Here is a 57,671-nt window from a genome sequence, read left to right as displayed (position 1 = left end):
TCGTCGACGGGCTCGATCGCGTGAAAGCGCGCATCGAGGCGGGCGATTTCGCGTTCGACATCAACGACGAGGACATCCACATGTCCGTGGAGCGCGCGCTCATCGCCGACATCGGCGACGCGGGGGCGCGCCTGCACACGGGCCGCAGCCGCAACGACCAGGTTGCTACCGACACGCGCCTGTTCGCCAAGCAGCGCTGCAGCGACCTCATGGCGGCGAACGTGGCCCTGCGCAGCGCGCTCGTCGCGCAGGCCGAGGCGCACTTCGACGTCATCCTGCCCGGCTACACCCATATGCAGCACGCCCAGCCGGTGCTGTTCTCGCACCATATGCTGGCCTACGTGTGGATGCTCACGCGCGATTTCGAGCGCCTGGCTGCCGCGCGCACGGCGGCCGACGCGAGCCCGCTCGGCTCGGCGGCGCTCGCGGGCACGACGTATCCGCTCGATCGGCAGATGACGGCGGCGGAGCTCGGCTTCTCCACCGTCATCCCGAACTCGCTCGACGCCGTGTCCGACCGCGACTTCCTGCTCGACCTGTCGTACGCGTGCAGCGTGTCGTGCATGCACCTGTCGCGCCTGTGCGAGGAGATCGTGCTGTGGTCGAGCTCGGAGTTCGCGTTCATCGAGCTGTCCGACGCGTTCTCCACGGGATCGTCCATCATGCCGCAGAAGAAGAACCCCGACTTCGCCGAGCTCATCCGCGGCAAGACGGGCCGCGTCGTGGGCGACCTCGTGGCGCTGCTGGTCACCATGAAGGCGCTGCCGCTGGCGTACAACAAGGACCTCCAGGAGGACAAGGAGGGCGCCATCGACGCGGCCAAGACGCTCGAGGACTGCCTCGTGTGCGCGGCCGGCATGATCGAGACGATGCGCGTGGTGCCCGAGGCCATGATGGCGCAGGCGAAGAAGGGCTACCTGGCGGCCACCGACGTGGCCGACTACCTGGCCAAGAAGGGGATGCCGTTCAGGCGCGCCCACGAGGTGGTGGGGCACCTCGTGCTCGTGTGCGAGCAACGCGGCTGCGACCTGGACGATTTGACGCTGGCCGACTTCAAGGCCGAGAGCGACCTGTTCGAGGAGGACATCACCGCATCGCTCGACGTGGCGAGCATCGTGGCCGCCCGTACCACCGAGGGCGGCACGGGCCATGCGGCGGTGCGCGTGCAGCTGGCGCTCGCGCAGGAAGCGCTCGCGGCCGACGTGGCGGCGCTCGAGGGGTAGAGCGACGCGCAGGGAGCGCGCGAGGGGAGCGTACGAGGGAGCGGGGCGCGTGCCGAAGGGTGCGCGCCCCGTGCGTTTCAACGGAGTTTTGAGCCTCCGACCGGGCATTTCTCGTTATGACCTTTTTCCAACAAACTTATGTTCTTTCACGGGTGGCAACGACCCGATGTTACAATGGGCGAAGTTTTTTTGGAGGTGACACGTGGCTTCACGTTCGATAAAGAATCGGCCGGGGATCAAAAAAAAGCATCCGTCCATCGGCTTTCTCATGGTGTTCACGGTTATTCTGGCCGTGATCGTCGCAGGCTGCTCGGGCATCTACGCCCTTGGTTCGTCGTGGATCGGCGACCTCGAGGACTACGACGTATCCGACGCCACCCAACTCAATTCGTCGCTGCCGTCCGTCGTTCTGGCGAGCGACGGCACGCAGCTCGCGCGCTTCCAGGTGGAGTACCGCGACCCGGTCGAGCTCGACGAGATCAGCGACTACGTGCTGGAAGGCACGGTGGCCACCGAGGACGAGCGCTTCTACGAGCACGGCGGGTTCGACCTCGCCGGCATCGCCCGCGCGGTGTACGTCAACCTCACCGGCTCGGGCAAGGAGGGCGCGTCCACCATCACGCAGCAGTACGTGCGCAACACCATCCTCGCCGACGAGATGACCGACATCTCGTTCAAGCGCAAGGTGCGCGAGATGTACCTGTCCGTCAAGATGGAGGAGCAGTACTCCAAGGACGAGATCCTGCTCATGTACCTCAACACCATCAACTACGGCTCGGGCGCCTACGGCATCCAGGCCGCGTCGCAGCGCTACTTCTCGAAGGACGCGAGCGAGCTGACGCTGGCCGAGGCGGCCACGCTCATCGGCATCCCCCAGTCGCCGACGTACAACAACCCGATCGACCATGAGGATAACTGCCTCGCGCGTCGCAACCTCGTGCTCGACCGCATGCTGTCGAACGGCTACATCACGCAGGAGGAGCACGATGCGGCCCAGGCCGAGGAGATCGTGCTCAACCCCACCGAAACGACGGTGGACGGCCTGGAGCAGTACCCGTACTTCGCAAGCTACGTGCGCGACCTGCTCATGGACGAGGACGGCGACTACCGCTACTCCGAGGACGAGATCTTCAAGGGCGGCCTCACCATCCAGACGACGCTCGACGTGAGCACCCAGGAAGCCGCGGAAGCCGCCGTGAGGGAGAAGCGCGAGAGCCTCGACCCTGCCATCCAAGGCGCGCTCGTCGCTATCGAGCCCGAGACCGGCTTCATCAAGGCGATGGTCGGCGGCGACGACTGGGAGAACAACAAGCTGAACTTGGCTACCGGTGAGCGTGGCGTTGCGACGGCGGGTCGCCCCTGCGGTTCTTCGTTCAAGGTGTTCACGCTCATCGCCGCGCTGAACGAGGGCATCAGCCCCCAGACGATGATCGACTGCTCGTCTCCGGCTACCATTCCCAACACCGAATACGGCTCCACCATCCCGGCGCTTGAGAATATCAACAATTACAACTACGGCACCCGCTCCATTCAGCGCGCGTTCGCGGTGTCGTCGAACACGGGCTTCGTGCGGTTGGAGATGTCGCTCGGCATCGACAAGGTCATCGAGACTGCCAAGGACATGGGCATTACCTCGGCGCTGGGTGCGAACCCGTCGCTCACGCTGGGCGCGTCGAACGTGACGATGCTCGACATGGCGACGGCGTACGCGACCATCGCGAACGGCGGCCTCAAGGTTGACCCCACGCCCATCTTGACCATCACGAACTCGAAGGGCGAGGTAATCGTTGACAACACCACGCCCGACACCGAGCTTTCGAAGACGCATGCGACGCAGGTTATCTCGCCTGAGGTTGCTCACGCTGCCACCGAGGTCATGAAGAGCGTCGTGAACACCTCCGAAGGTACGGGTACGGAAGCCGCGCTGCCGAACGGCCAGACGGTGGCCGCCAAAACGGGCACGAGCGAGAACTACAAGGACATCACGTTTTGCGGTATCACGCCGCAGATGGCTACGGCTATATGGTTCGGCGATGTCGACAACGTCGTGACGCTGCCGACGAGCACGGGCGCGGGCGATGTGTTCCGCAACTTCATGAGCGTGGTGCTCGACGGCCAGCCGACGGAGGAGTTCCCGCAGGCATCCGATCCGGTGTACAAGAATTTCTCCGATTCGACGTACCATATCGGCGGGTACTCGAGCTCGTCGAGCAATAACAACAGTAACAACAACAGCAACAACAATACGAACAAAGATGATAGCGCGGACAACAAGTCCGATGACGCCAAGGACACGGACAAGCCGTCGGACAGCGGCAGCACCAAGCCCACGCCCGATCCGACCCCCACGCCGACTCCGGATCCCGATCCGACGCCGACGCCCGATCCGAAACCCGATCCCGATCCGACCCCCACGCCGGATCCGAAGCCCGACACCGGCGGCACGACGGGCGGGGGATCGACGAGTTAGATTTGTGGGCTCGGAAACCGTTCTGATACGATCGCCCCGCATGCGCGGCGCGCGGCGGGGCGAACCGCTACGATAGTTCAACGATGATTCGATGCAAGAGAGCAGGTACGACATGAAACATACGAGATTCGCCAAGGTGCTCGTCGCCATGTTCGCGGGCGTTTTGATGGTGGCGGCCTTGGGCGGATGCGCGCAGCAGGATACGGCTGCCACGCAGCAGCAATCCGAGAACCGTCAGTACATGACGCAGGTCAACCAGACGATGGAGGACCTGAAGACGCGCCTCGAGAGCTTCACCGACGCGGTGTCGCGCGGCGACGTGGTGGGCATGCGCACGCAGGCCGACAACGCGTTCAAGGCCATCGACGACCTGAACAACATCAACGTCCCCGACGCCCTCAAGGACATCCAGAAGGAATACGTCGACGGCACGGCCGACCTCAAGGATGCGCTGAATTCCTACATCGACCTGTACACGGAGATCGACAGCGCCACCGAGGAGCAGCCGTTCGACTACTCCACGTACGATCAGCGCATCCAGGATATCAAGACGAAGTACGACGAGGGCATCGGCAAGCTCCAGTCCGGCGACAACAAAGCCAGCGAGCTGCCCGAATAGCCACGTCTGGACATAGCGCAACGCCTCAGAACGGCAGCTTTCGAGCTGCCGTTCTTGCGTTCGTTCGCCGTGTTGCCACATCGAGTCACAGAAATCACCGCTGTGAAGCTCATTACGCGGGTGATGGTCGTCCCCGTGCTTCGCGAACTGGGAAAACGTCAGCGGAGCGTGCGAGGGTAATCGACGCGCGCTCTCGAAGCCCCCGAAATCGCTTCACAACGGTGATTTTTGTGACTTCGCCTTTCTCCGGGCGTGCTATGATGCTCGCATCAAAGAGCCAGTGCAGGCGCTCTTCGCTGTCGGAAGCTGCCCAACGCGGAAACCATGCCCCTCGTTTCCTCTACCACGCTTGCAAGATCCTCTCCGCAAAGGGGCGTGCGAGGAGGCTTGCTCTCATGGGCGGTTCACAGGTTTATTTCGGTTTTCAAAGCGCGCTCCAGATTGCGCGAACGATCGGTTCCGATGATCGCGTTGCCGTGCGCGGCGGGATGAACGGCCTTCCCGACAAAGCGCCGAGCGAAGAAGAGCTTGCCGAAATCGTCGAACGATTAAGGTCTGCGTACCCGCAGGTCCGTATCGATTCTCCTGCCCATGTACTGGTGAGCACGGGATCGTATCGCCGATTCTCGGAAAGCTGCAAGGAGCACGTGTGCTCGGCTCCCCTCGCAGGGAGGCCGTTCTATCGATTGTCTCGGAATGCGTATGCGGCTGTTCCCGCTCTTGCGCTTGTGCAGGTTGCGTCTCGCGAGCAAAGCGAGATGTCCGTACGGGAGTTGGCATATGAATTGTGCGGCACGTATCAGACGGAGCGCACGGGCGTTGATTCCGCTTATCAGACGCCCCCTCTTGCCTCTATCCGCGAGTTGCGTGATTTCGCCTCTCGCAACTCGTCGGTCGACGGAGCGCGCAAAGTCATCCGGATGCTGCGATACGCAGCCGACGGCTCCGCTTCGCCCCGCGAGACGAAGCAGGCGCTCGTATTGGGCCTGCCTCTCATGTACGGTGGATACGGATTGGGCATACCTCGTATGAATTACGAGGTGAAAGCAAGTCCGGCTGCCCGGGCGATCACGGGGAAATCCTGCTTCCGATGCGACCTGTGCTGGCCGGAGGCGAAGTTAGACGTGGAGTACCAAAGTCGCGAATCCCACGAAGGGGAAGCAAGCCGCATCAGCGATTCTCGCAGAGCGAATGCGCTTGCGGCCATGGGCTGGACGGTCATCGGCGTCACCAACGACGAGCTGGACAGCCTTCCTGCGACCGACACGATAGCGAGTACGATTCGCCGACTCCTGGGGAAACGCGCGCAGGTTCGCGTTGCCAATCATCACGCGCGCAAGCTCAAGCTTCGACGGCAGCTCGGGCTTCCGGCACGATACGAGTGAAGAAGGGTCGCGAGCCACAAAAATCACCGCTGTGAAGCTCGGTGGTTCGATGAGCGTCGGGGCGGTATCTTGTGAACAGGGGAAACGTTCGGGAAGCGTACGCAAGCAGAGGACGGACGATCGGCATAGGGCCGTGAAAGCGGCGAAATCCCTTCACAGCGGTGATTTTCGTGACCCCGGTCTTGAATGCGCGACGCTACGCCCTTGCGCGGCGACGTATGCGTGTCGATCGCGACACGAGAGGCGGCTGCTCTTGCGCCGTGCGCGGTTGCGGTCGTGTTAATTCTGCGCTTGCGATCGGGGGGTTCGGGGGCGAAGGGTATAATGGAAAAGGAGAATAGCATCTGTTTTCCCACATGAGGACGAGGAGCGAGCGGTGAGCGAAAAGACGCAGGGAGCGAGAAACATCGCCGAAGAGGCATTCGGCAACGAGCGCAAGTTCAAGCAGCTGGTGGATGCGCTGTCGGGCCCGTCGCGACGCGAGCGCCAGAACGCCGCAGCGGCGCTGTCCTTCTTCGCGAAGGACCACCCCGACCTGATGATCCCGTTCGGCACCGCCGTCATCGACGCGCTCAACCGCCCCGAGGCGCAGACGCGTTGGGAATGCCTCGACATCCTGACCACGATGGTCGACCACGACTCCCGCACGTGCGACAAGGCGGTTCCCGGAGCCGAGACGGCGCTGTTCGACGAGGAGAGCGGCCCGGTGCGCCTGGCGGCCATGCGCTTCCTCTGCAAGCTGGGCGCCACGACCGAGAACCGCTCGGAGCGGGTGTGGCCCCTCATCGACGAGGCGATCCAGTGCTACCACGGCGACCTGGAATTCCAGGACATGCTCGTGTCGGTCATCGACTTCTCGGCCGGCAAGCTGGCGCCCTCCGTGAAGGACGAGCTGGGCGTGCGCATGGCGTTCGACGCGTCCAACGGCCGCGGGCCGCTCAAGCGCCGCGCGCAGCAGATCATCGACAACGTGCAGAAGTAGTTCGCGCACGATTTCCAACGGGCCCTTCGGCCCGTTTTCCGTCGCCCCGGCAGGGGTGGGGCGCGGGTACCGGTTGAACAATTGCAGAAGGAGAGAACATGGCATCGCATACCGTGACCCTCATACCCGGTGACGGCATCGGCCCGGAGACGACGGCCGCCATGCGGCGGGTCGTGGAGGCGAGCGGCGCCGATATCGCGTGGGAGGTCGCCGAGGCGGGCGCGCACCTCATGGAGGAGCACGGCACGCCGCTGCCCGCATCCACCGTCGAAGCCGTCAAGCGGAACAAGGTGGCCATCAAGGGCCCCATCACCACGCCGGTGGGCACGGGCTTCCGCAGCGTGAACGTGGCGCTGCGCAAGGCGCTCGACCTGTACGTGTGCCTGCGCCCCGTGCTGTCCATCCCGGGGGCGGGCGGCCGCTACGACGACGTCGACCTCGTCATCGTGCGCGAGAACTCCGAAGACCTGTACGCGGGCGTCGAGTTCGAGGCGGGCTCCGCAGCCGCGCGCAAGCTCATCGCGCTGTGCGAGGAGGAGGGCGCCGGCACCATCCGCCCCGATTCCGGCATCTCCATCAAGCCGATCTCGACGGCGGCCTCCGAGCGCATCGTGCGCTACGCGTTCGACTACGCCGAGAAGCACGGGCGCGCCCGAGTGACCGCGGTGCACAAGGCCAACATCATGAAGCACACCGACGGCCTGTTCCTGCGCGCGGCGCGCGACGTGGCGGCCGCGCGCGAGGGCGGGATCGCGTTCGACGAGCGCATCGTCGACGCGTTCTGCATGAACATGGTGGCGGATCCCGCGCAGTTCGACGTGGTGGTGTTCCCGAACCTGTACGGCGACATCGCCAGCGACCTGGCCGCGGGCCTCGTGGGCGGCCTCGGCATCGCGCCGGGGGCGAACATCGGCGACGAGTACGCCGTGTTCGAGGCGGTGCACGGCTCGGCCCCCGACATAGCGGGGCAGAACAAGGCCAACCCCACGGCGCAGGTGCTGTCGGCGGCCATGATGCTCGACCACTTGGGCGAGCTCGAGGCGGCCGAGCGCATCCGCCGGGCGGTGCGCGCGGTGTACGCCGAGGGCGCGTGCCTGACGGGGGACATTCGCAAGGCAACCGGCTGCGACCAGCCGGCGGCAAGCTGTACGGAATTCACCGATGCCCTGATCGCGGCCATCGGAACGTTGGAGTAAGGAGAACCCATGACGCAAGAGAACAGCCGATTCGCTTCGACGCTCGAGGTTGACGGCGCATCGTACATCTACTACCCGGTTTCCGCCATCGCGGGCTCCGAGGAGCTGCCGTACGCGCTGACGGTGCTGCTGGAGAACGTGCTGCGCAACGCCGAGACCCCGCAGGCGGCCGAGGAGCTGGCCGCGCGCATCGTCGAGGCCGGCCGCGCGGGCGCGGTGGGCAGCGAGATCGAGTTCTCGCCGGCGCGCGTGCTGTTCCAGGACTTCACGGGCGTGCCCGTGTTCGTGGACTTCGCCGTCATGCGCGAGGCCTGCGCCCAGCTGGGCGGCGACCCGACGAAGATCAACCCGCAGATCCCGTGCGACCTCGTGATCGACCACTCGGTCATCGCCGACGTGGCCGGCTGCGCCGGCGCGCTGCAGCGGAACATGGAGCTCGAGTTCTCCCGCAACAAGGAGCGCTACGACTTCCTGAAGTGGTCGCAGGAATCGTTCGAGAACGTGCGCATCGTACCGCCCGGAGCGGGCATCTGCCACCAGCTGAACATCGAGCAGTTCGCCCACGTGGCCATGACCGCCGAGGGCGCGCCGGGCGAGACGGTGGCGTACTTCGACACGCTCGTGGGCACCGACAGCCACACGCCCACGGCCAACGGCATCGGCGTGCTGGGCTGGGGCGTGGGCGGCATCGAGGCCGAGGCGGCCGCGCTCGGCCAGCCCATCACGACGCTCGTGCCGAAGGTGGTGGGCGTGCGCCTGACCGGCGAGCTGGGCGAGGGCGTCATGGCCATGGACGTGGCGCTGACGTTCGCCCAGATGCTGCGCGCCAAGGGCGTGGTGGGCAGCTTCGTGGAGTGCTTCGGCCCCGGCTTGGGCGCCTTGAGCGCCACGCAGCGCACGTGCATCTCGAACATGACGCCCGAATACGGCAGTACCTGCACGCTGTTCCCCGTGGACGACCAGACGCTCGCGTACCTGCGCCTCACCGGCCGCAGCGACGAGCAGGTGGCGCTCGTGGAGGCCTACGCGAAGGCGCAGGGCTTCTGGAACGACCCGCACGCCCCGGCGCGCACGTACGCCGAGGTCATCGAGTTCGACCTGGGCGCCGTGGAGCGCTCGATCGCCGGCCCCTCGCGCCCGCACGACCGCATCCCGCTGGCCGAGGCGCAGGAGCGCTTCCGCGCTGTGTGTGACGAGCGCGGCCTCGACCTCGACCGTCGCGTGGCGGTCGACCTCGACGGCGCGACGCACGAGCTGACCCACGGCGCGCTGGCCATCGCGGCGGTGACGAGCTGCACGACGGCCACCGACCCGTCCATGATGCTGGCCGCGGGCCTCATCGCGAAGAAGGCGGCCGAAGCCGGCCTCAAGCCGCAACCGTGGGTGAAGTGCGTGCTCGCGCCGGGCAGCAAGGCCACTGAGCTCTTGCTCGAACGTGCCGGGCTGCTGGACGGCCTGCGCGCGCTGGGCTTCTACACCTGCGGCTTCGGGTGCATGAGCTGCATCGGCAACTCGGGCCCCATCCGCGACGAGCTGCACGAGGTGGCCGAGAGCATCGAGCTGGCCAGCGTGCTGTCGGGCAACCGCAACTTCGAGGGCCGCATCTCGCCCGACGTGTCGCAGAACTACCTGGCCGCCCCGGCCACGGTCATCGCGTACGCGCTGGCGGGCACGATGGACGTGGACCTCGAGCACGACGCGCTGGGCACGCGCGCCGACGGCACCCCGGTGCGCCTGGCCGACATCTGGCCGAGCGACGAGGAGATCGCCGCGCTCGTGGAGAGCCATGTCGACCGCGCCCTGTACGAGGAGGGCGCCCGCGGCCTCTACGACGGCGATGCGGCGTGGCAGGCGCTGGGGAGCGAGCCGAGCGACACGTTCACGTGGGACGACGCGTCCACCTACGTGCGCCGTGCGCCCTACTTCGACGGCATGGAGCGCGAGCCCTCCGCACCCGAGCCCATCGAGGCCGCCCGTGTGCTGGCGCTGCTGGGCGACTTCATCACCACCGACCACATCTCGCCCGCGGGTTCCATCGCGGCCGATTCGCCGGCGGCCCGCTACCTCGAGGAGCGCGGCGTGGCGCCGGTCGACTTCAACACCTACGGCGCGCGCCGCGGCAATCACGAGGTGATGATGCGCGGCACCTTCGCCAACGTGAAGCTGCAGAACAAGCTGGCCGAGGGCAGACGAGGCGGCTGGACGCGCGATTTCGCCACGGGCGAGGTGCTGCCGCTGTTCGACGCGGCCATGGGCTACGAGGACGCGGGCGAGCCACTTGTGGTGGTGGCCGGCAAGATGTACGGCAGCGGCTCCTCGCGCGACTGGGCGGCGAAGGGCCCGGCGCTGCTGGGCATCCGCGCGGCGTTCGCCGAGAGCTTCGAGCGCATCCACCGGTCGAACCTCATCGGCATGGGCATCCTGCCGCTGCAGTTCCTGGACGGCGAGAGCGCCGAGAGCCTGGGGCTGGACGGCTCGGAGCGTTTCACGGTGGCGCCCGTCGATTTCTCGCAGGGGCTGCCCGAGCCGCGCGTGGTGGACGTGACCGCCGAGCGCGCGGACGGCGAGACGGTGGCGTTCCAAGCCACGGTGCGCGTGGACACGCCCACGGAGGGCCGCTATTACGAGCACGGCGGCATCCTTCCGTTCGTTCTGCGCAACCTTTTGTAAAGAAGAGGTAACGTCGGCGCCCGATCGCGATGAGCGACCGGGCGCTTTGTCGTATACTGGATACTTTAACTATAGGCACACTTGGGAAGGGATGCCGTGAAACAGACATCCGGTTTCGATGCGCTGATTGAAGCGCTCAAGCAGTCAGGGGTCAACGTGGACGGGCGGTTCGACGCCGACCATGAAGCGCCGTCCGAAGGCGCGGGCCGTTCGGGCAACGGGGGAGGGTCGCAGCCTCCGCACGTGAACGTGGAGATCCCGTTCGCCGACCGCATGGCCTCGTGGGGCAAACGCGCCCTCATCGTGGCCGCCATCGTCATCATCCTCGTCGGCCTCGGGGCCTACTGGTGGTTCCATCCGCCCATCAACATCCACTCGACCGATACGTGGATGTTCGTGGCCGTGTTCATCCTGCTGCCGCTGTTCCTGCTGTTCTGGAGCCGGTCGTACAGCTACAAGAACGGCACGAGCAAGGTGGAGCCGAACGCGGGCAAGGCCAAGGCGTTCAAGTGGGCGTCGTACCTGCCGGTGCTCGTGGCCGTGATCGGCGTCATCGGCGCCGTGGCGTCGCTGTCGATCTTCCCGGGCAACGCGGCGAAGTACGCCAACGTGCTGCAGACGGAGACGGAGACGTTCGCCGACGACATCAAGGAAGTCAACTACTCCGAGATTCCGGTCATCGACCGCAGCTCGGCCATCCTGCTGGGCAACCGCGAGATGGGCTCCATCCCCGACTTCGTCAGCCAGTTCGAGATCTCGCCGCTGTACAGCCAGATCAACTATCAGAACGCCCCGGTGCGCGTGAGCCCGCTCGCGTACGCCGACCTGTTCAAGTGGTTCACGAACCGCGACGGCGGCATCCCGGCGTACGCGCTCGTGAACATGACGACGCAGGACGCCGAGATCGTGCGGCTCGACGACAGCCCCATCTACTACTCGGAGTCCGAGCCGCTCGCGCGCAACATCGACCGCCACGTGCAGCTGAGCTACCCGTTCTACATGTTCGACCAGAAGTCGTTCGAGATCGATGACGACGGCCACCCGTGGTGGATCTGCCCGGTGCAGTCGCGTACCATCGGCCTGTTCGGCGGCACCACCATCAGCCGCGTGGTCATGGTGGACGCCACCACGGGCGAGACGCAGGACCTGGCCATCGAAGACGTGCCGCAGTGGGTGGACCACGCCTATCCCACCGACCTGCTGCTGGAGCAGTACAACTGGTCGGGCAAGTACAAGGACGGTTGGCTGAACTCGGTGCTGGGCCAGCGCAACGTCGTGCAGACCACGCCGGGCACCGACGGCAACTTGGGGTACAACTACATCGCCAAGGACGACGACGTGTGGGTGTACACGGGCGTCACCTCGGCCACCGCGGACAACTCCATCGTGGGCTTCGTGCTGATCAACCAGCGCACGGCCGAGTCGCACTTCTACTCGGTGTCGGGCGCGACCGAGGATTCGGCCATGCAGTCGGCCGAGGGCCAGGTGCAGAACCTGCGCTACCAGGCAACATTCCCGCTGCTGATCAACGTGTCGGGGCAGCCGACGTACTTCATGGCGCTCAAGGACGACGCGGGCCTCGTGAAGCAGTTCGCCATGCTCGACATCCAGCGCTACCAGAACGTGGCCGTGGGCAACACGGTGGCCGAGTGCCAGAAGGCCTATCAGGCGCTGCTCGCCACGAACGGCGTGCTGACCGAGGAGGGCGTCGACACCGGATCGCTTGAGATGCAAGGCACCATCTCCACCATCGCGCAAGCGGTGATGGAGGGCAACTCGCACTTCTACGTGACGCTTGACGAGGGCGAGGGCATCTACGACTTCGCGCTGCCCGGCCTCATCGAGATCGTCGGGTACAAGGAAGGCGACACCATCTCGTTCACGTACGTGGAAGCCGAGCCGACGAACCCCGTCGAGGAGATCCTCGATAGCTCGAAGACGGGTACGAGCGAGAAGGCTGCCGAGCAAACCGCGAAGGAAGCCGACGCGACGGCCGACGCCAAGGGAGACGCCGCGTAGGACGGCGTCACGGTGTTGGCGTGGCGCGTGGAAAACGCTTGACATTCGTTTTGGGTAGGGTAGAATAAGCGAGTTGTTTAGTTTGTTCCGCTGCCCAAGACAGCTGGTACCGATGAGGTTTAATCGCAGGAATGCGGCCCGCCGAGGTGGTTCTGATAAGTTTCGCGCTTTGACGACCCCCTGCTGTCACGAGACGGCGGGGGGTCGTTTCTTGTTTTCAAGCGACGATTCCCACCCGCGAGGGGCGGAACCCGAGTTTGAGAAGAAGGAGGTGTACTACATGCCCAACGCAAAGAATCAAGAGATGCTCACGAAGATCAAAGGCGACCTGGACGGCGTTTCCGCCGTGTGGGTGGTCGACTACTGCGGTCTGACGGTGAAGGACATCCAGGCGCTGCGTACGGCGATCCGCGAATCCGGTGCGAGCTTGAAGGTGTACAAGAACACGCTCATGCACATCGCTCTGGAGGAGTCGAACCTGCCCACGCTCGACGATATGCTTGCGGGTCCGAGCGCGTTCGTGTTCGCCGGCGACGATGTGGCTGCGGCTGCCAAGGCCGTGAAGACGTTCGCCAAGACCAACAAGAACCTGGAGATCAAGGGTGGCTTGATGGAAGGCGCGCAGGTGTCCGCCGCACAGGTGGAGGCCATCGCTTCTCTCCCGTCTCGCGAAGAGCTCCTGGCTCAGATCGCCGGCGCCATTTCCGGTGTCGCTCGCGGCCTCGCTGTTGCCCTCAACGGCGTGCCGAGCGGTCTTGCTCAGGTCACGAAGGCTGTGGCCGACCAGAAAGAAGCTGCTTAAACGCAGCGCTGGCAGCGTGATGAGCGCTGCCTAACCGAAAGCTGAAACGTACCGGTCGGATGAGATCCGACCACTTTGAAAGGAACTAACATGGCTGTTACTCGCGAAGAGATCATTGAGGCCCTCAAGGAGATGTCCCTGCTCGAGGCGTCCGAACTGGTGAAGGACATCGAGGAGACCTTTGGCGTTTCCGCCGCCGCCCCCGTGGCCGTGGCCGCCGCCGCTCCTGCCGAGGGTGGCGCTGCCGCCGAGGAGAAGACCGAGTTCGACGTCGTGCTCGAGGGCTTCGGCGACAACAAGATCGCCGTCATCAAGGTTGTCCGTGAGATCACGAGCCTGGGCCTGAAGGAGGCCAAGGAGCTGGTCGAGGGCGCCCCGAAGCCGATCCAGGAGGGCGTGAACAAGGAGAAGGCCGAGGAGATCAAGGCCAAGCTCGAGGAAGCCGGCGCTGCCGTCACCATCAAGTAACTTCCGTTCGCTGGTCTGACGACCGTCGAACGTGCTTGACGCTGAGCGACCCCCAGATTCTGGGGGTCGCTCGCTGTCTGGGTGTCCGAGCTTTGGCGCGGAAACGCCCTGGCCCCGGACGGTGCTCCGCGCCGCTGAGGCAGGCGCTTCACCTTACTGACGGAATGGCAACGAAACGGACGCTGGCGGGGGTGCGCGCTTATAGTGGGTGCCAAACGCTAAGGAAAAGAAGGTCACTATGCAAACCGGTTACTTCAACGCCGCTTGGCAGGATATCAAGAACTCCCCGGGCTGGTTCGGCAAGCTCGTGCTGTTGTCGCTGCTCAGCCTCATTCCCATCTTCGGCTGGCTCGTCGTGCTGGGCTACCTGTACGGGTGGGCGCGCGACATCGCGTGGAACGTGCACGGACCCCTGCCGAAGCGCATCTTCGGCAACGAGGACGGCAAGCTGTACAGCCGCGGCTTCTTCGCGATGGTCATCGGCTTCGTGTGCATGCTGGCGCCGTGGATCCTCGAAGCGGTGTGGGGCGCCATCACCGGCATGGGCACCGCCTGGTCGGGACGGGGGCACGGCGGCCTGTTCATGTTCGTCGGCCTGTCCACGATGATATTCTCCCTGCTCATCATCGCAGCTTCGTTCTTCGCGACGCTGTTCTCGTGGGTGGGCTCCATGCGCATGAGCGTGTACGGCCGTCTGGGCGCCGGCTTCCAGTTCGGCAAGGTCTGGGCCATGATCCGCCACGATTTCAGCGGTCTGCTGCGCATCCTCGGCATGGCCATCGTGCTGGCCGTCGTCATCGGCATCGTCGTGTCCATCCTCATATTCGTCCTCGTGCTTATCGGGCTGTTCATCGGCTTCGCGATGACGGGTGGCAACCTGAACATCCAGTCGTCGCATCCCGGCGCCGCCGTCTGGGCCATCGTGTTCGCCACGGGCGGCATCATCCTCGTGTTCGCGGTGCTGTGCGGCATCCTGAGCACGGGCATGTACGTGTTCGTCGAGATGATGATCGTGCGCGCGCTGGGCTATTGGACGCGCCAGTTCGACGTGCCCGCATGGCGCGGCCAGGACGACCCCATGCCCTTCGAGCTTGCCGGCGCGGCGGGCTATCCGCCCGTGCAGCAGCCGCCGCACGTGCCGCCCACCGGGCAGCCGCCCGCGCAGGGCTAGCCTCTCGTTGTTGTGCGATTTTGAACCACCGGGGCATTGTGCCTCGGTGGTTCTTTGCGTATAGGGTAGACTCGAAGCGCAAACAAGATGGGAGGATGGGCCATGGAAACGGCGTTTCTGCCGGTGACGCGCGAGGAGATGCTGGAGCGCGGCTGGGATCGGGTCGATTTCGCGTTCGTGTCGGGAGACGCGTACGTCGACCATCCCTCGTTCGGCATGGCCATCATCACCCGGCTGCTGGAGGCGAACGGCTACAAGGTGGGCGTCATCGCCCAGCCCGATTGGAACGACCCCCAGAGCATCGCCGTGTTCGGCGAGCCGCGGCTGGGGTTCTTCGTGTCGAGCGGCAACATGGACTCGATGGTGAACCATTACACGGTGGCGAAGAAGCGCCGCCGCAGCGATGCGTACTCCCCGGGCGGCGAGGCGGGCAAGCGCCCGAACCACGCGGCCGTGGTGTACGGCAACCTGATCAGGCGCACGTACAAGAAGACCCCTCTCATCCTCGGCGGCATCGAGGCCAGCTTGCGGCGGCTCGCGCACTACGACTACTGGTCGGACAAGCTCAAGCGCTCCATCCTGCTGGACTCCGGCGCCGACCTCGTGTCGTACGGCATGGGCGAGCACTCCGTCATCGAGATCGCCGACGCGCTGAACGCGGGGCTCGCCATCGAGGACCTCACGTTCATCGACGGCACGGTGTTCCGCGCCTCCTCGCTCGAGCATGTGTACGACGCCGAGACGCTGCCGTCGTTTCCCGCCCTGCAGGCCGACAAGCTGGACTACGCGCGCAGCTTCGCCGTGCAGTACCGAAACAGCGACCCGTTCACCGGCAAGCGCCTCGTGGAACCCTATTCCGACCACGAGTTCGTCGTGCAGAACCCGCCGGCCGCGCCGCTCACGGAAAGCGAGATGGACGCCGTGTACCGGCTGCCGTACGCGCGCACGTACCACCCGATGTACGAGCAGGCCGGGGGCGTGCCGGCCATCAGCGAGGTGAAGTTCAGCCTGACCAGCAACCGCGGCTGCTTCGGCGAGTGCTCGTTCTGCGCGCTCACGTTCCACCAGGGGCGCATCGTGCAGGTGCGCAGCCACGACTCGCTCGTGGAGGAGGCTCAGGCCATCATCGGGGAGCCGGACTTCAAGGGCTACATCCACGATGTGGGCGGCCCGACGGCGAACTTCCGCGCCCCGGCGTGCGCCAAGCAGCTGAAAGCGGGCGCGTGCCCGAACAAACGCTGCCTGTATCCCGAGCCCTGCAAGCAGCTGAACGCCGACCACGGCGACTACCTGGGCCTGCTGCGCCGCCTGCGCAAGCTGCCGGGCGTGAAGAAGGTGTTCGTGCGCTCGGGCATCCGGTTCGACTTCGCGCTGGCCGACGAGGAGCACGGCGACGCGTTCCTCCGCGAGCTGTGCGCCCACCACGTGAGCGGCCAGCTGCGGGTGGCGCCCGAGCACGTGTCGGACGCGGTGCTGTCGGTGATGGGCAAGCCGCGCAACCTCGTGTACCAGCGCTTCTCCGAGCGCTTCACGCGCGTCAATGAGCAGCTGGACAAGAAGCAGTACCTCGTGCCGTACCTCATGTCGTCGCATCCCGGTTCCACGCTCGACGAGGCCGTCGAGCTGGCGGAGTACTGCCGCGACCTCGGCTACATGCCCGAGCAGGTGCAGGACTTCTATCCCACGCCCTCCACGATGTCCACGGCCATGTACTTCACCGGCGTGGACCCGCGCACCATGCAGTCGGTGTACGTGCCGAAGAGCCCGCACGAGAAGGCGCTGCAGCGCGCGCTCATCCAGTACCGCGACCCGAAGAACCGCGAGCTCGTGCTGGAGGCGCTGCGCCGCGCCGGGCGCATGGACCTGGTGGGGTTCGGGCCGACGTGCCTGCTGCGACCCCAGGGGCAGGGCGGCGGCAGGGGCAAGGGCAAGGGCGAGGCTGGCGCGAAGCCCCGGGCCGGAGCGAAGCCTCGGGCCGGCGCGAAGCCCCAAGCTGGCGCGAAGTCGAAAACCGGCGTGAAGCCCCAAGCTGGTGCGAAGCCTCGACCTCCGTCCTCGACGAAGCCCCAGGGTGGGCGCTCGGGGGCTGGCGCTTCCGACGGCCGTCGCGGAAAAAGTAAGGCGCCCCGTCGGCATTGATGCTGCACGGCGCCCCATGTTGTGGCAAAATACTACTGGTCAGCCCGGGTGCTCCTGGGTCGGGCGGCCGGTAGGCGAAGGCTCGACAGACAAGGGGTACCACGTGAGCGAGGGCAAAGCGACGCCGACGATGGGGGCTCAAGACAGTCCCGAGGCAATCTACGACGCACGGAAGCTCGGCAAGCCGAAGATGGCGGTGTTCGGGCTGCAGCACATGTTCGCCATGTTCGGCGCCACCATCCTGGTGCCGACGCTGACCGGCCTGTCCGTTTCCGCGACGCTGCTGTTCGCGGGCGTGGGCACGCTGCTGTTCCACTTCATCTCGAAGGGCAAGGTGCCCGCGTTCCTCGGCTCGTCGTTCGCGTTCATCGCGGGCTACGCGGCCATCGCGCCGAACGGCGAGGCCGACCTGCTGCCATACGCTTGCCTGGGCGTGGCGTGCGCGGGTCTGCTGTACCTCGTGCTGTCGGCGCTGTTCAAGGTGTTCGGGCCCACGCGCGTCATGCGCTTCTTCCCGCCCGTGGTCACCGGCCCCATCGTGATCTCCATCGGCCTCATCCTGGCCAGCTCGGCCATCACGAACGCGTCGACGAACTGGCCCATCGCGCTCGTGGCCATCGCCATCATCGTCATCGCGAACATCTGGGGCAAGGGCATGATCAAGATCATCCCCATCTTGCTGGGCGTGGTGGGGTCGTACGTCGTGGCGTCCGCCGCAGGTGTCGTGGACTTCACGGGCGTTGCTGAGGCGGCGTGGATCGGCATGCCGTTCACCTGGAACGATACGGTGTTCTCCATCTTCGGTGCGCAGTTCGACGCGGGTCTGGCCATCACGGCCATCATCACCATCATGCCGCTGGCGTTCGCCACGATGATCGAGCATATCGGCGACGTGTCGGCCATCAGCTCCACCTGCAACCGCAACTACATCGCCGAGCCCGGCCTGCATCGCACGCTGCTGGGCGACGGCCTGGCCACCATCCTCGCGTCGCTGTTCGGCGCGCCGGCGAACACGACGTACGGCGAGAACACGGGCGTTCTGGCGCTGACGAAGGTGTTCGACCCGCGCGTCATCCGCCTGGCGGCGCTGTTCGCCATCGCGTTCTCGTTCTGCCCGAAGTTCGCGGCCGTCATCGCGGCCATGCCGGCCTGCGTCATCGGCGGCGTGTCGCTCGTGCTGTACGGCATGATCTCGGCGGTGGGCATCCGCAACCTCGTGGAGAATCACGTCGACTTCATGAAGAGCCGCAACGTGCTGATCACGGCGCTCATCCTCGTGCTGTCGCTGGGCATCGCGTACAGCACGGCGGGCGCCATCGTGGTGCCGGTGGGCGAGATCACCATCTCGCTGTCGGGCCTGGCCGTGGGATCGATCGTGGGCATCGTGTTGAACATGATCCTCCCCGGGCACGAGGACGTGGCCGGCGCGAGCGACGCGGAAGACGAGGAGATGGACGGCCCGCTGCCGTTGGAAGGTAATCTCGAAGAGTTGAGCACGCAGAACGGCTGACGAAAGGAGCACGCAATGATCGACCATGCGAGCATCAAGGTGAAGGACGTCGAGCAGGCCAAGGCGTTCTACGAGGCCGCGCTTGCCCCGCTGGGGTACGTGAAGGGCATCGAATACCCCGGCGGCATGCAGCTGCTGGTGGAGGGCGAGCCCGGCGACGTGTGGGTGGCCCCGCTGCCCGAGGGCGCCGAGGCCGTCCCGACGCACCTCGCGCTGCGCGCGGCCGATGCCGCCGCGGTGGCCGCGTTCTACGAGGCGGCGCTGGCCGCCGGCGGCACGGACAACGGCGCACCCGGCCCGCGCGACTACCATCCGGGTTACTACGCCGCGTTCGTGTACGATCCCGAGGGCAACAACATCGAGGCCGTCATCCACGACTGGTCCGAGTAGGCGCTCGCACGCGCGCGGCTGCGCCGCACGCCGCACGTCGCGCCGGCTCCGCCGTGTTCGACGGCGCCGGTGCGACCGGGGGCCCGCGTCCGCAAGGACGCGGGCCCTTGTCGTAGGGGGAGGGCCCCTTCCCGCTGATTGTGAAGAAATTGTATGCCTAGGTTAACTTATATTGCGCACGATGAGTTGTTAGCCTAATATAACTTTCATCGAAAGCGAAGCGATCGAAGGAACTGAAACTCGGGTGGCGATGCCACAGCGGTTCGATTCTCGCGAAGCCTTCGAAACAGTCTGCTGACCCGGCGGCGGAAGCTCCTCTCGTCTGGCTATCCGTCGCGCTTGCAAGCGGAGGGAACCCCCCTTTCCCTCCGCTTTTCCTTTTGTCCCGCACCCCTCATACGAACGAATGTTTCACGTGAAACATTCGGCTGCGCCTGCGCACGACGCGGGCGTCTCGCGTTGCGCCGCGGCCGGCGCGCGCCCGCGTTCGCCATGGGCAACTTTCCCGTGCTTCGCGCGGGGTTTCGCGGTACCATGGGTGCGGACAAAAGACGAGCAAGCCGGCAGGACGAGGGGGTCGTCCCGCCGACGCGAGGAGACACGCGTTGACAACTCTGAACGATCTTCCTATCGGGAAAACCGCAACCGTGGCCGCGGTGGGCGGCGAGGGGTCGCTTCGACAGCATTTTCTGGACATGGGCATCATCCCGCTGGTCGACGTGACCATGGTGAAGCACGCGCCCATGGGCGACCCGATCGAGGTGCGCATCCACAGCTACGAGCTGACGTTGCGGCGCGACGACGCGCGCAACATCGAGATCGACGACGTGCGCGACGGCGCCGACGTGCGGGAGAGCCGCGCGTCGGGCAAGCCCGTCCCGCATCCGGGCCTGGGCGAGGGCGGCAAGTTCCACGACCGGGCGGGCGAGAACCCGCTGCCGGAGGGCACGCCGCTCACCTTCGCGCTCGTGGGCAACCAGAACTGCGGCAAGACCACGCTGTTCAACCAGCTGACCGGCTCGAACCAGCACGTGGGCAACTTTCCCGGCGTGACGGTGGATCGCAAGGACGGCTGCATCAAGGGCCATCCCGAGGCGCTCGTCACCGACCTGCCGGGCATCTACTCCATGTCGCCGTACTCGAGCGAGGAGGTGGTCACGCGCCGTTTCCTGCTGGACGAGCAGCCGCGCGGCATCATCAACATCGTGGACGCCACGAACGTCGAGCGCAACCTGTACCTGACGATGCAGCTCATGGAGCTGGGCATGCCCATGGTGCTGGCGCTCAACATGATGGACGAGGTGGAGGGAAACGGCGGCACCATCCACGTGAACGAGATGGAGAAGCTGCTGGGCATCCCCGTCATCCCCATCTCGGCGTCCAAGAACGAGGGCACGGCCGAGCTGGTGGACCACGCCCTGCACGTGGCGCGGTTCCAGGAGCCGCCCGTGCGCCAGGACTTCTGCGCGCCCGACGAGCACGACGGGGCCGTCCATCGCTGCCTGCACAGCATCATGGCGCTCATCGAGGACCATGCCGAGCGCGCGGGCATCCCGCCGCGGTTCGCCGCGAGCAAGCTGGCCGAAGGCGACCAGCTGGTGCTCGATCGGCTCGACCTCGACCAGAACGAGAAGGACGCGCTCGAGCACATCATCTGCCAGATGGAGGCCGAACGCGGCCTCGACCGCGCGGCGGCCATCGCCGACATGCGGTTCAGCTTCATCGGCCGCGTGTGCGAGCAAACGGTGGTGAAGCCGACCGAGAGTCGCGAGCACGCGCGCAGCACGCGCATCGACAAGCTGCTGACCGGCCCTTTCACGGCCATCCCCGCGTTCGTCGCCATCATGGCGCTCGTGTTCTGGCTCACGTTCAACGTGGTGGGGGCGTGGTTGTCCGAGCTGCTCGACGGCGGGATCACGGCGCTCACCGACATGGTGGCGTCGGGGCTTGCGGCGGCGCACGTGAACGAGGTGCTGCAATCGCTCATCATCGACGGCGTGTTCAACGGCGTGGGCAGCGTGCTGAGCTTCCTGCCTACCATCGTCACGCTGTTCTTCTTCCTGTCGCTGCTGGAGGATTCCGGCTACATGGCGCGCGTGGCGTTCGTCATGGACAAGCTGCTGCGGCGCATCGGCCTGTCGGGGCGCAGCATCGTGCCCATGCTCGTGGGCTTCGGCTGCACGGTGCCGGCGGTCATGGCCAGCCGCACGCTGCCGTCCGAGCGCGACCGCAAGATGACCATCCTGCTGACGCCGTTCATGAGCTGCTCGGCCAAGCTGCCCATCTACGCGTTCTTCACGGCGGCGTTCTTCCCGGCGAACGGGGCGGCGGTGATGGTGGGCCTGTACTTCGGCGGCATCGCGGTGGGCGTGCTCGTGGCGCTGCTCATGCGCTCGTCGATGTTCTCGGGCGAGGCGGTGCCGTTCGTCATGGAGCTGCCGAACTACCGCATGCCCAGCGCGCGCAACGTGGCGCAGATGCTGTGGGAGAAGGCGAAGGACTTCCTCGAGCGCGCGTTCACCATCATCTTCCTGGCCACGATCGTCATCTGGTTCTTGCAGACGTTCGACTTCGGGCTGAACGTGGTGGCGGACTCGCAGGACAGCATGCTGGCCGTGGTGGCCGGCTGGATCGCTCCGGTGTTCGCGCCGCTCGGCTTCGACGACTGGCGCATCTCGACGGCGCTCGTCACGGGCGTCATGGCGAAGGAGAGCGTCGTGTCCACGCTGTCGGTGCTGTTCGGCAGCACGGCCACGCTCGTGGCGGCCATCACGCCGCTCGCGGCGCTCGGCCTGCTGGTGTTCTGCCTGCTGTACACGCCCTGCATCGCGGCCATCGCGTCGGTGAAGCGCGAGCTGGGCGGCCGATGGGCGCTCGGGATGGCGTTCGGGCAGCTGGGCGTGGCGTGGGTTGCGGCGTTCGCGGTGCGCGGCGTGGGATTGTCGCTGGAGGAGGGCCCGGCGGGGGTGCTGACGCTCGCGTTGGGCGCGGCCGTCGCCGTGCTGGCGGTGCTCGCGGCGCGGCGCCTGGCGCGCAAGCGGCGCGCGGCGGGCGCCGTGCTGGGCTGCGGCGCGTCATGCGACGGTTGCGACGGCTGCGCGCAAGCGGGCGCGGTCGAGGTCGAGGAGGAGGCCGACGCGCGGGCGCGGTAGGCCGGGCCGGCTCCACCGGGGGCGCCGGTGGAGCCTTTCGCGCGCGGCGCGGCGGCGGGGGTCTAGGGTCGCGGGCTTGCCTCGGGCTTGATCTTCCAGCCGTTGGCCCGTTGCTGCTCCGCCCAGAGGGCGGCGTACAGGGGGCTGCGTGCGAGCAGCTCGTCGTGGGTTCCCTGGCTTTCCACGCGGCCGCCGTCGAGCACCACGATGTTGTCGGCATCGCGCACGGATTGCAGGCGGTGCGCGATGGCCACCACGGTCTTGCGCTTCACCAGCTCGGCGATCGCCTGCTGGACGGCCACCTCGTTGGCGGGATCAAGCGAGCTGGTGGCCTCGTCCAGGAGCACGACCGGCGCGTCCTTCAGCAGCGCACGGGCGATGGAGATGCGCTGCTTCTCGCCGCCCGACAGCGTGCAGCCGCCTTCGCCCACCACGGTGTCGAAGCCGTCGGGCAGCGCCTCGATGAAATCGAGGCAGGCGGCCAGGCGCGCCGCCTCGCGCACGTCCTCGTCGGTGGCGTCGGCGCGGCCCATGCGGATGTTCTCGGCCACGGTGTCGTGGAACAGGTACACGTCCTGGAACACCACGCTCGTGCCGGCCAGCACGTCGTCGGCGGCCCTGCGCGCGAGATCCGCCCCGCCGAGCGTCACCGTCCCCGCTTGCGGGTCCCAAAAGCGCGCGGCCAGCTTCGCCACCGTCGACTTGCCCGAACCCGAGGGTCCCACGAGCGCCGTGAGGCCTCCCTCGGGGATGGTCAGGCTCACGTGCTCCAGCGCGCGTTCGTCGCCGCCGTAGGAGAAGCTCACGTCGTCGAACGCGATGTCGTGCCCGTGTGGCGCGGCCGGCGCCTCCGCGGGCGGCTCGGGAAGCTCGGGCTCGGCGAGCAGGCGCTCGATGCGCTTTCCCGCGGCGTCCGCGTTGCCGAAATCGGACAGGAAGTAGAACAGGGTCACGATGGGCTCGTAGATGCCGAGCGCCAAGAGCAGGAACATGAGCAGCACGAACGGGTGCACCGCCTGCGCTTGGAGCAGTGCGCATCCGGCCAGCATGACCACGCCGGCGCCGGCGAGCAGCAGCGCGCGACCGAACACGCCCACCGGTCGGCTGGCCTCCTCCTTGCCGAGCGATGCCTTCCTCAGCTCTTCGAAGCTGGCGCGCAGCGAGTCGAAGCGGGTGCCTGCGAGGTTGAACGCTTTGAGCGTGCGGATGCCTGCCACGTACTCGATGGTGCGCGACGAGCATTCCTGGGAGGCTTTCGTCAAGCGCCCGCTGCTCTGCGCCATCGCGTTGAACCCCTTCCAGAGGAAGGGCAGCGCGCAGGGCACCACCGCGAAGGTGGCCACGGCCAGGCGCCAGTCGAAGAAGGCCAGCACCACGGCCGACAGCGTGGTCTTCGCCGCGATCATGCCCGCTTGCGACAGCACCTCGGCGCCGTAGTTCTCCACCGTCTCGTAATCGCGCAGCAGCACGCTGTCGATGTCACCCGCGTCGTGGCGCTGGTAGAACCCGAGCGGCAGCCGGCGCAGCTTCTCGCCCATGGCCAGCCGCGCGTCGAGCACGGCGTCGGCCGTGCCGGCGCACGACAGCACGTAGACCTTGTGCGACGTGGCGTAGGAGGCCAGCACCTGCGCCGCCAGCACCGCGACGCAGGCCCACAGCGCGACGAAGTCGAGCGCGGCGCCCGGATGGACGATCGGCTGCACGAGCAGCCAGGTGGCCACCACCATGACCACGGACGGCACGGACGTCACGAGCGAGTCGAGGAAGCGCCACAGCACGAAGCGCACGCAGCGTCGCGGGTTGCCGAAGGTGAGCCGGTCGATGCTTTCTTTCAGGCGTCCCATGTCAGCCTTCCTTTCCGACGGTGAGCGTCCACGCGTCCTTGCGCTCGTCCGCGTCCACCATCGAGCGGTAGAGCGGGCAGGCGTCCATGAGGTCGTCGTGCGTGCCCGTGCCGACCACGCGCCCCTCGTCCACGACGACGATGAGGTCGGCGGTGCGCACGGTTTTCATGCGGTGGGCGATGACCAGCACGGTTTTCCTGGCGGCCAACTGGGCGAACGCATCTTGTATCTTCGCCTCGTTCTCGGCATCGGCGTAGGCCGTGGCCTCGTCGAGGATGATGAGGGGCGTGTCGCGCAGCATGGCGCGGGCGATGGCGAGGCGCTGGGCCTCGCCTCCTGAGAGCCGCGTGCCGCCTGCGCCGACCACGGTTCGGTACCCCTGGGGCAGCGCGTCGATCACGTCGGCGATGCTGGCGGCTTCGGCGGCGGCGACCACGCGCTCGTGCGGCGCGGACGAGCCCATGAGGATGTTGTTCTCCACGGTGTCGTCGAGGACGAACGAATCCTGGAACACCGAGGAGGCCAGCTCGGTCAGGCGCTCGGGCGCGATGTCCCGCAAGTCGACGCCGCCGAGCGCGATGCGGCCCTCCTGCGGGTCGAAGAAGCGCAGGCCGAGCGCCGCGAGGGTGGACTTCCCGCCGCCCGACGGGCCCACGAGGCCCACGACGGAGCCCGCGGGAACGCGGAAGGTGACGTCTTCCACGGCGTTCTTCTTCCCGTCGTAGGAGAACGTGACGTGCTCGAACGCCAGATCGAACGCCGTGGGCTCGACCGGGTGCTCGGGTTGCGAGAGCTCGGGTTCGGCCAGCACCTCGTCGATGCGCGCGACGGAAGCGTTGATGCCGTTCACGCCGAGGGCCTGCGTGATCATCTGCATGACCGGCTCCTTCATGCCGCCTCCCACCAGGAAGAACAGCAACGCCGTCGAAAGGAAGTCGGCGTAGGACGTCGCCGTGGGCAGGATGATGAGCACAGCGGGCAGCAGCAGGAGCATCTGCGTCCCCACGGCGGCGTAGAGCTTGCCCATGCCGCGGGCGTTGAACCAGGTGGCCCACTTGATGTTGCCCACGAACTCGCGCGCGTCCGCCTCGAAGCGCCCGAATGCGGCCAAGCTGCGGTTGAACACCTTGACCACCGGCATGCCGTGCACGAACTCGACCGTGGTGCCGTTGAGCTTCTCCCGGCTTTGCGCCATGGCCCGCTGGCATGCCGTGCCCTCGGGGCTTCCCAGCGCGCTGCCCAGCAGGAGGAACGAAACGACGATGGGAACCACCAGCAGCAACGCCAGCCGCCAATCGACGAACGCGAGGGCGGCGATGGTCAGCAGCGGCAGGGCGACGGCGCACACCGTGTCGGAGAGGTTGTGGGCGATGAACCCCTCGATCTTCTCCACGTCGTCGTTGAGCACCTTCTTGATCTCCCCTTGGCGCACCTGGTTGAAATAGCCTGACGGGATGCGGGCGAGCTTGTCCATGAGCTGCAGGCGCACTTCGTACAGCACGTCGAAGGCGGCCCGGTGGGCGAGCATCATGGAGAGGTAGCCCGTTGCGCCGTGCAGGACGGCCGCGCCCACCGTGGCAAGCGCGAGGCCCCAGAGAAAGGGCAGGTCGAGCGCACCCAGGTCGTTCCAGTTCAGGATGATGGCGCGCACCATGAGGTAGATGGTGAAGTACGGCGCGAGCCGCGCCGCCGCCGAGAGCACGGCCAGCGCGCAGGCGCCTGCGAGCGGGCGCGCCCGGCTGCCCGCAAGCTCCATGAGCCGTGCGAGGCCCTGCTTGGGGCGGGCGTTCTTGGCCGGGGGCTCGGCGGCAGGCCGGGCGCCGGGTGCGGCTGGGCCCGCGGCGGGGGCGGCAGGGGAGGGGACGGCCGCAGGGGCCTGCGACCCCTCGGGCGCTGCGGCGGGCGGCGGCGCGCCCTCGTCTGCGGCGCCCGTGCTTGCCCGCGCGCCCCCTCCCGCCGCCAGCGATTCGTAGAACTCCCGTTGGGCGCTTGAGAACACGGTTCTGAGCGCTGGTTTGCACGCGGGCGTCGCCATGGGCCTTCCTCCTGCTTCCGCTTGTCCGCTCCGATAAAATGACCGGAATTGAGAATTCGGTCATTTAGATGTTAGCGTAGGATAACTATTCCGGCAAGAAGAAAATGACCAAATTATCAACAGCGGTCATTTTGTGTGCGGTTCGCGTATGCGGTTCGCGGTAGAATGACGGGGAGGATCCAAGCGCGCCCGGGCGTCGCAGGGCGCGCCTGCGCGAAAGGAGGGGCCATGCCCGCGATATTCACCGAGGCCGACCGCGAGGAGCTTCGCCGCCGCATGTTCGACGCCGGGTGGGACCTCATCGTCGAGAAGGGCGTCCGCAGCTTGCGCGTGGAGGACGTGGCGAGCCGGGTCGGCATCGCCAAAGGCACGTTCTACAGCTTCTTCCCCTCGAAGGAGGAGTTCGCGTACTCCATCGTGAAGGCGAATCGTCGCGCGGTCATGGACCTGTTCGAAGAGCTGTGCGAGCAGGAGGGCGGCCGCCTGGGCCGCGACGCCATGCGCACGTGGCTGCGATCGCTGTGGTACAGCGATCGCAACATCTACCGCTACGCCACCGCCGAGGATTTCGCCTACCTCTCCCGGCGTTGGCCCGACGAGCACAGCTTCGATCCCGAGGTCGATCGCGTCACGATGGGCCGGATCATGGAGCGCCTCGAGGGCGTGCGTCCCGATGCGGACTGGCGCGTGGTGGCGAACCTCCAGAAGGGCATCGCGCTCATGCTGCTCGACCGGAGCCTCATGCACGCGGAGGCCCTCGACGCCGCCGTCGACGCCGTCATCGAAGCCATCTGCGACGAGCTGTTCGGCCGGAAGGGCTAAGCCGCCCGCCGCAGCCCTGCATGGTGCGGCGGGCGTCCGAACGTCAGCCGCGGGCGCGCCAGGCCGAGGGGGTCGCGCCGAAGCGCTCGACGAAGGCGGCGGCGAACTTGCTGGGGTTGCGGTAGCCCACGCGCGCCGCGACGCTGGCGACGCTCTCGCGGCTCCCCGCAAGCAGACGCGCGCCTTCCTCGACGCGGCATTGGCGGCGGTACGCCATGGGCGACAGCCCATAGGCGTGCAGGAAGCGCTGCTTGAACGTGGAGAGGCCCATGTTCGCGCAGCGCGCCGCATCTTCGAGCGCGAGGTCTTCGTCCAGGTTGCTGCCGAGCAGGTCGAGCGCGCGTTCGAGGGCGAGCGCATGATCGTGGGTGCAATAGGGAAACGTCTTCCACACGGGGCGCTCGGTGGCGTCGAGCAGCGCGACCAGCTCGAGGGCCTTCAGGCGCATGCGCTCGATGCGCGCCCGATCGTCGATGCGGTAGAACGAGGCCAGCAGGGACGCCAGGGTGTCGTCGGGCAGGAAGATGCGGCATCCGTCCCCGCCAGCATAGCGCTCGCGCAGCGCGTTGAAGTCGACGCCGCCCGTCGCGTCGTGCGCCCTGAGCGTGGAGCTGCCGGTCTCGTACTCGATGCTGAGCGTCAGCCCCACGTAACGGGGCATGGGGTAGCGCATCTGCCGCTTGGTGATGCGCTGGTCGTGCACCGCGCATTCTCTTTCGTGGATGAAGTAGCTTTTGCCGTTGGCGCTGGCTATCTCGCCGCGGCCCTGCTGGCACCATTCGATATGAAGCGAACGAGGCTCGCTGCTCTTCCAGGTCAGCGAGCCATGCGGGATGTCGTTGAACGTGAGATTCACGCCCTCGAACAGCTCCCAGTCCTCTACGATGCCGGACGCTCCGTTGTCCAGCGCGAGCCGGAACACGGTGCGCGGGCCGTCCTTCTCGACGATATCGAAGCGGCCGGCGTTGCGCGTGGCCAGGTACTCAAGGCTTTTCATCCAAAGCTCCTTCGTGCATGAAGAACCCGCTCAGCCGACGCGTTCCCGCCGCGTCGAGCGGATAGGATTCCATGATACCCCCGTCCTCGAGGCGCACCACCCACGAACAGCAGGCCATGATGAACTCGGGATCGTGGGTGATCACGAGCTGCGCCGCCCCGCGACGCCGCACGTCGTGGATCAGCCGGGCGACCTGCCTCATGTGGTGGAGGTCGAGCCCGCTCGTGGGCTCGTCGTATACGATCACCTCGCGTTCGCTGGCCAGGGCGGACGCGATGCACGCCCGCTGCTTCTGCCCTCCCGACAGCGAGAGCGGGTGGTCGGCCGCGCGTTCGTCGAGGTCGAGCGCGGCCAACAGGCGATGCGCTGCTTCCTCGTCGGGCTTCGCCATGCTCAGCAGCACCTCGTCCAGCACGCTCTCGGCGAATAGCTGATGGTTCGCGTCCTGCATCACCTGGAAGCAGCTGCCTGCGCGCGCACGGCGCGAGCGGGCGCGTCCGTCGACGGTGAGGGTTCCCTTGCAGCGGTTGAGGCCGCACAGCGCGTTGGCGAACGTGGACTTGCCGGCGCCGTTCGCGCCGATCACGGCCACGACGGCGCGTCGCGGCAGCTGCGCGTGCGGGATGTCGAGCGCGCAGCGCGAGCGCACGCCGCGGCGGTAGGAGAAAGAGAAGCCGTCGAGCGCGAGCGTTTCGGCAGGCTCTGCGGGCTCGGCCGCTGCCGGGGGCTGCACGAACGCCGCGGAGAGCCGCAGCGTTCGCAGCCCGAGCTCTTCCAACTCCCGGTCGTCGAGCGAGCGCAGCTCGGTTCCGCTCCACTGGCGCGCGACCGCCCCATCGCGCAGGTAGTAGGCCCGGTCGACGAGGTCGGCCAGGTAGTGCAGCCGGTGCTCCGCCACCAGCACCGCGCAGCCCTCGCGCTTCCAGCGCTCGACGGCGGCGCGCAGGTGCGCCATCGAGGGGAAATCCAGGTTCGAAGACGGCTCGTCCAGCACCACCAGCCGTGGCCCGGCGGCGGTGGCGCTGGCGCAGGCGATGCGCTGCTTCTGCCCGCCGGACAGGTCGAAAAGGCTCCGCCCCATGAGCGGCTCCAGCTCGAACGCCGTGGATGCGGCGTCGATGCGCCGTTCGATCTCGGCGCGCTCCATGCCCTGGTTCTCGCAGCTGAAGGCCAGCTCGCCGCGCACGTCGACGTTGAAGAACTGGGACTTCGGGTTCTGGAACACCGAGCCTACGAGGCGCGCCGTGTCGTGCAGCGGCGCGTCGGCCACGTCCAGCCCGCCCACGCGCACTCGTCCTTCCACGCGGCCCTCGTAGTAGTGGGGCGCGAGGCCGTTGGCCAGGCGGGTGAGCGTGGTCTTGCCGCAGCCCGACGGGCCGCACAGCAGCACCACCTCGCCGGACGCCGCTTGCAGGTCGACGCGGCGCACGCCGGCACCCTCCCGCCCGTTCGCGTAGGAGAACGAAACGTCTTCCATGACGAGTGTGGGCTCGCTGGTCGAGCCCGCGCTTCGGTTTCCCTCGACATCCATCTCAAGCCCCTATCCAACCGAGGCTGCTCGCCACGAGCAGCCCTACCGACACGGCGCACGCCGCCCACACGACGACGTCCGCCGCGCCGAAGCCGATGTCGCAGATGTTCGTCCGCCTGACGGGCGCGCCCAGCCCGCGCGTCAGCGACGCGGCCGACAGGTCCTCGCCTATCTGCACGGCGCACGAGATGAGCGGCACCAGGCGGTACTCCACGAGCGATACCGGACCGGCCTTGCCCAGCCTCAGGTTGCGCATGCGCATGGCGGAGCCCACGGCGCGCGCCTCCTCGCCGAGGGTGGGGAAGAAGCGGAACAGCACCGACAGCGGGATGATCAGCCATTGCGGCGCATGTACGCGCTCGGCTGCGGCCATGAACTCCGACACCGTGGTGGTGGCGAACACGAAGTACGCCGTGGCGATGGTGGGCAGAAAGCGCGAGGCGATCATGCACGAGGCCACGATAGCGAAGTTCAACGGCCCTTCGACCAGGGGCACCGCGAGCGCGGTGAGGCTCCACGATGCCGCGTAGGCGACCAACAGCCCCGCCGCCGCGCCGATGCGGCCCGACACGGCCAGCAGCGCGAAGGGAGCCAGCAGCATGAGCACGCGCGCCGCGTCCATGACCGGGCCGCTCCCGCCTACCAACAGCGCGGTCGACACTGAAACGAGCAGCACGAGCTTGGTGCGAGGATCCAGGCGCACGGTGCGCTCCACGGCCCCGGTCTGCAGCAGTTCCACGGCCATGCCCTACGCGATGCCCGCGCGCTTGAAGTGCTTCCCCAGCACCTTGAGGCCGATGAGCCCGCCGACGATGCCGGTGACGAAGCACGCGATCAACATGGCCGGGTACGCCCACGGCTGCAGGTAGCCCATGAGCTCGTTGACGTAGGCGTCGCCGAACTGCCCGCGCATGGTGGCGTAGTAGCTGTCGGCCGTGAGCAGCATGGGCAGGAAGTTGCCGATCATCCAGCAGCTGAACACGCCGTGCGACAACACGCTCATCTTCGCGTTGGCGTAGCCCCCAGCGCGCACGATGAGGTCGGCGATCAAGCCGCATACCAAGCCGGTGACGATGCTGAAGTAGCCCATGCCCGTGACGAACATGATGATGCCCACGAGCAGCCCCATGATGGTGATCATGCCGAACTTCTTCACGCGGGTGAGGTACAGCATGTAGGGGATGCCCGCTACGAGTGGGATGATGCCGCAGATGAGCACCATAAAGATGGGAATGAAGCCCAGGCACGCCACCGCGAACACGATGACGAAGTAGATGGCGGTGAATATGCCGATGTTGATGAAGTCCTTGCCGTTCAGCCTTCCGCCTGCGGAGGCGGGCGAGGAGCCCAACGCGGCCCCGGACGAGGTCGTCTTCATGGTTGGTCCAGCCTTTCTTGCCGAAGCGCGCAGGTGCGTGCCCGGCCGATGTCGAGGGTCGATGCAGATGGGGATACGGGACGTGCGGACGTGCGCTTGCACGGACCCGGCGTCCGGTTCGCCGGCTCACGATCTCCGGAGTAAAAGTTAACCTAAGCGAACCATTGGCATGATACGGCATTGCATAGGGGTTGTGCAGCTCCGAAAAGCCGTCGCAAGCCCGAGCAGCCGACCGTTCGGAGCAGGAGGGGGCGAGAGGGGGTCGAGGAGGGAGTGCGCGGCGAGGTCGGGTCGCGAGGAGGCGGGATGCGGGATGCAGAGGATTCGCGTTACCTTGAGGAGCTCATTCCTTTAAAGTTAGCAATGGCTAACAATGTGGTATCATGGGCGTCGTCATCGGAGATGGAAGGCGGTACCTATGGTTGTCGGCGTGCACAAGTCGCTTGAAGAGGGTCGGACGTATTCCTACGCCGAGCTGCGCGACCGGTTCGGCCTCGCAGGCCCGGACCTGGAGCGGGTGCTCGATCGTCTCGTGGAGCGCGGGCGGCTGAAGCCGGTGCTCTTCCGCCGCGTGCAGCAGGCGGGGCGCGCGTCGCTCGTCTGCGCCACGCGCGAGAGCCATCTGCGCTGGGAGGCGTGAGCGCGCTCGTGCCGATAGGCCGCGCTTCCAGCATCGCCGTCGCGCCGCGCAGCCGCTTTGGGGTATCATGGCTGCAACGACGGACGAGACCGGGCGGGGGACCATGCGCAACCACAAGACGCCTGCAGGCGAAACGGCGGGAAGCGAGCGGCGCGATGCGCGCGGCCGCCTCATGTCGTGCGCCGTCGCGGAGTTCATGGAGAAGGGGTTCGCCGGAGCTTCGCTGCGCTCGATAGCCGCGGCTGCCGATATGACCACGGGCGCCATCTACGGGTACTTCTCCGGCAAGGAGGCCCTGTTCGACGCCGTCGTAGCCCCGGCCGCCGACGAGCTGTACGCCCGCTACGAGGGCGCCCAGGACCGGTTCTACGAGCAGCCTCTCGAGGCCCAGACGTTCGAGCGGATGAGGGTCTACGAAGAGCGCATGATGCACGATCTGCTCGACTTCGTCTACGACAACCGCGACGCGTTCGTCCTCGTGTTCGCGAGATCGGCCGGCACCGCGTGGGAGCGCTACCTCGACCGCTTCATCGAGCTTGAAGTGCGGAGCACCGCCCGCTACGTGCGCGAGATGCGCGAGCACGGCATCGGGGTCGTCGAGCCCACGCCCGAGATGTCGCGCATCCTGGCCGGTATGTTCTTCCGCGGCTACTTCGAGCCGCTGCTGCTGGGCCTGTCGCGCGAGGCGGCCCACGCGTTCGTCGCCGATTTCGAGCGCTTCTTCCACGCCGGCTACGAGACGATCATGAGCCCCCAGCCGTCGTGATCCTCGGCTCGCCCCGATGTTTCACGTGAAACATCCGTTCCCTTCGCGACGGCGGATGCGCGCTCGCGCAACGGGACGCGCGTGCGCAACGGGACGCGCTCGCGCAACGGGACGCGTGCTCGTTCGCCCTTCCTTCCGCTACGATCCTCGCCGAATCGCGACATCGCGCGCCCGTCCGTCCCCGCACGATCCGCATCGGGGCGAAAAAGTTGTAACAATGTTATATAACGGTGTTATACTTCCGAATGTAAGCCTGAGGTAACTTTCGGAAAGGAATGCGTATGGATGCGGGAAACGCGGTTGTTGCGGACGATGCCTGCGTCGGCGCGCCCGAGCGGGGCCCGGCGTCCGCGGAGAAGCGGGAGCCGAACCCGGTGGCGCTGCTGCTGGCGTGGTCGGAGGAGAACAGGGGCCGCTACGCGCTGTCGGTGCTGCTGGCCGTGATCGGCGTGGCGGGCAGCATCGTGCCGTACGTGGCGGCGGGGCAGATGATCGTGGGCGTGCTGGGCGGGGTGCGCGACTTCGGCTTCTACCTCATGTGGTGCGGCGTGGCGGCGGCGGGCTACGCCGGCTACATCGTGTGCCACCACGCCTCGACCGCCGTGTCGCACAAGGCCACCTTCTCCACCATCAGCAAGGTGCGCCGGCGCATCGCCGACAAGCTCACGCGCGTGCCGCTGGGCTACGTGCTGGACACGCCTTCGGGCAAGCTCAAGAACATCATGGTGGAGAAGGTGGACAGCATCGAGACGACGCTGGCGCACGTGGTGCCCGAGATGACGTCGAACCTGCTGGTGCCCGTTGCCGTGGTGGCGTTCATGTTCGCGCTCGACTGGCGCATGGCGCTCGTGGCGCTCGTCACGCTGCCCATCGGGTTCGTGGCCTACATGGGCATGATGAAGGACTACGACCGGTGGTACGCGAAAACGGTGCAGGCCGGCGAGGACATGAGCACCACGGCGGTCGAGTACGTGAACGGCATCGAGGTGATCAAGGCGTTCGGCCGGTCGGCCAGCTCCTACGAGAAGTTCTCGGAGACGGTGGGCCGCTACGCGCGCTCGTTCATCGACTGGATGCACCACGTGCAGATCTTCCAGGACCTGGGCCTGGCCATCTGGCCGGCCACGCTGGTGACGGTGCTGCCGGTGGGATGCCTGTTCATCCTGCAGGGCACGCTCGAGCCGGCCACGCTCGTGATGGTCGCCGTGCTGTCGCTGTCCATCTTCCCGCCGCTGTACGCGGCCATGAGCTTCATCGACTCGCTCGCGCAGATCGGCACGGTGGTGGAGCAGATCACCGCCATCCTCGACGAGCCGGAGCAGCGCCGCGCCTCGGCGTCGGTCGGCGCCGAGGCCCCGGCGCAGCCGCGTGGCACGCGCATCGAGCTCGAGGGCGTGCGCTTCTCCTACGGGCGCGAGGAGGTCGTCCACGGCGTGGACCTGGCCATCGAGCCGGGGCAGGTGACGGCGCTCGTCGGGCCGTCCGGATCGGGCAAGTCGACGCTCGCGCGCCTGATCGCCGGGTTCTGGGACGCGGACGCCGGCACGGTGCGCCTCGGCGGCGTGCCGGTGGGCGAGCTCTCGGCCGAGCAGCTTGCGGGCTGCATCTCGTACGTCGAGCAGGACAACTACCTGTTCGACGACACGGTGATGGAGAACATCCGCATGGGCAGGCCGGGCGCTTCCGACGAGGAGGTGGTGGCCGTGGCGAAGGCGAGCGGCTGCCACGAGTTCATCGAGGCGCTCGAGCACGGCTACCGGACGGTGGTGGGCGGCGCGGGCGGCCACCTCTCGGGCGGCGAGCGCCAGCGCATCGCCATCGCGCGCGCCATGCTCAAGGACGCGCCCGTGGTCATGCTCGACGAGGCCACGGCGTACACCGACCCCGAGAACGAGGCGATCATCGAGCAGGCCGTGGGCAAGCTGGTGGCGGGCAAGACGCTCGTCGTCATCGCGCACCGCCTGTCCACCATCGTCGATGCCGACAAGATCGTCGTCGTGCGCGACGGGCGCATCGAGGCCCAGGGCACGCACGATGAGCTCATGGCCGGCTGCCCGCTGTACGCGGGCATGTACCGCGCCCACATCGACGCCAAAGACGCGGCATAGGAGGCTCGCATGCTCGATACCATCAAGAAGTACTTCGCGTTCGGCGGCAGCTTCGCCGGACACCTCAAGCGCGGCATGGCGTGGTCGGTGCTGAACTCGTTCTTCGAGGCGTGGCAGATGATGGCGTTCGCCGTCGTGCTGTTCGCGCTGGCGGACGGGACGCTTTCCGAGGCCACGATGTGGACGGCGCTCGCCATCATGCTGGGCAGCATCGCGGGCTGCTTCGTCACCTCGCACTTCAAGAGCGAGAACTTCTGCAAGGGGAACTTCTCCATGACGGGCGAGAAGCGCCTGCAGATCGGCGACCGGATGCGCTACCTTCCCATGGGCTACTTCAACGAGAACAGCCTGGGCGCCATCTCGGGCACGATGACCAACACGCTGGACGACGTGCAGAACGCCGGGGGCCAGGTGTACTCGAACGTCATCTCGGGGTTCGTGTTCTCGGGGCTCATGGCGCTCATGCTGCTGGTCTTCGATTGGCGGCTCGGCGCCGTGGTGATCGCGACCATCGCGCTGTTCCTGCTGATCAACAGCGCGATGCAGCGGAGCGCGCACGCGTTGTCAGGCCAGCGCATGGCCGCGCAGAGCGCCATCGTGGGTGCGGTGCTGGAATACGTGCAGGGCATGGGCGTGGTGCGCGCGTTCTCGATGACGGGCGACGCCGAGCGGAAGCTGTCGGGCGCCATCGCCGAATGCGAGCGCATGAACGTGTCGTTCGAGTTCAAGTTCATCCGCTTCGCCGTGCTGCAAACCGTGCTGACCAAGACGTCGAGCGTGCTCATGTGCCTCGTGTGCGTGTGGTGCTGGATCGCGGGTACCATGGACGCGGGCGTGTGCCTCGTGGCCATCGTGGCGTCGTTCATGGTGTACGGGAAGCTGGAGATGTCCGGCACGTTCGCCAGCCTGCTGCGCCAGATCGACATCTGCATGGACAAGGTGAACGCCATGATCGCCACGCCGGCCATGGACGAGGGGGCCGGGGTCGAGCGGGCCGACGGCCTCGACATCGAGCTGCGCGACGTGTCGTTCGGCTACGAGAACCGCACGGTGATCGACCGCGTGTCGCTGGCCATCCCCGCGCGCACCACGTGCGCCATCGTGGGGCCGAGCGGCTCGGGGAAGACCACGTTGACGCAGCTCATCGCACGGTTCTGGGACGTTGACGCCGGGCGCATCACGCTGGGGGGCGTCGACGTGCGCGACTGGAAGGTGGACGAGCTGCTGGGCAACTTCTCCATGGTGTTCCAGGGCGTGTACCTCTTCGAGGACACCATCGAGAACAACATCAAGTTCGGCCGGCCCGACGCCACGCACGAAGAGGTGGTGGAGGCCGCGCGCCGCGCGTGCTGCCACGAGTTCGTGGAGGGGCTGCCCGAGGGCTACGCCACGCGCCTGGGAGAGGGCGGCGCCACGCTGTCGGGCGGCGAGCGCCAGCGCCTCTCCATCGCGCGCGCCATCCTGAAGGATGCGCCCATCGTCATCCTCGACGAGGCCACCGCCAACGTCGACCCGGAGAACGAGCGCGACCTGCAGCGCGCCATCGCCGAGCTGACGCGCAGCAAGACGGTCATCATGATCGCGCATCGCCTGAAGACCGTGCGCGACGCCGACCAGATCGTCGTGCTCGACGGCGGGCGCATCGTGCAGCGCGGCACGCACGATGCGCTCATGGCCGAAGGAGGCCTCTACGCCGATTTCGTGGGCATGCGCGAGCGCGCGATCGGCTGGAAGCTGGGCGGGGCTGCGACCTGCGCTAACGCTCCTGCCTGAGCAACTGCGGGAGCTCGGCCAGGGTGCGCACCACGGCGTCGGCCCCGGCTGCGCGGAAGCGGGCCTCCACCCGGTCGCGCGCCCGGTCGCGCTCGGCCGGGCTCAGGGCCTCGTACTCCTCCTGCGCAAGCCCCAGCTCGGAGCTGCCCTCGATCACGCCGATGGTGAACACGCCCGCCGCCTTGCCCTCGCGCATGTCCGAGGCGGTGTCGCCCACCTTGGCGGCCGCCTGCACCGAGCTCACGCCGAGGGCCTCCAGGTTGCGGAATACCATGTAGGGCCACGGGCGGCCCTTGCCGTGCGTGGCGTCGGGGGTGATGGAGAAGTCGGGCGCGTAGCCGCGCTCGCGGGCGGCGGGCGCCACGATGGCCATCATCTTGTCGGTGTAGCCGGTGGTGGCGCCGATGCGCACGCCCGCGGCGCGCAGCTCGGCCACCGTGTCCAGCACGTGGGGCTTCGGCTCGGCGAAGCGGGGGAGGATGGACAGCAGCTTGCCCTCGAACAGGGCGTACAGGGCCTGCGCGTCGTCCTCGTCGGGCCGCTTGCCGTGCACGCGCTCCCATGCGGAGGCGATGCGCTCCATGCGCAGCATCTCCCTGATGTGGTCGATTTTCAGCATGCCCATGGGCGCGCGCGTTTCCTCCATCGTGGGCTTCACGCCGTGGTGCTCGAACACGTCGGCGAACGCCTGCACGGGCGCGAAGCACCCGTAATCGACCGTCGTGCCCGCCCAGTCGAAGATGACCGCTTCAACCATGCTACGCCTCCTTGCGCTTCGTTGCGACGAACTCGCCGAGGATGCTCGTCACGTTGAGGATGTCCGCCGGGTAGATCTCGCCGATGGTGCCGATGCGGAAGGTGTCGCCGTCCGTGAGTTTCCCCGGGTAGATGACGTACCCGCGCGCCTTGACGTAGTCGTACATCTCGCGGAAGGTGAACGCCACGTCGGCCGGGTGCGCGAAGGTGGTGATGATGGGCCCCTGGTTCTCGGTGAGGTAGGGCTCGAAGCCCAGCGCGCGCATGCGCTCGATGAGCAGCCGGTTGTTCTCGGCGTACCGCGCCGCCCGCGCGCTCACGCCGCCCTCCTCCTCCAGCTCGCGCAGGGCCTGGGCGAAGGCGAGCACCGCGTTGGTGGGCGAGGTGAAGCGCCACTTCCCGCCGTCGCGCTCCATGGTCTGCCACTGGGCGTACAGGTCGAGCGACAGGCTGCGCGCCTTGCCGCGGCTGCCTTCCAGCAGGTCGCGACGGCAGATGGCGAAGGAGAAGCCGGGCACCCCCTGGATGCACTTGTTCGCGCTGCTCACGATGAAGTCGATGCCCCAGTCCTCCACGGGGATGTCGATGCCGCCGAAGCTGGACATGGCGTCGACGATGAACGCCGCCCCTGCGCGCTTGGCCACGGCGCCTGCGGCCTCGATGTCGTTGACCAGGCCCGACGTCGTTTCGCTGTGCACCATGGCCACGTGCGTGATGGAGGGGTCGGCGGCCAGGTGCGCGGCGACGCGCCGCGCGTCGACGGGGGTGTCGTAGGGCTCGGCGTACACGGTGACGGGCACGCCCGCCTGGCGGCAGATCTCGGCGAGGCGGTCGCCGTAGGCGCCGTTCGCGCAGACGAGCACGCGCTCGTCGTCGCCAACCACGCTCGTCAGCACGGATTCGTTGCCGAACGTGCCGCTGCCCTGCATGAGCACGGCCGTGTAGCGCTCGGGCGCGACGTGGGCGAGGCGCAGCAGGTGGGCGCGGATGTCCTGCGTGATGCGTTTGTAGTCGTCGTCCCAGGTGCAGTGGTCGAACAGCATCTGCTCCTTCACCGAGCGCGTGGTGGTGAGCGGGCCGGGCGTCAGCAGCTTGTAGGTAAGCTCCAAAGCGATCTCCTCCGATGGCGAAAGCGGGTTTTCTTCGCACCGTATTCTGCGTTTGGAACGTTTGGCCCTCGTCAACCGCGGGTAAAGATCGCGCAAATTCGCAGGAGAGGCGGGACGGGGCGCTAGGCCGCTTCCGCGTCCGGCTCGAGGTCGCGCAGGGCGGTTGCCGCGCCGGGCGCCGAGGCGGGCGATGCGTCGCCGCTCGGCGCGGAGTCGCCGCGGTGCGATCCGCCCCCTCCCGACGCGTCGTGCGAAGCCTCCGGGAAAATAAGTTAGCCACAGTTGACATAAGAAGAGGTGCTCACTATAATTCGAACCGTCGGTTTGAGACCGTTGGTTTTGATGGCGGTGGGCGCGCCCTGCGAGGAGGCGCCCGAGGTGGAAGCTCGAGGAGGTGCGAAGGCGTGAAGCGGATCGAGGGCGTGACCGAGCGGTTGCTGGCGGCTGCGCGCGAGGAGTTCCTGGAGAAGGGCTACGAAGCCGCGTCGCTGCGCGCCATCGCCGAGCGTGCCGGGTCGAGCAAAGGGGCCATCTACGTGCGCTACGCCGACAAGGAGGCGCTGTATGCGGCCGTGGTCGACCCGGTGATCGAAGAGCTGTGCCTGTTCTTCACCGAGGAGTTCGACGGCTTCGGCAAGCTGCCCGCTGACGTGCAGCAGTCCACGATGAACGACTATGCCGACCAGGGCATAGGGCTCATGATGGACTACATCTACGACCACTTGGCCGAGTTCAAGATCCTCGTGACCAACGGCGGCGAGCGCTACGACGAGTTCATGCACCGCGTGGTGGAGTTGAACAGCGCGACGACCTACCGCTACATCGAAGCCGTCGGCAGCGACGCCGTGACGGCGGGGCGGCTGACGCCCGAGCTCATGCACATGATATCGAGCGCCTGCTTCTCGGGCATCTTCGAGGCCGTTGCGCACGACATGGGGCGCGACGAGGCGAAGGCCTACGTCGAGCGCCTGTGCCTGTTCTTCCGCGCGGGCTGGCAGGCCATCTTCGACCCGCAGTTCGCGGCATTGGTCGACCTGGCCGCGCAAATGCCCGATGCGCCCGTGCAGGACGTGGCCGCTCGCCTCGTCGAAGCGCGCGGGGGTGCGCCATGAGGTGTCTCGTCGACGCCGAAGGCTGGGTTCGCTGCCCGGTGTGCGGCGCCAAGACGAGGACGAAGGTGCGTGCCGACACGCACCTGGTCCGGTTCCCCCTGTACTGCCCGAAATGCCATCGCGAAACGGTGGTGGATCGGCGGCCGGAGGGGGAGGCACGTCGATCGGACGCGCGTACAACGACATAGAACGACATAGAACGACCCGCGCAGAGCCAGACGCATTCGACGCAGAGCCGCACCGCAGGGACTTCCGGAAGGAGCCTGCGGTGCGGCTCTTTTCATGCGCCCGGCCTGCTTCGAAGAGAAGGAGACGTCCTCATGACGGATAGTGCAGGCGGGGTCGCGGCAGCCGATGCGGTTGCCGTGCCCGCCGAGAAGGCCCCGCTCCCGAACCCGCGCGCCGCGTCCGCGGAACCTGCCGCGACGAAGCCCTTCGCGCGCTTGCGATCGCTGGCAGCGCCCCATCGGGGGCTCTACCTCAAGTCCATCCTGCTGGCCGTGGCGGGCGTGGCGTGCGGCTTCCTGCCCTACGTCGCCGTGGCCAACATCGCCACAGCGCTCATAGCCGGAACCACCGACCTCGCATTCTACCTGGGCTGGTGCGCGCTCGCCGCGGCCGGGCAGGTGGCGAAGGCGTTCCTGTCGGGCGCCTCCACCACCACCTCGCACCGTGCCACGTTCGCCGTGCTGTCGGAAGTGCGCCGCGCGCTGGCCGCCAAGCTCGACCGCATGCCGCTGGGCTACGTGCTGGAAACCCCCTCGGGCAAGCTGAAGGCGCCGTTCGTGGAGCGCGCCGAACAGCTGGAGGTGCCGCTGGCCCACGTGGTGCCCGAGATGACGGCGAACCTGCTGGTGCCGCTGGGCATCATCGCCGTCATCTTCGCGCTGGATTGGCGCATGGGGCTGGCGTCGCTCGTCACCATTCCCATCGGCATGCTGTGCTATGCGGTGGAGATGCGCGACTACGCCGAGAAGTACGGGCGCGTGGTGGCCGCGAAGAACCACATGGGCGCCACCATCGTGGAGTACATCGGCGGCATCGAGGTGATCAAGGCGTTCGGACGCAGCGCCTCGTCCTACGCCAAGTTCACCGACGCGGTGAAGGCGAACTCCGGGCTCATGATGGACTGGTCGCGCACCACGCTGCCGTGGACGGCCATCATGATGAGCGTGTGGCCCAGCGTGCTGCTGGGCGTGTTGCCCGTGGGCTGCTTCCTGTTCATGGACGGGTCGCTCTCGGCTGCCACGTTCATCACCGTGATCGTGCTGTCGTTGGGCATCATCGGGCCTTTGTTCTCGGCCATCATGTTCACCGACGACATCGCCAAGATATCCACCATCGTGGGCGAGATCGGCACGGTGCTCGACCAGCCCGAGATGAACCGTCCGACGCGCCCGTGCCCGGTGCGAGGCTCGCGCATCGAGCTTGACGACGTGACGTTCTCCTACGGCGACGTGCCCGTGCTCAAGGGCGTGACGCTTTCGATCGCCCCCGGATCCATGGTCGCGCTCGTGGGGCCGTCGGGTTCGGGCAAGTCCACCGTCGCGAAGCTCATCGCCTCGCAGTGGGAGGCTGCGGGCGGGGCCGTGCGCATCGGCGGCTCCGATGTGCGCGACATGCCGCTTTCGCAGGTGGCCGACGCGATAGCCTACGTGGCCCAGGACAACTACCTGTTCGACGACACGGTGATGGAGAACATCCGCATGGGGCGTCCCGACGCCACCGACGAGGAGGTGACAGCCTGCGCGAAGGCGAGCGGCTGCCACGAGTTCATCACGGCTTTGGAGCACGGCTACCAGACCGTGGTGGGCGGTGCCGGCGGGCATCTGTCGGGCGGCGAGCGCCAGCGCATCGCCATCGCGCGCGCCATGATGAAGGACGCGCCCATCGTCATCCTCGACGAGGCCACGGCGTACACCGACCCCGAGAACGAGGCGGTCGTCCAGGACGCCGTGGCGCGCTTGGCGCGCAACAAGACGCTCGTCGTCATCGCGCACCGGCTTTCCACCGTCACGCATGCCGACGCCATCGCCGTGATGGACGACGGGCGCGTGGTGGCCTGCGACACGCACGAGAACTTGCTGGAAACCTGTCCGCTGTACGCGAGCATGTGGGCCGCGCACGAGTCTGTGAGGGACGTCGCATGATCAAGATATTCAAGAAGTTCTTCCGATTCTCGGGCGAGCATCGGCGCGCCTGGTACCTGTCCGTCGTGCTGGAGTTCTTGCGCTGCATCGCCGAGGCCATCCAGTTCTTTCCGCTGTTCCTCGTGCTGCTGCACCTCGTGGACGGCACGATGACGCCCGCTGTGGCGTGGACGGCGCTGGGGTTGGTGGCGCTTTCGGTGGCGCTGCAGGCCGTCCTGCACTACTTCAGCCACAAGCTGGAGATGCGCGCGTGCTACCTCATGCTGGACGACAAGCGCATCTCCATCGGCGAGCGCATGAAGTACATGCCCATGGGATACTTCAACGACCGCAGCCTGGGCAACCTGACCGCCATCTGCACGTCCACCATGGAGGACCTCGAGTCCATGGCCGGCGCCATCGTCGTGCGCATCCTGGCGGGCGTCCTGCATGCGCTCGTGTTCTCGCTCGGCTTCATGATCATCGATTGGAGGATCGGCCTCATCTTCCTGGCGGGCGTGGTTGCCATGCTGCTGGTGAACTCGCGCATGCTGGCCATGTCGCGGAAGTACTCGCCCGAGCGTCTGGCGGCCCAGATGAGGCTGGTGGACGCGGTGCTCGAGTACATCCAGGGCATGAGCGTAATCAAGGCGTTCAGCTTGTCGGGGCGCGCGGGCACGTCCATCGAGGACACCATCGACGAGACGGAGCGTCAGAACTTCAAGCTGGAGAAGAAGAGCATTCCCTACACCATCGCCCAGCAGGTGGTGCTGCGCCTGTTCGCGGTGGCGGCCATCGCGGCGTCCATCGTGTTCTTCCTGGGCGGGACGATGTCGCTGTTCGTGTGCCTGCTGATGGTGATCGGCGGCTTCCTCGTGTACGGGCAGCTGGAGGGGGCGGGCTCCCTGTCGTTCATGCTCCCCATGGTGGAGGCGTCCATCGATCGCGTGGAGGAAGCCGATTCCGCGCCGTACATGGACGAGCGCGGCACGGTGCGCAGCGCGCCGGGGCATGCGATAGAGTTCGCGCACGCCAGCTTCTCCTACGGCGAGCGCACGGTGATCGACGACGTGTCGCTGAGCATCCCCGAGCGCACCAGCTGCGCCATCGTGGGGCCGTCCGGGTCGGGCAAGACCACGCTCGTGAACCTCATGGCCCGCTTCTGGGACGTGGACGCGGGCACGGTGTCGCTGGGCGGCGAGGACGTGCGCGACTGGAAGCTCGACGAGCTCATGGCGCACTTCGCCATGGTGTTCCAGGACGTCTACCTGTTCAACGACACCATTGAGAACAACATCAAGTTCGGCCGTCCCGATGCCACGCACGAGCAGGTGGTGGCCGCGGCGCGGGCCGCGCGCTGCCACGACTTCGTCGAGGCGCTGCCGGAGGGCTACGCCACGATGCTGGGCGAGGGCGGGGCGACGGTGTCGGGCGGCGAGAAGCAGCGCATCTCCATCGCGCGAGCGCTGCTGAAGGACGCGCCCATCGTGCTGTTGGACGAGGCCACGGCGAACGTGGATCCGGAGAACGAGGACGAGCTGCAGGCCGCCATCGAGGAGCTGACCCGGCGCAAGACCGTGGTGATGATCGCGCACCGGTTGAAGACCGTGCGGCATGCCGACCAGATCCTCGTGCTCGACGGCGGGCGCATCGTGCAGCGCGGCACGCACGACGAGCTCATGGCCGAAGGCGGCATCTACGAGGACTTCGTGCGCATGCGCGAGAAAGCCCTCGGCTGGAAGGTGGGCGCGGCCTAGCCAGCTGGCGGGACGGGTCGGAAGGCGGGCGGGGCGATGGGCCCTGCCCTTGTTGGAAGCATCGGAGAAAGAAGGTTTTGTATGGCGCAGGTTCAAACGACGAAGGGCGCACCTCGGGGCGCGAAGCGCGAGATCGAGCAGAAAGCGGGCATCGGGGTGCGCGACCTCGTGACGGTGGCGGTGTTCTCGGTCATCTATTTCATCATCTTCTTCGCGTGCGGGTGCTTGGGGTTCGTGCCCGTCATGGCGTTTCTGTTCCCGCTGCCGCTCGCGCTGGTGTCGGGCATCCCGCAGATGCTGTTCTACACGAAGGTGCGTTCGTTCGGCATGGTCACCATCATGGGGGCGCTGCTGGGCCTTCTGGCGTTCCTGATGGGCTACGGGCCCATCGGGCTGGGCTTCGGCATCGTGTTCGGGCTGATCGCCGACTTGATCCTGCGCGCCGGGGCGTACAAGAGCACCCGGTGCGCCGTGGCCGCGCACGCTGCGTTCAGCCTGTGGGTGGTGGGCACTATGCTGCCCATGTGGATCTTGGGGCAGGCGTACTTCGAGCCGTTCCGCTCCTCGCAGGGCGACGCGTACGTGAACGAGATGCTGGGCCTGCTTTCGGGCGGCATGCTGGCTGTGGTGGTGATCGGCATCGTGGCCTGCGCCGTCGTGGGCGCGCTCGTCGGCCGCGCGGTGCTGAAGAAGCACTTCGAGCGCGCGGGGATCGCGTGATGAAGGCCGTCGCGCTCGTCGCTTCGGAGGGCCCTGCGCGCGCATCGGAGGCGCGCAGGGCCTTGCGGCTCGACCCGCGCACGAAGGTGCTCATGCTCGTGTGCGCGAACGTGACGCTCCTGTGCTCGGGGTTCGATGCGGCCGGCTTCGTGCTCAAGTTCCTCGTGGCGGGCATCGTGGTGGCCCTGCTGATCGCGGCGGGGCGTCGCGCGGCGGGTATCGGGTTCGCGGCGGTCTTCGCGGCTGCGGCCCTGCTGGAGCAGATGAACGAGCGCGGCCTGCTGGACGCCCTCGGGTCCACGAGCGCCGCCGCCGTGACGCTGCGGTTCCTGTCGGCGCTCGTGCTGCAGCTCATGCCGGGCACCATGTTCGCCTACTACCTGTTCGCCACGACGAAGGTGAGCGAGTTCGTGGCGGCGATGGAGCGGGTGCGCCTGCCGCAGCGCGTGATCATCCCGTTCGCGGTGGTGTTCCGGTTCTTTCCCACGGTGCTGGAGGAATACCGCTCCATCCGCGATGCCATGCGCCTGCGCGGCGTGGGTTGGCGGAGCGGGCCGGTGGCCCTCGTGGAGTATCGGCTCGTGCCGCTGGTGGCGGGCATGGTGAAGATAGGGGACGAGCTGTCGGCGGCCTCGGTCACGCGCGGCCTGGGCGGCGAGGCCGTGCGGACGAGCCGCTGCCGCATCGGGTTCGGGGCGGCGGATGCGGCGCTGGCGACCGTGTTCTTGGCGTGCGCGGCGGCGACGGCGGCGAAGGGGCTGATGGGATGGTAGCGAACGGATCGGCCGCGGCCGTTTCGGCGACGCACGTGTCGTTTCGGCACAAGGGTGCGTCTGCGGGTTATGCGCTCGACGACCTGGAGCTCGAGGTTCCGGCGGGCGAGGTGGTGGTGTTGTGCGGGCGCTCGGGCTGCGGCAAGACCACGGTCACGCGCCTGCTGAACGGGTTGATCCCGCAATTCTACGAGGGCGATCTGTGGGGGCGCGCGGACGTGCTGGGCGTCGATCCGTCCGTCGAGCCCATCACGCGCCTGGCAACCGTCGTGGGCAGCGTGTTCCAGAACCCGCGCAGCCAGTTCTTCAACGTGGACACCACGAGCGAGCTGGCCTTCGGGTGCGAGAACATGGGGTGGGCCCCGACGCTCATCGACGCGGCGATGGCCGGCGTCGTCGTGCGTTTCGGGCTGGAGGACCTGCTCGACCGCAACCTGTTCAAGCTCTCCGGGGGCGAGAAGCAGAAGATCGCCTGTGCGAGCGTGTCGGCCCACGACCCGCAGCTCCTCGTTCTGGACGAGCCGGCGTCGAACCTGGACGTGGCCTCCATCCGCATGCTGGCGTCCATCGTGGCGCAGTGGAAGGCCGAGGGGCGCACGGTGGTGGTGGCTGAGCATCGCCTGGGCTACCTGCTGGACGTGGCCGATCGGTTCGTGCTCGTGGAGGACGGACGCGTGGCCTGGGAGAAGACGGCGTCCGAGATGGCCGCGCTGTCCGAGGGCGAGCTGCATGCCGCCGGGCTGCGCTCGGTGCGGCCCGTGCGCTTCGAGCGCGCCCCCGCAGGATGCGGCGGGGCGTCGGCCGCGCACGACGAGCCGGCCGGGCTCGAGGTGCGTTCCCTGCGCTTCGGCTACGAGAAGGCGGGCGCGCCGGACGTGGACATGGAAGGGCTCTCGTTTCCGCGCGGGTCCATCGTGGGCGTGCTGGGCGACAACGGCGCGGGCAAGTCGACGTTCGCGCGGTGCCTGTGCGGTCTGGAGAAGCGCGCTCGCGGCGAGGTGTCCGTGAACGGGCGCGCGTGCTCGAACGCGCAACGCCGAAGGTTGTGCTACCTGGTCATGCAGGATGTGAACCACCAGCTGTTCACCGAGAGCGTGCGCGAGGAGGTGGCGCTGTCGCTGCGCAACCGGGCGGAGGGCCCGCTGCGCGGCGAGGCGGCCGAATCCGAGATCGAGGCCGTTCTGGCCGGGCTCGGCTTGACGGATCTCGTCGACCGGCACCCGATGGCGCTGTCCGGCGGCCAGAAGCAGCGCGTGGCCATCGCCAGCGCCGTGGCCAGCGGCCGCGAGGTGTGCGTGTTCGACGAGCCCACGAGCGGCCTGGATTGGGCGCACATGCTGGATACGGCGAACAACCTGCACGGCCTCGCGGCGCGCGGCGTGACGAGCCTGGTGATCACGCACGATCCCGAGCTGGTGGCCGCGTGCTGCGACCACGTGCTGTTCGTGGAAGGGGGCCGCGCGTCCTGGTGGGGACGCCTCGACGACGCGCAGGTGGCGAGACGCGTCGAGGCGTTCTTCGGCTGAGCGTTAGGCCGCTTCCGCGTCCGGCTCGAGGTCGCGCAGGGCGGTTGCCGCGCCGGGCGCCGAGGCGGGCGATGCGTCGCCGCTCGCCGCGGAGCCGCCGCGGTGCTTCCACTTCAGCAGCAGCGCGGAGTTCACGATGACGATGACGGAGCCGGCGTTGTGCACGAGCGCGCCCACGACGGGGTTCAGGATGCCGGTCATGGCCAGCGCGATGGCGACGAAGTTGAGCCCGAGCGAGAATCCCATGTTCAGCTTGATGGTGGTCATCATGCGCTGCGAGATGGCCAGCAGGTGGGGCAGTGCGGCGATGTCGTCGCGCACGAGCGCGATGTCGGCGGCGTCGACGGCGATGTCGCTGCCCGCGCCGCCCATGGCGATGCCCACCGAGGCGCGTTTGAGGGCGGGCGCGTCGTTGATGCCGTCGCCCACCATGCACACGGGCGCGCCTTCGCGCTCGAGGCGCTCGACGGCGGCCAGCTTGTTCTGGGGGAGGCAGTCGGCCTCCACCTCGACGATGCCGGCCTGGGCGGCGATGTGGCGCGCGGCCTGGGCATGGTCGCCGGTGAGCAGCACCGGCTCGACGCCCAGCGTGCGGATGCCGCGCACGGCGGCTTCGGCCGTGGGACGCACGGTGTCGGCCAGCGCGATGAATCCGGCGGCCTGGCCGTCGAGGGCGGCGAGCACCACCGTGCAGCCCTGCTCGGCGAACGGGAGGGCCGCCGCCTGCAGCGCGTCGGCTCCGTCGACGCCCAGCTCGGCCAGCATCTCGCGGTTGCCGGCGGCGACGTCGCGGCCGGCAACCGAGGCGCGCACGCCGCGGCCGGGAACCATGTCGAACGACGACGGGCGGGCGAGCGCGAGTGCGGCGGAGGCCGCGTCCGCGGCTTCGGAGGCCTCCGCGGTTGCGGCCTCGCCCGGCGCGGCGGCCGCGCGCTGCTCCCACCCGCGCACGACGGCTTTGCCGAGGGGGTGCTCGCTCATGCTTTCCGCACTGGCGACCAGGGAATACAGCTGCTCTTCGTCCACCCTCGAACCCTCGATCGTCCCGACGGCCACCACTTCGGGGCGGCCGTAGGTGAGGGTGCCGGTCTTGTCGAACGCCACCTTGCGCACCTTCGCCAGCCGCTCGAGCGCATCGCCTTCGCGCACGAGCACGCCGAGCTTCGTCACGTTGCCGATGGCCGCCATGATGGCCGTGGGCGTGGCCAGCACGAGCGCGCAGGGGCAGAACACCACGAGGATGGTGACGGCGCGGATGATCTCGCCGGTGACGAGCCACGTGCCGGCCGCCGCGGTCAGGGCGATGACGACGATCCAGGTGGCCCATCGGTCGGCGAGGCGCACGATCTTGGCCTTGCCGGCGTCGGCCGACTGCACGAGCTCGATCATGCGGGCGAGCGAGCTGTCCTCGCCCACGCGCTGGGCGCGCATGTCGAACGCCCCGAACTGATTCACCGTCCCGCTCTTCACCTCGTCGCCCGGCGCCTTGTCGACCGGCAGCGATTCGCCGGTCATCACCGACTCGTCGATGGAGGTGCGCCCTTCCAGGACGGTGCCGTCCACCGCCACGGTTTCGCCGGGCAGCACGCGCAGCACGTCTCCCACCTGCACGTCCTCGGCGGCGACGACGGTTTCCGCACCGTCGCGCACGATGCGCGCCGTGCGGGGCGACAGATGCACGAGCCGCTCGATGCCGGCGCGGGCCTTCGCCACCGTCAGGTCCTCCAGCAGCGCGCCCAGCTGCATGATGAGCGCTACCTCGCCGGCGGCGAAGTCCTCGCCGATGGCCACCGCCGCGATGAGCGCGAGCGATACGAGCACGTCGGCCTTGATGTCGAACTCCGTCACCAGCCCGATGACGGCGCCCAGGATGATGGGCGCGCCGCACAGCACGATGGCGATCCAGGCCGGGTTGAAGGGCAGCGTCTCGGGCGCGAAGAAGCTGAATCCCAGCGCGACGGCCGACACGGCCAGCAGCGCGACGTCCTTCTTCGTGCCGCCTCGATCGAGCAGTTCTTCGAGTCGTTCCAGCAAGGGTGCGCGCATGGCCATCGTCTCCTTCGTGAGTGGTTCTCCGTTGCACTTTGGTACCTATGGGGGTATAGGTATAATACTGCGCGAGCGAAGAATTATCCAGAGGTAACTTTTGAACATGGAGGAAGGGGCGGGGAGGGCGAATCGGCGTTGCGCTGCTTGCCGGGCGCCGGGGGGGGGGCAGCGCTCGCCTGGAATGTTTCACGTGAAACATTTGTTCTGGTGGCTTGTTTAGCACGTGGCCGCAGAATGGGATCGAGCCCCCGGTCGTCCTGGGCGGAGGCGTCCGCAGGGCGCCGGTGCCGAAGGGTCCCGCGCGGTGCCAACCGGAGCGGGGAGCTCCCCTCCATCCGGCGGTCATGCGCCCCGCTTCCGTTGCTCCCCGGGGAAGGGGCGGGCGCTCGGTCGCGCGGAAGACTAGCTCATGTTGGAGAAGCGCTCGACGGCTTTGGTGAAGCTTTCGATGGTCTTGTCGGCGTCGCCGTGCTCGATGCCGTCGCGCACGCAGTGCTGGATGTGGCCCTCGAGCACCACCTGGCCGCACTTGTGCAGCGCCGACTTCGCGGCGTTGATCTGCGCGAGCACGTCCTCGCAGGGCACGTCCTCGTCCACCATGCGGTCGATGGCCTGCACCTGCCCGACGATCTTCTTCAGCCTGCGGTGCAGGTTATCCGCGTCCATGCATTGCCTCATGGCGCTCCCTTCGCTTGCGACTCGTTGCGTTCGGGTTCTCATTCTAGGCGAAAAGCGGGCTGCGTGCACGACGGCGTTTCCGGGGCGTCGTGCACGTCGATGCCGTCCGGCGCGCCGGCTGCGCGGTAGCGGCGCTCGTAGCGGGCGGCGAACACCGCGAGCAGCGCGACGGCCGCAAGCGAGAAGGGCACGCCCGCCAGGCTCGGCGAGGCGTAGGACGCGCCGGCGTTGAGCACGGCTTGGCCGATGGTGGCGCCGAACGCGTTGCCCAGGTTGAACGCCACCTGCACGCACGCCGACCCGATCATCTCGCCGCCGCCGCGCCCCACCTTCACCATGAGCAGCTGCTGCGGGCTCGATACGAAGAACATGTCGAAGGCGCACAGGAACATGAGCCCGGCCGCCGTGGCGGGCGTGCCCGAGAACGCGAAGATGAGCGCGAGCGTGATGCAGCCGATGGCCTGGCCGGCCGCCGCCATCTTGCCGGGCGACGTGCGGTCGGTGAGCCGGCCGCCCACGAGCGAGCCGACCACCATGCCGAAGCCCGCCAGCACGAGCAGCGCCGGCAGCGCGTCGGACGGGAAGCCGCCGACGTCCGTCAGCCACGGCGACACGTAGCTCCACCAGCAGAACACGCCGGTGTTGCCCAGCAGCACCGCGCCGATGACCAGCCAGGGGCCCGGCTTCTTGAGGAAGCGGAACTGGCCCGCCAGGCCCGCGTCGGGGATGGGGCGCACGGCGGGCACGAGGCGCGCGACGAGCGCAAACGAGCCGACCGCCCACACGGCGACGAACACGAACGCCGCGCGCCACGACACGAGGCCGGCCAGCAGCGTGCCGCCGGGCACGCCCACCATGTTCGCCACCGTCTGTCCCAGCACCATGATGGACACGGCCTGACCCTCGCGGCCGGGGTCGGCCAGCTCGCGCGCCACGATGGTGGCGGTGCCGAAGAACGCGCCGTGCGGCAGGCCGGACACGAAGCGCGCCGCCGCGAGCACCTCGGCGTTCGGTGCGAGGGCGGCCGCGGCATTGCCGAGCGCCACGAGCGCCACGAACGCGAGCAGCAGCCGCTTGGGCGGCACGCGTCGGCCGAACACGAGGAACAGGGTGCCCACGCACACGCCGAGGGCGTATGCGGAGATGAAGGTGCCGGCCGTCGGCACGCTGACGTGCAGGCCGGAGGCCGTGACGGGGAGGATGCCCATCATCACGAACTCGGCGAATCCGAGCGCGAACGATCCGGTGGCGAGGGCGAGCAGGCTTTTCTTCATGGGTCGGGCGGTTCCTTCGGGACGGGGAGGGGCGGGGCGCTGCGATGCGGCGTGCGCGGCGCAGCCGTGCGGGCTTCGCGCGGAGCTGGGACAGTATGCCATCGCCGCGCGCCGAGCGGTGGAAATTTGTCGGGAATATGACAAACCCTCCATCGGACGAACGCGAAACGCCGCGCCGCTTTTGGAGATTGTCCGGAGACGCTACAATACGATGGTTACGAGGTATCATTTATGAGAAAGTTTGCTTTGGATAACAACTTGGCGAAGATAGACCGCAGATAGGAGCAGCAACTATGTCCATGATCAACAAGGAAATCGACGACTTCACCGTCCAGGCGTTCCACAACGACGACTTCGAAACGGTGACGAAGGACGACGTGCTGGGAAAGTGGGGCGTGTTCTTCTTCTACCCGGCCGACTTCACGTTCGTGTGCCCGACCGAGCTGGAAGACCTCGGCGCGCTGTACGACAAGTTCCAGGAAGCGAACTGCGAGATCTACGCGGTGTCGTGCGACACGCATTTCGCGCACAAGGCGTGGCACGACGCGTCCGAGAACATCAAGAAGCTGCCGTACCCGATGCTGGCCGACCCCACGCACAAGCTGGCTGACATCTTCGACGTCTACATCGAGGAGGAGGGCGTGGCCGAGCGCGGCAGCTTCGTGGTGAACCCCGAGGGCAAGATCGTGTGCTACGAGGTGAACGCCGGCAACATCGGCCGCAACGCCGCCGAGCTGCTGCGCCGCGTGCAGGCCAGCCAGTTCGTGGCCGAGCACGGCGACTCGGTGTGCCCCGCCGGCTGGGTGCCGGGCGCCGAGGTGCTGCACCCGGGCATCGACCTGGTGGGCAAGCTGTAAGGAGCGTCGCCGGCCGCTCGGCCGAAAGATGCGATCGCGAGCGCTGCGACGGGGATGCCGTCGCGGCGCTTTTTTGCGCTCGGCGACGGCTGCGCACGCGGAGAAGCGCCCGGGTCCGCAAGGGGTCGAGCGCTTCTCCGCGTGCCCTCGAAGCGCCGCATGCCGCGCGCATCCCGTCCGTTCGTTACCTTCCTGTTGACTTCGTCTGCACCACGCTATACTCTTCGAGAATATTTTATAGGGAAAATATTCTTGATACAGGCGAAAGGAAGGCCATGGACGGTTCGGTGCCGGAGTCCGCGCTTCTCGAACGCTCGCACGCGTACTGGTCACAGCGGGCGGAGGAGTACTCGGCGCTGCACGACGCGTCGCGCCACGAGGCGCTGCGCGACGCCTTCCGCGCGCTCCTGCGCGACCTCATGCCCTGCATCGAGGGGCGGCCTCCGCGCGCGCTCGACGCGGGGTGCGGCTCGGGCTTCATGTCGCTCATCCTGGCCGAGCTGGGATGCGACGTGACGGCCGTCGACTTCTCCGAAGACATGCTGGCCGAGGCGGCGCGCAACGCCGCGCGGGCGGGCGCGACGTCCATCGCGTTCCAGCAGGCCGACGTCCAGCGCCTCGATTTCGACGAGGGCGTCTTCGACTTCGCCGTCTCGCGCAACGTGCTGTGGGTGCTGCCCGACGCGGCCGCCGCCTACGCGGGCATCCTCCGAGCGCTCAGGCCGGGCGGCGTGCTCGTCAACATCGACGCGAACTACGGGCGGGCCTTCAACGCGGCCGTCGAAGCGGGGGACGAGCCCGTGCATCCCACGCAGAGCGCCGCGCAGCTGCGCGAGCGCAACGCCATCGCCGCCGACCTGCCCGTCACGCGCGCGCAGCGGCCGGCGTGGGACCTGGCGACGCTGCTCGAGTTGGGCGCGTCCGAGGTGCGGTGCTTCCAGGACGCGGAGCGGCTGCTGGGCATCGAGGCCGCCGATCGCTTCTCCGCGCAGGCGAGCGCGCAGGAACGTGCCGCGCTGTTCATCGTCAGCGCGCGAAAGTAGCGCGCAGGGGCCGCTCGACCGGGGAAAAGCCGGCTGAACGTATAGAGGGTAGGGAATTCGCAACGAAAGCAGGAAGACCATGGAATTGTTCTCGCGCCGCACATTTCTGAAGGGCACGCTCGTGGGTATCGGCAGCGTGGCGGCCTTCGGCCTCGCCGGCTGCTCGTCCGCACCGCAGGACGAGGCACCCGTCGCCGACGGCGGCGACGCCGAAGGGGCGGCGAAGGCGACCGAGCCCGTATCGCAGGAGGATTGGACCTTCGAGGACCAGGCGGGCACCACGGTGACGGTCAGCGTGCCGGTGCAGCGCATGGTGGTCATGCAGCACCACTCGCTCGACATGTTGGCCCAGCTGGGCATGCAGGACAAGGTGGTGGGCACCGAGAAGAACTGGGAGGGCGACCTGGGCGCGTACATGCGCGACGTGTTCCCCGGCATCGACGACCTGCCCACCCCGGGAGACTTGACCGATTGGAGCGTCGAGGCCATCGCCGCGCTCAAGCCCGACGTGGTGATCGCCGCGTCGCAGGCCGACCCCGACGCGATGAAGCAGGTGTCCGAGCTGGGCATCCCCGTGGTCGTGGTGTCGCTGCGCGGCGAGGGCAAGCAGGCCGAGGCGCAGAACCCGCGCCTCGCCGACGCCGATGCGGCTTACACGGAGGGCTGCCAGTGGGCCATCTCCACGCTGGGCCGCCTGACCGGCGCCGACCAGAAAGCCGGCGACATCTGGAAGATGTGCCTGGAGAGCCGCGCCATCGTGGACGAGGCCATCGGCCAGATGGACGACGCCGACCGCATCCGCGTGTTCGTGGCCAACACGAAGGAGCAGACCTACGGCAACGACAAGTACGTGGGCTGCCAGCTTCTGCGCGCCGGCGCGGTGAACGTGGCCGCCGAGGACATCCAGGGCTACAAGCCCTACACGTTCGAGATGCTGGCTTCGTGGGATCCCGAGGTCATCATCGTGCAGGACCGTTACATGGACGTGTACGATACCATCACGGCCGACGCGAAGTACCAAGAGCTCCAGGCGGTGAAAAACGGCAAGGTGCTGTTGGCCCCGTATTGGACGAAGCCGTGGGGCAACCCCGATACCGACTCCATCGCGCTGGGCGAGCTGTGGCTGGCGAACCAGTTCTACCCGGAGAAGGTGAGCGCCGACACGGTGCGCGAGTACGCGGAGCGCTTCTACCGCGACTTCTACGGCGTCGAGTTCACGGGCACCGTGTAGGCGATGGGCGACGCGAAGGCCACGGCCCGGCGCGGCCTCGACGCGGTGACGGTGGCGGTGCTCGTCGCGCTGCCGCTCGTCTTCGCGGTGGGGTCGCTCGCGCTGGGCGCCTATGCCATCAGCCCGCTCGAGGTGTGCCAGATCATCGTCGCGCGGGTCACCGGGCAGGACGCCGGCGTGGACGCGATGGCGGCGAACCTCGTGTGGGAGGTGCGCATGCCGCGCGTGCTGGCCGCCGCCATGGTGGGCGCGGGGCTGTCGGCCACGGGCGCCCTGTTCCAAGGGCTGTTCAAGAATCCGCTTGCCGCGCCCGACACCCTCGGCGTGTCGAACGGCGCCGGATTCGGCGCGGCGCTGGCCATCGTGCTGGGGCTGTCGGGCTTCGGCACGCAGCTGGGGGCCATCGCGTTCGGCCTGGCGGCCGTGGCGCTGGCCTTCGCCATCGTGGCGCGCGGGCGCGCGTCCACGGTGACGCTCATCCTGTCGGGCATGCTCATCGGGTCGCTGTTCTCGTCGCTCGTGTCGCTGCTCAAGTTCGTGGCCGACCCCACCGAGAAGCTGCCGCAGATCGTCTACTGGCTCATGGGGTCGCTGTCGGGTGTGGGCTACGACGCCCTTTTGGCCGTGCTGCCGCTGTACCTCGTGTTCATGGGCGTGCTGTTCCTGTTCCGCTGGAAGGCGAACGTGCTGAGCCTGGGCGACGCGGAGGCGCGCTCGTTCGGCATCGACGTGGGGCGCGACCGCGGCATCATCATCGCGTCGTGCTCGGTGGTGACCGCGCTCACGGTGAGCATCTCGGGCATCATCGGCTGGGTGGGCATCGTGGTGCCGCATCTGGCGCGCATGCTGGTGGGGCCCGATTTCCGGCGGTTGCTGCCGGCCTCCATCTCGCTGGGCATGTGCTACCTCATCGCCATCGACGACCTGTGCCGCACGGTTTCCGCGTTCGAGATACCCATCGGGGTGATCACGGGCATCATCGGCGTGCCCATGTTCCTGTACTTCATCTACCGGAGAAAGGTTGCGTGGTAATGCGTCTCGACATCGACAACCTGAAGTTCTCCTACGACGGCGGCGGGCGCTCGGTGATCGACGGCCTGTCGCTGACGTACGAATCGCCCGAGGCGCTGTGCATCCTCGGATCGAACGGGACGGGGAAGAGCACGCTTTTGCAGTGCGTCATCGGGGCGTTCAAGCCCACCGGCGGCGAGGTGCGCATCGACGGCAGGCCCGTGGGCTCGTACGCGATGCGCGACCTGGCGCGCCTCGTGGCCTACATCCCCCAAACGCACGTGCCGGCCTTCGAGTACCCGGTCATCGACGTGGTGACCATGGGGCGCACGTCCATCATCGGGCGGTTCTCCACGCCCGGCGCGGCGGACGAGGCGTGCGCGCTCGAGAAGCTGGACTTCCTCGGCATCGCGCATCTGCGCGACAAGCCGTACACGCAGATATCGGGAGGCGAGCGCCAGCTGGTGATGATCGCCTCGGCGCTGGCCCAGGAGCCCGACGTGCTCGTGCTGGACGAGCCGACGGCGCACCTCGATTTCGGCAACCAGTACCGCTTCGTCAAGCTGGTGGAGCAGCTGTGCGCCCAGGGCATGGGCGTCATCATGACCACGCACTTTCCCGACCACGCCCTTGAGCTGGGCGGCACGACGGCGGTCATGGGGGAGGGCCGCATCACGTGCGCGGGACCCGCGCGCGAGGTGATCACCCCCGAGAGCATGGGCGCGCTCTACGGCATCGAGGTGAACGTCGAGCGCATCGGCGGCAGGAGCATCTGCATCCCCGGTCCCTTGGAGGGGTAGGGGCGCGCGGCGCGGGAGACCTCTTGCGCGAGCGGGCTTCGGTGTTACAATTAAGTTAGCTGTATGTAACTATTGGCGGGGCTGCCGCGCGACGCCTCTCGGTCGCGTCGCCGCCGCTCCGCCCGCCACCGACCGCCCGTCGCGAAAGGACGCTGCCATGAACGCATCGACCGCCATCGTCCTGGTCCTCATCCTCGTCATCGCCGTGTTCGCCTGTCGGCGCATGTTCAGGGTGTTCTTCGGCACATCGGACTGCTGCGGGGGCGGCGGGGGCGGCGGCGCGAAGTCGAAGCGCGTGCGCGTGGCCGACACGGACGAGGCGCACTACCCGTACGTCCAGGACGTGCAGGTGGGCGGCATGACGTGTCCCGCTTGCGCGAACGCGGTGGAGAACGCCCTGAACGCGCTCGGGGACACCTGGGCCCGCGTCGACGCGGACGCGGGGTCGGCGCACGTGCTGTCGAAGCGGCCGCTGGACGCCGAGGAGATCAGGGACGCGGTCGCCGGCGCCGGCTACTACGTGGCGCGGCGATAGCGCCGGCCGCGACCGCGCCGCGGCCGGGGCGCCTTTCCCCTACGCCGAGAACAGCTTACGCACCTCGGCCACCAGCTGCTTGCGGGTGAACACGACGAGGCCCAGCAGGAACACGCTGGCGACGAGGGCGCTCACGTTGGCCAGCACGTCCCAGGTGGTGAGCCCCAGCGCGGACAGCGCGAGCGGGATGAGGCCCAGCGCCACGTCGAACAGCAGGTACTTGGCGTAGCCCGACACGAAGGTGCCGCGGAACACCGCGAGCAGCACGCCGTCGAACACGAGCGCCAGAAGGCAGATGCCGGGGATGACGAACGTCGTCACCACGAGGTTGCGCGACACGAGGAACCACACGGCGGCGATGGCCAGCAGCACGAGGAAGTAGCGCACCACCACGCGCAAAAAGTCGGGCGTGTGCGTGATGATGTTGCGCACGAACAGGTAGTTCACCACGAGGCCGAGGCACACGGTGAGCACGATGTCGCCCGGCAGGCCCAGCAGGTTGCCGAGGAACAGCATGACCAGCAGGCATGCCCCGGTGGCGAACGCCAGCACCGCCAGCGCCAGCGCGCCCGACTTGCGCACCTCGTTGCGCGGGAACACCGACGGCGACGCGTCGCCCTCGAGCTCGGACTGGCACAGCGGGCACCGGTCGAAGTCGCCGGAGAACCTCACGCCGCATTTTTCGCATCGCTTCATCGGCCGTCGTCCTCCCTCGCGTCCGTCGCTTCGCCGCGCGCGGGACCCTGCCCGCCCAGGCGCTTCATCGACGCCTCGATCTTCGTCTCGATGCGATCCTCGGCCACCTCTTCGCTCGTCTTGTTGAGGTTGAGCGTGCCCTCGATGCCGCGCCCCGAGAAGAACCGGCAGAAGTTCTTGATGATGTCGGGGTTCGAGTACACCGTGGATATGCCGATGCTCAGGTCGTCGCCGAACGAGCACGCCATGAAGTTCATGCCGGTGGTGGACGTGAGGATGTTGACGTCGCGGAGGTAGGGGGCCAGCCGCTCGTCGATGCGGATGGTGCCGAGGTTCGACATCGTGGTGGTCACGTCGCGCGCGGCCACGCGGTCGGCCAGCTCCAGGATGGCGTCCTTCACGAACAGCGGGGCCAGGCGCAGCAGCGGGTTCTTCTCGAGCTTGATCATGCGGTTCATGCGGCTCTTGAGCTCGTCGGCCTGCGTGGCGGCTCGAAGCTGGTCGTGGATCTGGCGCGCCACGACCTCGACGGGCTCGTCCTCGTCGCCGGGGATGTAGGACACGAAGGCCAGCCCGAAGAAGTTCTTGACGGTGGTGGACTTGAAGAAGCGCCGCAGGTCGACGGGCACGTCCATGCGGATGGCCCGCTGCCGCTCGCGGCGCGGCATCTCGGCGCGGATGGAGCACATGATGACGGCGATCAGCAGCGCGGTGAGGCTGACGCCGCAGTCGTGCGCGAGGTCGAGCACGCGGCCCGCGGGCAGATGGTACTCGAAGAACGTGGGGTCGGCCTTGTCGCGCCAGCCGGAAAGGCGGTACACCTTCGGCGCGCGCGTGGGGGCGGCCTTGTCGCGCTCGAAGTACTTGTCGAAGCTGTTCTCCGCCTTCTGGTGGTCGGAGCCGTCGTACTCGGGCGACACGCCCTCCACCCCGTAGCGCTCCTCGATGTAGGCGTGCAGCAGCGCCTTGAAGAAGCTCAGGGAGCCGCGCCCGTCCGACACGATGTGCGACACCTCGAGGTTGATGCGCGCGGCGTGGTAGCTGACGCGGAACAGCACGCTCTTCGCGTGGACGTGCAGGCCGTAGCACAAAGGGAGGTTCTCGCGGTGCACGGCGGGCGGCTCGGCGGCCTGCTCCAGGTAGTGCCAGAACATGCCGCTGCGCAGGCACACGTTGAAGTTGGGGAAGGCGGACACCGTCCTCTCGAGCGCGCGCTGCAGCGTCGCGGGATCCACGTCGTCGCGCATGGTGGCCGCGTAGCGGAACACCGTTTGAGCCGAGCTGCCCGCCTGGGACGAGTAGAACTTGCCGACGTTGTCTAGTCGGTACCAAGTATCCCGAGCCATGCGGGTTCACCCTCCTGCGCAAGCTCTTCGCCGTCGAGGAAGTGCTTGATGATGCGGTACGTGTCTTTGACCAGGCTGAGGATCGACGGGTACAGCAGGTAACCGTGCACGGCGTCCAGCATGCGGTAGCATTGCACCTCGCCGCCCTCCAGCTCCAGGCGCCCGGCGTACGCCTCGCC

Annotated in this window: 47 protein-coding genes (2 of these 47 cut by a window edge); 33 read left to right on the top strand and 14 right to left on the bottom strand. The window is 67.5% G+C overall.

Annotated elements, in window-relative coordinates; translation table 11 throughout:
• From argH to feoB, 15 genes are all read left to right on the top strand, one after another.
• Positions 1 to 1,223, top strand: the 3' portion of a protein-coding gene (argH, locus tag H8S61_RS12710) for an argininosuccinate lyase (RefSeq protein WP_186939229.1). Its footprint begins 172 nt before the window's first position; 1,223 of the gene's 1,395 nt are visible here — the last part of the coding sequence; its start codon lies beyond the left edge, outside the window; the stop codon is at positions 1,221 to 1,223.
• A gap of 268 nt (positions 1,224 to 1,491) precedes the next feature.
• The gene (locus H8S61_RS12705; protein ID WP_222617696.1) at positions 1,492 to 3,693 is read left to right on the top strand and encodes a transglycosylase domain-containing protein; all 2,202 of its coding nucleotides are present in this window, start codon (positions 1,492 to 1,494) and stop codon (positions 3,691 to 3,693) included.
• A 112-nt stretch (positions 3,694 to 3,805) separates the two neighbouring features.
• A complete protein-coding gene (locus H8S61_RS12700) occupies positions 3,806 to 4,312 on the top strand; it encodes a hypothetical protein (RefSeq protein ID WP_160942591.1) in 507 nt (168 codons plus the stop codon).
• A gap of 395 nt (positions 4,313 to 4,707) precedes the next feature.
• A complete protein-coding gene (locus H8S61_RS12695; RefSeq protein WP_186939227.1) occupies positions 4,708 to 5,697 on the top strand; it encodes a putative endonuclease domain-containing protein in 990 nt (329 codons plus the stop codon).
• A gap of 376 nt (positions 5,698 to 6,073) precedes the next feature.
• The gene (locus H8S61_RS12690) at positions 6,074 to 6,679 is read left to right on the top strand and encodes a HEAT repeat domain-containing protein (RefSeq protein WP_160942592.1); all 606 of its coding nucleotides are present in this window, start codon (positions 6,074 to 6,076) and stop codon (positions 6,677 to 6,679) included.
• Positions 6,680 to 6,777: 98 nt separating this feature from the next.
• Entirely contained in the window at positions 6,778 to 7,875 is a 1,098-nt protein-coding gene (locus tag H8S61_RS12685) for an isocitrate/isopropylmalate dehydrogenase family protein (protein WP_186939226.1), read from the top strand.
• A gap of 9 nt (positions 7,876 to 7,884) precedes the next feature.
• Positions 7,885 to 10,545, top strand: a complete 2,661-nt coding sequence (acnA, locus tag H8S61_RS12680) for an aconitate hydratase AcnA (RefSeq protein ID WP_186939225.1) — start codon at positions 7,885 to 7,887, stop codon at positions 10,543 to 10,545.
• A 96-nt stretch (positions 10,546 to 10,641) separates the two neighbouring features.
• Positions 10,642 to 12,564 (top strand): Tat pathway signal sequence, encoded by a 1,923-nt coding sequence (locus H8S61_RS12675; RefSeq protein ID WP_160942595.1) that lies wholly within the window; start codon positions 10,642 to 10,644, stop codon positions 12,562 to 12,564.
• A 280-nt stretch (positions 12,565 to 12,844) separates the two neighbouring features.
• Entirely contained in the window at positions 12,845 to 13,366 is a 522-nt protein-coding gene (gene rplJ, locus H8S61_RS12670; RefSeq protein WP_015761102.1) for a 50S ribosomal protein L10, read from the top strand.
• A gap of 90 nt (positions 13,367 to 13,456) precedes the next feature.
• Positions 13,457 to 13,834, top strand: a complete 378-nt coding sequence (gene rplL / locus H8S61_RS12665; RefSeq protein WP_015761101.1) for a 50S ribosomal protein L7/L12 — start codon at positions 13,457 to 13,459, stop codon at positions 13,832 to 13,834.
• A 238-nt stretch (positions 13,835 to 14,072) separates the two neighbouring features.
• Positions 14,073 to 15,005 (top strand): DUF4013 domain-containing protein, encoded by a 933-nt coding sequence (locus tag H8S61_RS12660; RefSeq protein ID WP_015761100.1) that lies wholly within the window; start codon positions 14,073 to 14,075, stop codon positions 15,003 to 15,005.
• Positions 15,006 to 15,107: 102 nt separating this feature from the next.
• Positions 15,108 to 17,144 (top strand): YgiQ family radical SAM protein, encoded by a 2,037-nt coding sequence (locus H8S61_RS12655; protein WP_186939224.1) that lies wholly within the window; start codon positions 15,108 to 15,110, stop codon positions 17,142 to 17,144.
• Positions 17,145 to 17,247: 103 nt separating this feature from the next.
• On the top strand, positions 17,248 to 18,654 hold the full coding sequence (locus H8S61_RS12650) for a uracil-xanthine permease family protein (RefSeq protein WP_015761098.1): 1,407 nt from the start codon (positions 17,248 to 17,250) through the stop codon (positions 18,652 to 18,654).
• Between the two features lie 15 nt (positions 18,655 to 18,669).
• The gene (locus tag H8S61_RS12645) at positions 18,670 to 19,044 is read left to right on the top strand and encodes a VOC family protein (RefSeq protein ID WP_186939223.1); all 375 of its coding nucleotides are present in this window, start codon (positions 18,670 to 18,672) and stop codon (positions 19,042 to 19,044) included.
• A gap of 605 nt (positions 19,045 to 19,649) precedes the next feature.
• The gene (gene feoB, locus H8S61_RS12640) at positions 19,650 to 22,196 is read left to right on the top strand and encodes a ferrous iron transport protein B (protein WP_186939222.1); all 2,547 of its coding nucleotides are present in this window, start codon (positions 19,650 to 19,652) and stop codon (positions 22,194 to 22,196) included.
• 62 nt (positions 22,197 to 22,258) lie between these two features.
• Here the strand turns inward: feoB and H8S61_RS12635 are convergent, their stop codons facing one another.
• Positions 22,259 to 24,040, bottom strand: a complete 1,782-nt coding sequence (locus tag H8S61_RS12635; RefSeq protein WP_186939221.1) for an ABC transporter ATP-binding protein — start codon at positions 24,038 to 24,040, stop codon at positions 22,259 to 22,261.
• A 1-nt stretch (position 24,041) separates the two neighbouring features.
• Positions 24,042 to 26,075 (bottom strand): ABC transporter ATP-binding protein, encoded by a 2,034-nt coding sequence (locus H8S61_RS12630; protein WP_222617694.1) that lies wholly within the window; start codon positions 26,073 to 26,075, stop codon positions 24,042 to 24,044.
• 228 nt (positions 26,076 to 26,303) lie between these two features.
• Between H8S61_RS12630 and H8S61_RS12625 the strand changes: the two genes are divergently transcribed.
• Positions 26,304 to 26,897 carry a TetR/AcrR family transcriptional regulator gene (locus H8S61_RS12625; RefSeq protein WP_015761093.1) on the top strand — a complete coding sequence of 198 codons (594 nt, stop codon included), beginning with the start codon at positions 26,304 to 26,306 and terminating at the stop codon, positions 26,895 to 26,897.
• Positions 26,898 to 26,940: 43 nt separating this feature from the next.
• Here H8S61_RS12625 and H8S61_RS12620 read toward each other — a convergent pair whose 3' ends face one another.
• Genes H8S61_RS12620 through H8S61_RS12605 form a run of 4 tightly spaced genes read right to left on the bottom strand, consistent with a single transcriptional unit; the run spans position 26,941 to position 30,803 of the window.
• Positions 26,941 to 27,894: a helix-turn-helix domain-containing protein gene (locus H8S61_RS12620; protein WP_160942601.1), complete on the bottom strand. Its 954-nt coding sequence runs from the start codon at positions 27,892 to 27,894 to the stop codon at positions 26,941 to 26,943.
• Positions 27,881 to 29,425, bottom strand: a complete 1,545-nt coding sequence (locus tag H8S61_RS12615; protein WP_186939220.1) for an ABC transporter ATP-binding protein — start codon at positions 29,423 to 29,425, stop codon at positions 27,881 to 27,883. The genes H8S61_RS12620 and H8S61_RS12615 overlap by 14 nt, the downstream gene beginning before the upstream one ends.
• A 1-nt stretch (position 29,426) precedes the next feature.
• Positions 29,427 to 30,170: an energy-coupling factor transporter transmembrane component T gene (locus tag H8S61_RS12610; protein ID WP_222617693.1), complete on the bottom strand. Its 744-nt coding sequence runs from the start codon at positions 30,168 to 30,170 to the stop codon at positions 29,427 to 29,429.
• Between the two features lie 3 nt (positions 30,171 to 30,173).
• Positions 30,174 to 30,803: an MptD family putative ECF transporter S component gene (locus H8S61_RS12605; RefSeq protein WP_160942604.1), complete on the bottom strand. Its 630-nt coding sequence runs from the start codon at positions 30,801 to 30,803 to the stop codon at positions 30,174 to 30,176.
• Positions 30,804 to 31,221: 418 nt separating this feature from the next.
• On the opposite strand from H8S61_RS12605, the gene H8S61_RS12600 reads away from it, so the two are divergent.
• The 4 genes from H8S61_RS12600 (at position 31,222) to H8S61_RS12585 (ending at position 36,090) form a co-directional block, all read left to right on the top strand.
• The gene (locus H8S61_RS12600) at positions 31,222 to 31,443 is read left to right on the top strand and encodes a hypothetical protein (protein WP_015761088.1); all 222 of its coding nucleotides are present in this window, start codon (positions 31,222 to 31,224) and stop codon (positions 31,441 to 31,443) included.
• Between the two features lie 67 nt (positions 31,444 to 31,510).
• The gene (locus tag H8S61_RS12595; protein WP_160942605.1) at positions 31,511 to 32,209 is read left to right on the top strand and encodes a TetR/AcrR family transcriptional regulator; all 699 of its coding nucleotides are present in this window, start codon (positions 31,511 to 31,513) and stop codon (positions 32,207 to 32,209) included.
• A gap of 281 nt (positions 32,210 to 32,490) precedes the next feature.
• Positions 32,491 to 34,317, top strand: coding sequence for an ABC transporter ATP-binding protein (locus H8S61_RS12590; protein ID WP_186939218.1), 1,827 nt, complete (start codon positions 32,491 to 32,493; stop codon positions 34,315 to 34,317).
• A gap of 9 nt (positions 34,318 to 34,326) precedes the next feature.
• The gene (locus H8S61_RS12585; RefSeq protein ID WP_086414811.1) at positions 34,327 to 36,090 is read left to right on the top strand and encodes an ABC transporter ATP-binding protein; all 1,764 of its coding nucleotides are present in this window, start codon (positions 34,327 to 34,329) and stop codon (positions 36,088 to 36,090) included.
• On the opposite strand, the gene phnX is transcribed toward H8S61_RS12585, so the two are convergent.
• Positions 36,074 to 36,847 carry a phosphonoacetaldehyde hydrolase gene (phnX, locus tag H8S61_RS12580; RefSeq protein WP_015761084.1) on the bottom strand — a complete coding sequence of 258 codons (774 nt, stop codon included), beginning with the start codon at positions 36,845 to 36,847 and terminating at the stop codon, positions 36,074 to 36,076. The genes H8S61_RS12585 and phnX overlap by 17 nt on opposite strands.
• Before the next feature lies 1 nt (position 36,848).
• Complete coding sequence (locus H8S61_RS12575; RefSeq protein ID WP_186939217.1) at positions 36,849 to 37,955, bottom strand: 2-aminoethylphosphonate--pyruvate transaminase; 1,107 nt, start codon at positions 37,953 to 37,955, stop codon at positions 36,849 to 36,851.
• 404 nt (positions 37,956 to 38,359) lie between these two features.
• Between H8S61_RS12575 and H8S61_RS12570 the strand changes: the two genes are divergently transcribed.
• From H8S61_RS12570 to H8S61_RS12540, 7 genes are all read left to right on the top strand, one after another.
• Complete coding sequence (locus H8S61_RS12570; protein WP_015761082.1) at positions 38,360 to 39,067, top strand: TetR/AcrR family transcriptional regulator; 708 nt, start codon at positions 38,360 to 38,362, stop codon at positions 39,065 to 39,067.
• Positions 39,064 to 39,255: a cysteine-rich KTR domain-containing protein gene (locus H8S61_RS12565; protein ID WP_057385171.1), complete on the top strand. Its 192-nt coding sequence runs from the start codon at positions 39,064 to 39,066 to the stop codon at positions 39,253 to 39,255. Before H8S61_RS12570 ends, H8S61_RS12565 begins: the two co-directional genes overlap by 4 nt.
• 132 nt (positions 39,256 to 39,387) lie before the next feature.
• Complete coding sequence (locus tag H8S61_RS12560) at positions 39,388 to 41,217, top strand: ABC transporter ATP-binding protein (RefSeq protein WP_222617692.1); 1,830 nt, start codon at positions 39,388 to 39,390, stop codon at positions 41,215 to 41,217.
• Positions 41,214 to 42,953: an ABC transporter ATP-binding protein gene (locus H8S61_RS12555; protein ID WP_015761080.1), complete on the top strand. Its 1,740-nt coding sequence runs from the start codon at positions 41,214 to 41,216 to the stop codon at positions 42,951 to 42,953. Before H8S61_RS12560 ends, H8S61_RS12555 begins: the two co-directional genes overlap by 4 nt.
• An 81-nt stretch (positions 42,954 to 43,034) precedes the next feature.
• A complete protein-coding gene (locus H8S61_RS12550) occupies positions 43,035 to 43,673 on the top strand; it encodes an MptD family putative ECF transporter S component (protein ID WP_015761079.1) in 639 nt (212 codons plus the stop codon).
• Complete coding sequence (locus H8S61_RS12545) at positions 43,673 to 44,446, top strand: energy-coupling factor transporter transmembrane component T (RefSeq protein WP_255466612.1); 774 nt, start codon at positions 43,673 to 43,675, stop codon at positions 44,444 to 44,446. The genes H8S61_RS12550 and H8S61_RS12545 overlap by 1 nt, the downstream gene beginning before the upstream one ends.
• Positions 44,440 to 45,972, top strand: a complete 1,533-nt coding sequence (locus H8S61_RS12540) for an ABC transporter ATP-binding protein (RefSeq protein ID WP_186939215.1) — start codon at positions 44,440 to 44,442, stop codon at positions 45,970 to 45,972. Before H8S61_RS12545 ends, H8S61_RS12540 begins: the two co-directional genes overlap by 7 nt.
• Positions 45,973 to 45,975: 3 nt before the next feature.
• On the opposite strand, the gene H8S61_RS12535 is transcribed toward H8S61_RS12540, so the two are convergent.
• From H8S61_RS12535 to H8S61_RS12525, 3 genes are all read right to left on the bottom strand, one after another.
• Positions 45,976 to 48,018 carry a heavy metal translocating P-type ATPase gene (locus H8S61_RS12535; RefSeq protein WP_186939214.1) on the bottom strand — a complete coding sequence of 681 codons (2,043 nt, stop codon included), beginning with the start codon at positions 48,016 to 48,018 and terminating at the stop codon, positions 45,976 to 45,978.
• 405 nt (positions 48,019 to 48,423) lie between these two features.
• Positions 48,424 to 48,699, bottom strand: a complete 276-nt coding sequence (locus H8S61_RS12530; RefSeq protein WP_021409250.1) for a metal-sensing transcriptional repressor — start codon at positions 48,697 to 48,699, stop codon at positions 48,424 to 48,426.
• Positions 48,700 to 48,737: 38 nt separating this feature from the next.
• Positions 48,738 to 49,973, bottom strand: coding sequence for an MFS transporter (locus tag H8S61_RS12525; RefSeq protein WP_186939213.1), 1,236 nt, complete (start codon positions 49,971 to 49,973; stop codon positions 48,738 to 48,740).
• 293 nt (positions 49,974 to 50,266) lie between these two features.
• Between H8S61_RS12525 and ahpC the strand changes: the two genes are divergently transcribed.
• The 6 genes from ahpC to H8S61_RS12495 all read left to right on the top strand — a co-directional run bounded on the left by ahpC (position 50,267) and on the right by H8S61_RS12495 (position 55,450).
• Positions 50,267 to 50,830, top strand: a complete 564-nt coding sequence (gene ahpC, locus H8S61_RS12520; RefSeq protein WP_154333683.1) for an alkyl hydroperoxide reductase subunit C — start codon at positions 50,267 to 50,269, stop codon at positions 50,828 to 50,830.
• A gap of 275 nt (positions 50,831 to 51,105) precedes the next feature.
• Complete coding sequence (locus tag H8S61_RS12515; protein WP_186939212.1) at positions 51,106 to 51,873, top strand: class I SAM-dependent methyltransferase; 768 nt, start codon at positions 51,106 to 51,108, stop codon at positions 51,871 to 51,873.
• Between the two features lie 79 nt (positions 51,874 to 51,952).
• Complete coding sequence (locus H8S61_RS12510) at positions 51,953 to 53,104, top strand: ABC transporter substrate-binding protein (protein WP_160942616.1); 1,152 nt, start codon at positions 51,953 to 51,955, stop codon at positions 53,102 to 53,104.
• A gap of 3 nt (positions 53,105 to 53,107) precedes the next feature.
• Positions 53,108 to 54,136 (top strand): FecCD family ABC transporter permease, encoded by a 1,029-nt coding sequence (locus H8S61_RS12505; RefSeq protein WP_186939211.1) that lies wholly within the window; start codon positions 53,108 to 53,110, stop codon positions 54,134 to 54,136.
• Entirely contained in the window at positions 54,136 to 54,915 is a 780-nt protein-coding gene (locus tag H8S61_RS12500; protein WP_186939256.1) for an ABC transporter ATP-binding protein, read from the top strand. Before H8S61_RS12505 ends, H8S61_RS12500 begins: the two co-directional genes overlap by 1 nt.
• A gap of 157 nt (positions 54,916 to 55,072) precedes the next feature.
• Positions 55,073 to 55,450, top strand: a complete 378-nt coding sequence (locus H8S61_RS12495) for a heavy-metal-associated domain-containing protein (protein ID WP_186939210.1) — start codon at positions 55,073 to 55,075, stop codon at positions 55,448 to 55,450.
• Positions 55,451 to 55,489: 39 nt separating this feature from the next.
• Here H8S61_RS12495 and H8S61_RS12490 read toward each other — a convergent pair whose 3' ends face one another.
• The 3 genes in view from H8S61_RS12490 to H8S61_RS12480 are tightly spaced (each overlapping or abutting the next) and all read right to left on the bottom strand, a layout consistent with a single transcriptional unit that may run on beyond the window.
• Complete coding sequence (locus H8S61_RS12490) at positions 55,490 to 56,146, bottom strand: DUF6320 domain-containing protein (RefSeq protein WP_186939209.1); 657 nt, start codon at positions 56,144 to 56,146, stop codon at positions 55,490 to 55,492.
• Positions 56,143 to 57,492 carry a phthiocerol/phthiodiolone dimycocerosyl transferase family protein gene (locus H8S61_RS12485; protein ID WP_186939208.1) on the bottom strand — a complete coding sequence of 450 codons (1,350 nt, stop codon included), beginning with the start codon at positions 57,490 to 57,492 and terminating at the stop codon, positions 56,143 to 56,145. The genes H8S61_RS12490 and H8S61_RS12485 overlap by 4 nt, the downstream gene beginning before the upstream one ends.
• A protein-coding gene (locus H8S61_RS12480) for an alpha/beta hydrolase (protein WP_160942622.1) crosses the window boundary here: on the bottom strand, positions 57,465 to 57,671 show its 3' end. The gene runs 813 nt beyond the window's last position; only the last 207 of its 1,020 coding nucleotides appear in the window; its start codon lies off the right edge, out of view — the gene reads right to left on this strand; it ends in the stop codon at positions 57,465 to 57,467. The genes H8S61_RS12485 and H8S61_RS12480 overlap by 28 nt, the downstream gene beginning before the upstream one ends.

The organism is Eggerthella hominis (genome assembly GCF_014287365.1).
GTDB classification, from domain to species: domain Bacteria; phylum Actinomycetota; class Coriobacteriia; order Coriobacteriales; family Eggerthellaceae; genus Eggerthella; species Eggerthella guodeyinii.
The sequence above is the reverse complement of the archived record's forward strand: the minus strand, read 5'-3'. Positions and strand labels throughout refer to the sequence as shown.

Bases quoted from the DNA above. Each gene is read 5' to 3' on its own strand.
- H8S61_RS12695 (WP_186939227.1), top strand. From the start codon at position 4,708: ATGGGCGGTTCACAGGTTTATTTCGGTTTTCAAAGCGCGCTCCAGATT.
- H8S61_RS12660 (WP_015761100.1), top strand. From the start codon at position 14,073: ATGCAAACCGGTTACTTCAACGCCGCTTGGCAGGATATCAAGAACTCC.
- H8S61_RS12595 (WP_160942605.1), top strand. From the start codon at position 31,511: ATGGCTGCAACGACGGACGAGACCGGGCGGGGGACCATGCGCAACCAC.
- H8S61_RS12555 (WP_015761080.1), top strand. From the start codon at position 41,214: ATGATCAAGATATTCAAGAAGTTCTTCCGATTCTCGGGCGAGCATCGG.
- H8S61_RS12540 (WP_186939215.1), top strand. From the start codon at position 44,440: ATGGTAGCGAACGGATCGGCCGCGGCCGTTTCGGCGACGCACGTGTCG.
- H8S61_RS12500 (WP_186939256.1), top strand. From the start codon at position 54,136: ATGCGTCTCGACATCGACAACCTGAAGTTCTCCTACGACGGCGGCGGG.
- ahpC (WP_154333683.1), top strand. From the start codon at position 50,267: ATGTCCATGATCAACAAGGAAATCGACGACTTCACCGTCCAGGCGTTC.
- H8S61_RS12685 (WP_186939226.1), top strand. From the start codon at position 6,778: ATGGCATCGCATACCGTGACCCTCATACCCGGTGACGGCATCGGCCCG.
- H8S61_RS12525 (WP_186939213.1), bottom strand. From the start codon at position 49,973: ATGAAGAAAAGCCTGCTCGCCCTCGCCACCGGATCGTTCGCGCTCGGA.
- phnX (WP_015761084.1), bottom strand. From the start codon at position 36,847: ATGGTTGAAGCGGTCATCTTCGACTGGGCGGGCACGACGGTCGATTAC.
- H8S61_RS12530 (WP_021409250.1), bottom strand. From the start codon at position 48,699: ATGAGGCAATGCATGGACGCGGATAACCTGCACCGCAGGCTGAAGAAG.
- H8S61_RS12535 (WP_186939214.1), bottom strand. From the start codon at position 48,018: ATGCGCGCACCCTTGCTGGAACGACTCGAAGAACTGCTCGATCGAGGC.
- H8S61_RS12485 (WP_186939208.1), bottom strand. From the start codon at position 57,492: ATGGCTCGGGATACTTGGTACCGACTAGACAACGTCGGCAAGTTCTAC.
- H8S61_RS12605 (WP_160942604.1), bottom strand. From the start codon at position 30,803: ATGAAGACGACCTCGTCCGGGGCCGCGTTGGGCTCCTCGCCCGCCTCC.
- H8S61_RS12635 (WP_186939221.1), bottom strand. From the start codon at position 24,040: ATGGGACGCCTGAAAGAAAGCATCGACCGGCTCACCTTCGGCAACCCG.
- H8S61_RS12625 (WP_015761093.1), top strand. From the start codon at position 26,304: ATGCCCGCGATATTCACCGAGGCCGACCGCGAGGAGCTTCGCCGCCGC.
- H8S61_RS12630 (WP_222617694.1), bottom strand. From the start codon at position 26,075: ATGGCGACGCCCGCGTGCAAACCAGCGCTCAGAACCGTGTTCTCAAGC.
- rplJ (WP_015761102.1), top strand. From the start codon at position 12,845: ATGCCCAACGCAAAGAATCAAGAGATGCTCACGAAGATCAAAGGCGAC.
- H8S61_RS12585 (WP_086414811.1), top strand. From the start codon at position 34,327: ATGCTCGATACCATCAAGAAGTACTTCGCGTTCGGCGGCAGCTTCGCC.
- H8S61_RS12610 (WP_222617693.1), bottom strand. From the start codon at position 30,170: ATGGCCGTGGAACTGCTGCAGACCGGGGCCGTGGAGCGCACCGTGCGC.
- H8S61_RS12495 (WP_186939210.1), top strand. From the start codon at position 55,073: ATGAACGCATCGACCGCCATCGTCCTGGTCCTCATCCTCGTCATCGCC.
- H8S61_RS12565 (WP_057385171.1), top strand. From the start codon at position 39,064: ATGAGGTGTCTCGTCGACGCCGAAGGCTGGGTTCGCTGCCCGGTGTGC.
- H8S61_RS12505 (WP_186939211.1), top strand. From the start codon at position 53,108: ATGGGCGACGCGAAGGCCACGGCCCGGCGCGGCCTCGACGCGGTGACG.
- H8S61_RS12510 (WP_160942616.1), top strand. From the start codon at position 51,953: ATGGAATTGTTCTCGCGCCGCACATTTCTGAAGGGCACGCTCGTGGGT.
- rplL (WP_015761101.1), top strand. From the start codon at position 13,457: ATGGCTGTTACTCGCGAAGAGATCATTGAGGCCCTCAAGGAGATGTCC.
- H8S61_RS12545 (WP_255466612.1), top strand. From the start codon at position 43,673: ATGAAGGCCGTCGCGCTCGTCGCTTCGGAGGGCCCTGCGCGCGCATCG.
- H8S61_RS12620 (WP_160942601.1), bottom strand. From the start codon at position 27,894: ATGAAAAGCCTTGAGTACCTGGCCACGCGCAACGCCGGCCGCTTCGAT.
- H8S61_RS12655 (WP_186939224.1), top strand. From the start codon at position 15,108: ATGGAAACGGCGTTTCTGCCGGTGACGCGCGAGGAGATGCTGGAGCGC.
- H8S61_RS12645 (WP_186939223.1), top strand. From the start codon at position 18,670: ATGATCGACCATGCGAGCATCAAGGTGAAGGACGTCGAGCAGGCCAAG.
- H8S61_RS12615 (WP_186939220.1), bottom strand. From the start codon at position 29,425: ATGGATGTCGAGGGAAACCGAAGCGCGGGCTCGACCAGCGAGCCCACA.
- H8S61_RS12590 (WP_186939218.1), top strand. From the start codon at position 32,491: ATGGATGCGGGAAACGCGGTTGTTGCGGACGATGCCTGCGTCGGCGCG.
- H8S61_RS12705 (WP_222617696.1), top strand. From the start codon at position 1,492: ATGGTGTTCACGGTTATTCTGGCCGTGATCGTCGCAGGCTGCTCGGGC.
- H8S61_RS12700 (WP_160942591.1), top strand. From the start codon at position 3,806: ATGAAACATACGAGATTCGCCAAGGTGCTCGTCGCCATGTTCGCGGGC.
- H8S61_RS12490 (WP_186939209.1), bottom strand. From the start codon at position 56,146: ATGAAGCGATGCGAAAAATGCGGCGTGAGGTTCTCCGGCGACTTCGAC.
- H8S61_RS12560 (WP_222617692.1), top strand. From the start codon at position 39,388: ATGACGGATAGTGCAGGCGGGGTCGCGGCAGCCGATGCGGTTGCCGTG.
- acnA (WP_186939225.1), top strand. From the start codon at position 7,885: ATGACGCAAGAGAACAGCCGATTCGCTTCGACGCTCGAGGTTGACGGC.
- H8S61_RS12515 (WP_186939212.1), top strand. From the start codon at position 51,106: ATGGACGGTTCGGTGCCGGAGTCCGCGCTTCTCGAACGCTCGCACGCG.
- H8S61_RS12550 (WP_015761079.1), top strand. From the start codon at position 43,035: ATGGCGCAGGTTCAAACGACGAAGGGCGCACCTCGGGGCGCGAAGCGC.
- H8S61_RS12600 (WP_015761088.1), top strand. From the start codon at position 31,222: ATGGTTGTCGGCGTGCACAAGTCGCTTGAAGAGGGTCGGACGTATTCC.